The 57,671-nt window shown below is 27.0% G+C and carries 53 protein-coding genes and 6 tRNA genes (2 of these 59 running past the window's edge); 5 read left to right on the top strand and 54 right to left on the bottom strand.

Features of this window, described 5'->3' with window-relative positions; translation table 11 throughout:
- The 23 genes from rplE to rluD form a co-directional block, all read right to left on the bottom strand.
- Nucleotides 1–152 carry the beginning of a 50S ribosomal protein L5 gene (gene rplE, locus Bpudo544_RS01030; RefSeq protein WP_500825498.1) on the bottom strand. Its footprint begins 394 nt before the window's first position, so 152 of the gene's 546 nt are visible here — the first part of the coding sequence; it begins with the start codon at nucleotides 150–152; its stop codon lies beyond the left edge, outside the window.
- Between the two features lie 24 nt (nucleotides 153–176).
- On the bottom strand, nucleotides 177–497 hold the full coding sequence (gene rplX, locus Bpudo544_RS01025) for a 50S ribosomal protein L24 (RefSeq protein ID WP_500825497.1): 321 nt from the start codon (nucleotides 495–497) through the stop codon (nucleotides 177–179).
- Nucleotides 498–530: 33 nt separating this feature from the next.
- On the bottom strand, nucleotides 531–902 hold the full coding sequence (gene rplN / locus Bpudo544_RS01020) for a 50S ribosomal protein L14 (protein ID WP_500825496.1): 372 nt from the start codon (nucleotides 900–902) through the stop codon (nucleotides 531–533).
- A gap of 90 nt (nucleotides 903–992) precedes the next feature.
- Nucleotides 993–1,250 (bottom strand): 30S ribosomal protein S17, encoded by a 258-nt coding sequence (gene rpsQ / locus Bpudo544_RS01015; RefSeq protein ID WP_500825495.1) that lies wholly within the window; start codon nucleotides 1,248–1,250, stop codon nucleotides 993–995.
- 25 nt (nucleotides 1,251–1,275) lie between these two features.
- Complete coding sequence (gene rpmC / locus Bpudo544_RS01010) at nucleotides 1,276–1,479, bottom strand: 50S ribosomal protein L29 (protein ID WP_500825494.1); 204 nt, start codon at nucleotides 1,477–1,479, stop codon at nucleotides 1,276–1,278.
- Nucleotides 1,472–1,885, bottom strand: a complete 414-nt coding sequence (gene rplP / locus Bpudo544_RS01005) for a 50S ribosomal protein L16 (protein ID WP_500825493.1) — start codon at nucleotides 1,883–1,885, stop codon at nucleotides 1,472–1,474. Before rplP ends, rpmC begins: the two co-directional genes overlap by 8 nt.
- 29 nt (nucleotides 1,886–1,914) lie before the next feature.
- Complete coding sequence (gene rpsC, locus Bpudo544_RS01000) at nucleotides 1,915–2,622, bottom strand: 30S ribosomal protein S3 (RefSeq protein ID WP_500825492.1); 708 nt, start codon at nucleotides 2,620–2,622, stop codon at nucleotides 1,915–1,917.
- A gap of 41 nt (nucleotides 2,623–2,663) precedes the next feature.
- Nucleotides 2,664–2,993, bottom strand: coding sequence for a 50S ribosomal protein L22 (rplV, locus tag Bpudo544_RS00995; protein WP_500825491.1), 330 nt, complete (start codon nucleotides 2,991–2,993; stop codon nucleotides 2,664–2,666).
- Nucleotides 2,994–3,065: 72 nt separating this feature from the next.
- Complete coding sequence (gene rpsS, locus Bpudo544_RS00990; protein ID WP_500825490.1) at nucleotides 3,066–3,350, bottom strand: 30S ribosomal protein S19; 285 nt, start codon at nucleotides 3,348–3,350, stop codon at nucleotides 3,066–3,068.
- Nucleotides 3,351–3,386: 36 nt separating this feature from the next.
- On the bottom strand, nucleotides 3,387–4,223 hold the full coding sequence (rplB, locus tag Bpudo544_RS00985) for a 50S ribosomal protein L2 (RefSeq protein WP_500825615.1): 837 nt from the start codon (nucleotides 4,221–4,223) through the stop codon (nucleotides 3,387–3,389).
- 29 nt (nucleotides 4,224–4,252) lie between these two features.
- Nucleotides 4,253–4,555, bottom strand: coding sequence for a 50S ribosomal protein L23 (gene rplW, locus Bpudo544_RS00980; protein ID WP_500825489.1), 303 nt, complete (start codon nucleotides 4,553–4,555; stop codon nucleotides 4,253–4,255).
- The gene (gene rplD / locus Bpudo544_RS00975; protein WP_500825614.1) at nucleotides 4,552–5,133 is read right to left on the bottom strand and encodes a 50S ribosomal protein L4; all 582 of its coding nucleotides are present in this window, start codon (nucleotides 5,131–5,133) and stop codon (nucleotides 4,552–4,554) included. Before rplD ends, rplW begins: the two co-directional genes overlap by 4 nt.
- A 59-nt stretch (nucleotides 5,134–5,192) precedes the next feature.
- The gene (gene rplC, locus Bpudo544_RS00970) at nucleotides 5,193–5,849 is read right to left on the bottom strand and encodes a 50S ribosomal protein L3 (protein ID WP_500825612.1); all 657 of its coding nucleotides are present in this window, start codon (nucleotides 5,847–5,849) and stop codon (nucleotides 5,193–5,195) included.
- A gap of 82 nt (nucleotides 5,850–5,931) precedes the next feature.
- On the bottom strand, nucleotides 5,932–6,243 hold the full coding sequence (gene rpsJ, locus Bpudo544_RS00965) for a 30S ribosomal protein S10 (protein ID WP_500825488.1): 312 nt from the start codon (nucleotides 6,241–6,243) through the stop codon (nucleotides 5,932–5,934).
- 267 nt (nucleotides 6,244–6,510) lie between these two features.
- Nucleotides 6,511–6,981 carry a bacterioferritin gene (gene bfr, locus Bpudo544_RS00960; protein WP_500825487.1) on the bottom strand — a complete coding sequence of 157 codons (471 nt, stop codon included), beginning with the start codon at nucleotides 6,979–6,981 and terminating at the stop codon, nucleotides 6,511–6,513.
- A 74-nt stretch (nucleotides 6,982–7,055) separates the two neighbouring features.
- Nucleotides 7,056–7,127 (bottom strand) — tRNA-Thr (locus Bpudo544_RS00955).
- A 60-nt stretch (nucleotides 7,128–7,187) separates the two neighbouring features.
- Nucleotides 7,188–7,259, bottom strand: a tRNA-Gly gene (locus tag Bpudo544_RS00950).
- A gap of 84 nt (nucleotides 7,260–7,343) precedes the next feature.
- Nucleotides 7,344–7,425: transfer RNA gene (locus Bpudo544_RS00945), tRNA-Tyr, on the bottom strand.
- A gap of 24 nt (nucleotides 7,426–7,449) precedes the next feature.
- A tRNA-Thr gene (locus Bpudo544_RS00940) sits at nucleotides 7,450–7,522 on the bottom strand.
- A 411-nt stretch (nucleotides 7,523–7,933) separates the two neighbouring features.
- Nucleotides 7,934–8,767 carry a biotin--[acetyl-CoA-carboxylase] ligase gene (locus Bpudo544_RS00935; RefSeq protein ID WP_500825486.1) on the bottom strand — a complete coding sequence of 278 codons (834 nt, stop codon included), beginning with the start codon at nucleotides 8,765–8,767 and terminating at the stop codon, nucleotides 7,934–7,936.
- Nucleotides 8,768–8,873: 106 nt separating this feature from the next.
- Nucleotides 8,874–9,911, bottom strand: a complete 1,038-nt coding sequence (gene murB, locus Bpudo544_RS00930; protein WP_500825485.1) for a UDP-N-acetylmuramate dehydrogenase — start codon at nucleotides 9,909–9,911, stop codon at nucleotides 8,874–8,876.
- 242 nt (nucleotides 9,912–10,153) lie between these two features.
- Complete coding sequence (gene clpB, locus Bpudo544_RS00925; protein WP_500825484.1) at nucleotides 10,154–12,742, bottom strand: ATP-dependent chaperone ClpB; 2,589 nt, start codon at nucleotides 12,740–12,742, stop codon at nucleotides 10,154–10,156.
- A gap of 139 nt (nucleotides 12,743–12,881) precedes the next feature.
- Complete coding sequence (gene rluD, locus Bpudo544_RS00920) at nucleotides 12,882–13,880, bottom strand: 23S rRNA pseudouridine(1911/1915/1917) synthase RluD (RefSeq protein WP_500825483.1); 999 nt, start codon at nucleotides 13,878–13,880, stop codon at nucleotides 12,882–12,884.
- Between the two features lie 40 nt (nucleotides 13,881–13,920).
- On the opposite strand from rluD, the gene bamD reads away from it, so the two are divergent.
- On the top strand, nucleotides 13,921–14,733 hold the full coding sequence (bamD, locus tag Bpudo544_RS00915) for an outer membrane protein assembly factor BamD (protein ID WP_500825482.1): 813 nt from the start codon (nucleotides 13,921–13,923) through the stop codon (nucleotides 14,731–14,733).
- A 136-nt stretch (nucleotides 14,734–14,869) separates the two neighbouring features.
- On the top strand, nucleotides 14,870–15,754 hold the full coding sequence (locus Bpudo544_RS00910; protein WP_500825481.1) for a prephenate dehydratase domain-containing protein: 885 nt from the start codon (nucleotides 14,870–14,872) through the stop codon (nucleotides 15,752–15,754).
- A gap of 116 nt (nucleotides 15,755–15,870) precedes the next feature.
- Here the strand turns inward: Bpudo544_RS00910 and tyrA are convergent, their stop codons facing one another.
- The 25 genes from tyrA to mrcB all read right to left on the bottom strand — a co-directional run bounded on the left by tyrA (nucleotide 15,871) and on the right by mrcB (nucleotide 43,516).
- Nucleotides 15,871–16,992, bottom strand: coding sequence for a bifunctional chorismate mutase/prephenate dehydrogenase (gene tyrA, locus Bpudo544_RS00905; RefSeq protein ID WP_500825610.1), 1,122 nt, complete (start codon nucleotides 16,990–16,992; stop codon nucleotides 15,871–15,873).
- Between the two features lie 8 nt (nucleotides 16,993–17,000).
- A complete protein-coding gene (locus tag Bpudo544_RS00900; RefSeq protein ID WP_500825480.1) occupies nucleotides 17,001–18,080 on the bottom strand; it encodes a 3-deoxy-7-phosphoheptulonate synthase in 1,080 nt (359 codons plus the stop codon).
- A 420-nt stretch (nucleotides 18,081–18,500) separates the two neighbouring features.
- The gene (gene rplS / locus Bpudo544_RS00895; RefSeq protein ID WP_500825479.1) at nucleotides 18,501–18,854 is read right to left on the bottom strand and encodes a 50S ribosomal protein L19; all 354 of its coding nucleotides are present in this window, start codon (nucleotides 18,852–18,854) and stop codon (nucleotides 18,501–18,503) included.
- A 15-nt stretch (nucleotides 18,855–18,869) separates the two neighbouring features.
- Nucleotides 18,870–19,628, bottom strand: a complete 759-nt coding sequence (gene trmD, locus Bpudo544_RS00890) for a tRNA (guanosine(37)-N1)-methyltransferase TrmD (protein WP_500825478.1) — start codon at nucleotides 19,626–19,628, stop codon at nucleotides 18,870–18,872.
- A 36-nt stretch (nucleotides 19,629–19,664) separates the two neighbouring features.
- Nucleotides 19,665–20,219 (bottom strand): ribosome maturation factor RimM, encoded by a 555-nt coding sequence (rimM, locus tag Bpudo544_RS00885; RefSeq protein WP_500825477.1) that lies wholly within the window; start codon nucleotides 20,217–20,219, stop codon nucleotides 19,665–19,667.
- 46 nt (nucleotides 20,220–20,265) lie between these two features.
- Nucleotides 20,266–20,517 carry a 30S ribosomal protein S16 gene (rpsP, locus tag Bpudo544_RS00880; protein ID WP_500825476.1) on the bottom strand — a complete coding sequence of 84 codons (252 nt, stop codon included), beginning with the start codon at nucleotides 20,515–20,517 and terminating at the stop codon, nucleotides 20,266–20,268.
- Nucleotides 20,518–21,358: 841 nt separating this feature from the next.
- A tRNA-Arg gene (locus Bpudo544_RS00875) sits at nucleotides 21,359–21,432 on the bottom strand.
- Between the two features lie 61 nt (nucleotides 21,433–21,493).
- Nucleotides 21,494–21,583 (bottom strand) — tRNA-Ser (locus Bpudo544_RS00870).
- A gap of 176 nt (nucleotides 21,584–21,759) precedes the next feature.
- On the bottom strand, nucleotides 21,760–21,945 hold the full coding sequence (csrA, locus tag Bpudo544_RS00865) for a carbon storage regulator CsrA (RefSeq protein WP_500825475.1): 186 nt from the start codon (nucleotides 21,943–21,945) through the stop codon (nucleotides 21,760–21,762).
- A gap of 148 nt (nucleotides 21,946–22,093) precedes the next feature.
- Nucleotides 22,094–24,772 carry an alanine--tRNA ligase gene (alaS, locus tag Bpudo544_RS00860; RefSeq protein WP_500825474.1) on the bottom strand — a complete coding sequence of 893 codons (2,679 nt, stop codon included), beginning with the start codon at nucleotides 24,770–24,772 and terminating at the stop codon, nucleotides 22,094–22,096.
- Nucleotides 24,773–24,977: 205 nt separating this feature from the next.
- A complete protein-coding gene (locus Bpudo544_RS00855) occupies nucleotides 24,978–25,865 on the bottom strand; it encodes a peptidoglycan DD-metalloendopeptidase family protein (protein WP_500825473.1) in 888 nt (295 codons plus the stop codon).
- Between the two features lie 415 nt (nucleotides 25,866–26,280).
- On the bottom strand, nucleotides 26,281–26,754 hold the full coding sequence (gene ispF / locus Bpudo544_RS00850; RefSeq protein WP_500825472.1) for a 2-C-methyl-D-erythritol 2,4-cyclodiphosphate synthase: 474 nt from the start codon (nucleotides 26,752–26,754) through the stop codon (nucleotides 26,281–26,283).
- Nucleotides 26,755–26,759: 5 nt separating this feature from the next.
- Nucleotides 26,760–27,476: a 2-C-methyl-D-erythritol 4-phosphate cytidylyltransferase gene (ispD, locus tag Bpudo544_RS00845; RefSeq protein ID WP_500825609.1), complete on the bottom strand. Its 717-nt coding sequence runs from the start codon at nucleotides 27,474–27,476 to the stop codon at nucleotides 26,760–26,762.
- 66 nt (nucleotides 27,477–27,542) lie between these two features.
- A complete protein-coding gene (locus Bpudo544_RS00840; RefSeq protein ID WP_500825471.1) occupies nucleotides 27,543–27,833 on the bottom strand; it encodes a septum formation initiator family protein in 291 nt (96 codons plus the stop codon).
- A 158-nt stretch (nucleotides 27,834–27,991) separates the two neighbouring features.
- Nucleotides 27,992–28,630: an adenylyl-sulfate kinase gene (gene cysC, locus Bpudo544_RS00835; protein ID WP_500825470.1), complete on the bottom strand. Its 639-nt coding sequence runs from the start codon at nucleotides 28,628–28,630 to the stop codon at nucleotides 27,992–27,994.
- An 11-nt stretch (nucleotides 28,631–28,641) separates the two neighbouring features.
- Entirely contained in the window at nucleotides 28,642–30,072 is a 1,431-nt protein-coding gene (gene cysN / locus Bpudo544_RS00830; RefSeq protein WP_500825469.1) for a sulfate adenylyltransferase subunit CysN, read from the bottom strand.
- A 12-nt stretch (nucleotides 30,073–30,084) separates the two neighbouring features.
- Nucleotides 30,085–31,002 carry a sulfate adenylyltransferase subunit CysD gene (gene cysD, locus Bpudo544_RS00825; RefSeq protein ID WP_500825468.1) on the bottom strand — a complete coding sequence of 306 codons (918 nt, stop codon included), beginning with the start codon at nucleotides 31,000–31,002 and terminating at the stop codon, nucleotides 30,085–30,087.
- Between the two features lie 56 nt (nucleotides 31,003–31,058).
- On the bottom strand, nucleotides 31,059–32,456 hold the full coding sequence (cysG, locus tag Bpudo544_RS00820) for a siroheme synthase CysG (protein ID WP_500825467.1): 1,398 nt from the start codon (nucleotides 32,454–32,456) through the stop codon (nucleotides 31,059–31,061).
- Nucleotides 32,457–32,563: 107 nt separating this feature from the next.
- A complete protein-coding gene (locus Bpudo544_RS00815) occupies nucleotides 32,564–33,340 on the bottom strand; it encodes a phosphoadenylyl-sulfate reductase (protein ID WP_500825466.1) in 777 nt (258 codons plus the stop codon).
- Nucleotides 33,337–35,052 (bottom strand): assimilatory sulfite reductase (NADPH) hemoprotein subunit, encoded by a 1,716-nt coding sequence (gene cysI / locus Bpudo544_RS00810; RefSeq protein ID WP_500825465.1) that lies wholly within the window; start codon nucleotides 35,050–35,052, stop codon nucleotides 33,337–33,339. The genes Bpudo544_RS00815 and cysI overlap by 4 nt, the downstream gene beginning before the upstream one ends.
- Complete coding sequence (locus Bpudo544_RS00805) at nucleotides 35,052–36,887, bottom strand: assimilatory sulfite reductase (NADPH) flavoprotein subunit (RefSeq protein ID WP_500825464.1); 1,836 nt, start codon at nucleotides 36,885–36,887, stop codon at nucleotides 35,052–35,054. The genes cysI and Bpudo544_RS00805 overlap by 1 nt, the downstream gene beginning before the upstream one ends.
- Nucleotides 36,888–37,233: 346 nt before the next feature.
- The gene (gene eno / locus Bpudo544_RS00800) at nucleotides 37,234–38,538 is read right to left on the bottom strand and encodes a phosphopyruvate hydratase (RefSeq protein ID WP_500825463.1); all 1,305 of its coding nucleotides are present in this window, start codon (nucleotides 38,536–38,538) and stop codon (nucleotides 37,234–37,236) included.
- Nucleotides 38,539–38,636: 98 nt separating this feature from the next.
- The gene (gene pyrG / locus Bpudo544_RS00795; protein WP_500825462.1) at nucleotides 38,637–40,280 is read right to left on the bottom strand and encodes a CTP synthase; all 1,644 of its coding nucleotides are present in this window, start codon (nucleotides 40,278–40,280) and stop codon (nucleotides 38,637–38,639) included.
- 389 nt (nucleotides 40,281–40,669) lie between these two features.
- A complete protein-coding gene (gene erpA / locus Bpudo544_RS00790) occupies nucleotides 40,670–41,017 on the bottom strand; it encodes an iron-sulfur cluster insertion protein ErpA (RefSeq protein WP_500825461.1) in 348 nt (115 codons plus the stop codon).
- Between the two features lie 156 nt (nucleotides 41,018–41,173).
- Entirely contained in the window at nucleotides 41,174–43,516 is a 2,343-nt protein-coding gene (mrcB, locus tag Bpudo544_RS00785; RefSeq protein WP_500825460.1) for a bifunctional glycosyl transferase/transpeptidase, read from the bottom strand.
- Nucleotides 43,517–44,842: 1,326 nt separating this feature from the next.
- Between mrcB and aceE the strand changes: the two genes are divergently transcribed.
- The 3 genes from aceE (at nucleotide 44,843) to lpdA (ending at nucleotide 50,375) form a co-directional block, all read left to right on the top strand.
- Complete coding sequence (aceE, locus tag Bpudo544_RS00780; RefSeq protein ID WP_500825459.1) at nucleotides 44,843–47,518, top strand: pyruvate dehydrogenase (acetyl-transferring), homodimeric type; 2,676 nt, start codon at nucleotides 44,843–44,845, stop codon at nucleotides 47,516–47,518.
- A gap of 14 nt (nucleotides 47,519–47,532) precedes the next feature.
- A complete protein-coding gene (locus Bpudo544_RS00775; RefSeq protein WP_500825458.1) occupies nucleotides 47,533–48,852 on the top strand; it encodes a 2-oxo acid dehydrogenase subunit E2 in 1,320 nt (439 codons plus the stop codon).
- A 95-nt stretch (nucleotides 48,853–48,947) separates the two neighbouring features.
- Nucleotides 48,948–50,375: a dihydrolipoyl dehydrogenase gene (gene lpdA / locus Bpudo544_RS00770; RefSeq protein WP_500825457.1), complete on the top strand. Its 1,428-nt coding sequence runs from the start codon at nucleotides 48,948–48,950 to the stop codon at nucleotides 50,373–50,375.
- A gap of 603 nt (nucleotides 50,376–50,978) precedes the next feature.
- Here the strand turns inward: lpdA and folK are convergent.
- The 6 genes from folK to ftsA form a co-directional block, all read right to left on the bottom strand.
- Nucleotides 50,979–51,482, bottom strand: coding sequence for a 2-amino-4-hydroxy-6-hydroxymethyldihydropteridine diphosphokinase (folK, locus tag Bpudo544_RS00765; RefSeq protein ID WP_500825456.1), 504 nt, complete (start codon nucleotides 51,480–51,482; stop codon nucleotides 50,979–50,981).
- A 76-nt stretch (nucleotides 51,483–51,558) separates the two neighbouring features.
- Nucleotides 51,559–52,020, bottom strand: a complete 462-nt coding sequence (gene dksA / locus Bpudo544_RS00760) for an RNA polymerase-binding protein DksA (protein WP_500825455.1) — start codon at nucleotides 52,018–52,020, stop codon at nucleotides 51,559–51,561.
- Nucleotides 52,021–52,603: 583 nt separating this feature from the next.
- Nucleotides 52,604–55,192 (bottom strand): preprotein translocase subunit SecA, encoded by a 2,589-nt coding sequence (gene secA, locus Bpudo544_RS00755; RefSeq protein WP_500825454.1) that lies wholly within the window; start codon nucleotides 55,190–55,192, stop codon nucleotides 52,604–52,606.
- 243 nt (nucleotides 55,193–55,435) lie between these two features.
- The gene (lpxC, locus tag Bpudo544_RS00750) at nucleotides 55,436–56,326 is read right to left on the bottom strand and encodes a UDP-3-O-acyl-N-acetylglucosamine deacetylase (RefSeq protein WP_500825453.1); all 891 of its coding nucleotides are present in this window, start codon (nucleotides 56,324–56,326) and stop codon (nucleotides 55,436–55,438) included.
- Nucleotides 56,327–56,412: 86 nt separating this feature from the next.
- Complete coding sequence (ftsZ, locus tag Bpudo544_RS00745) at nucleotides 56,413–57,576, bottom strand: cell division protein FtsZ (RefSeq protein ID WP_500825452.1); 1,164 nt, start codon at nucleotides 57,574–57,576, stop codon at nucleotides 56,413–56,415.
- A 91-nt stretch (nucleotides 57,577–57,667) separates the two neighbouring features.
- A protein-coding gene (gene ftsA, locus Bpudo544_RS00740; protein WP_500825451.1) for a cell division protein FtsA crosses the window boundary here: on the bottom strand, nucleotides 57,668–57,671 show its 3' portion. The gene runs 1,256 nt beyond the window's last position; the window shows 4 of its 1,260 coding nt (coding positions 1,257–1,260); the start codon falls outside the window, past its right edge — the gene reads right to left on this strand; it ends in the stop codon at nucleotides 57,668–57,670.

The raw sequence follows: 57,671 nt of genomic DNA, 5'->3' as shown, positions 1-57,671 counted from the left end.
TCTAAAATATTTTTATTTAAAATAGACTTCCCTATACCCATATTAATAGTAATTTTACTTATTTTCGGTACCTTCATTATAGATGAATACTGAAATTGTTGCATCAAACTATTAATGACATGACTTCTATAATAATTATATAAATTAGCCATACTTAAATTACTTTCCAAAAAACATTATTTAATTACATTTCCATTAGACTTAAAAACTCTAACTTTTTTCCCTTTTTCTATTTTAAACCCTACTTTATCTGCTTTTTTATAAATAGGATTAAATATTGCAACATTAGATAAATCAATATATGCTTCTTTTTTAATAATTCCTCCTGGTTGATTTTTATCTGGAATTGGCTTTTGATGTTTTTTTATTAAATTTATTCCTGAAATAATAGCTTTGTTTTTAAAAGATGCAACAAATTTAACCTTACCAGTTTTTCCCTTATCTTTTCCATTTAATACAATCACTTCATCACCACGCCTAATTTTTTTAGCTGCCATTAAAAATTACCTCTCTACATATAAAAATAAATCTTATAACACTTCAGGAGCTAAAGAAATAATTCTCATAAAATTCATAGCACGCAATTCTCGAGTAACTGGACCAAAAATACGAGTACCTATTGGTTGTAAATTAGAATCATTTAATAAAACACAAGAATTGCTATCAAATCTAATAACAGACCCATCCAATCTACGTACACCTTGCTTTGTACGCACTACTACAGCTTTTAACACATCTCCTTTTTTAACTTTAGCTCTAGGAATAGCTTCTTTTATAGTAACCTTAATAACATCTCCTATTCTAGCATAACGCCTTTTAGATCCTCCTAATACTTTAATACACATCGCAAAACGTGCTCCAGAATTATCAGCTACATTTAAGATAGTACGTTCCTGAATCACACAAATAATACCTCACAATAAACTATTCATTTATATACCATAATAACATTTTCACACTATAAATATATAAATAAATTACAATAGATATTTTTATGATAAACTAGATTTCTTAAGAATGGTAGTCATCACCCAAAATTTTGTTTTAGAAATAGGACGACACTCTTTAATTTCTACTAAATCTCCTACTGAACCTTCATTATTAGAATCATGTACATGAAATTTAGTAGTACGTTTCACAAATTTTCTGTATATCGGATGCTTAACAAAACGATCTACAGCCACAACAATTGATTTTTGCATTTTATTACTAACTATAAATCCCTTTAATACACGCATTCTTTTAATCATAAAATATTTAAATTTCCTTAATTATTTACTTAAGCTCATTTTTAGATTTAAAACATTTTAAACGAGCAATATTTTGACGAGATTTCTTTAATAAGTGTAATTGTTTTAACTGACCTAATTTTAATTGAATTCGTAAATTAAAATATTCTTCCAAAACACGAATTAATTCCAATTTTTTAGATCGATTGTCTTTATTATTACGATTTAAAATTTTCAAAAATTTATTCACTATGCTGTAATCCTATAATAGTAGTTTTTATTGGTAATTTTGATGCTCCCAACTTAAAAGCATAAACAGCTAAATCCTGAGCAACTCCACTTATTTCATACAATATTTTTCCAGGTTGCACTAAAGCTACCCAATATTCTACATTACCTTTACCTTTTCCCATACGAACCTCTAAAGGTTTCTCAGTAATAGGCTTATCAGGAAACACACGAATCCAAATCTTTCCCTGACGTTTTACAGCTCGAGTTATAGCCCGACGAGCTGATTCAATTTGACACGATTTTAATCTTCCTCTATCAGTAGATTTTAAAGCAAACATCCCAAAATGAATAACATCATTTATTACTACCCCTTTATTACGTCCCTTATGCATTTTTCGAAACTTCGTGCGTTTTGGATACAACAAAATTAAATCTCCCTTTTTTATTTTTATTCTTATAAGCGAACTTTATGCTTATGTTTAGAAAAATCATTGACCAATTGATGCTGAGTTTTAATTTCATCAAATAATATTTTATCTAAAATTTCTCCTTTAAATATCCACACTTTAACCCCTAATACTCCATAAGTAGTATGAGCTTCTGATAAACTATAATCAATGTTAGCACGCAACGTATGTAAAGGAACTCTCCCCTCTCTATGCCATTCAGTACGCGCAATTTCCGCTCCACTCAATCTTCCACTAATCTCTATTTTAACGCCTTCCGCTCCTAAACGAATTGCGCTTTGTGCTGCTCTCTTTATTGCTCGTCTAAATATAACTCTACGCTCTAATTGAGAAGCTATATTATCTGCTAATAATTTAGCGTCTAATTCTGGCTTTCTAATTTCAGAAATATTCAACTGAGTTGGAACACCAGAAATTTTTGCTACACTGTCGCGTAATTTTTCAATATCTCCCCCTTTTTTTCCTATTACAATCCCTGGCCTAGCTGTATAAATAGTTACACGAATACTTTTAGCTGGTCGCTCAATAATTATACGAGATATTAAAGCTTTTGATAATTTTTTTATTAAAAACTGACGGACTTTAAAATCATTATGTAAATTTTCAGAAAAATCTTTATTACTCGCATACCAAGTAGAATGCCATGATTTAATAATACCCAACCTCATTCCATTCGGATGTACCTTTTGACCCATTTCTTTAATAATACCTCCTATTAATAATTGCTTATATATTTTTATTCAGATACCACTATTGTAAGATGACTAGTCCTTTTTAAAATTCGATCCGAACGACCTTTAGCTCTTGGCATAATCCTTTTAATACTAGGTCCACTATCAACAAAAATTTTAATGACTTTTAAATTATCAACGTTTAATGCATCATTATGTTCTGCATTAGCCATAGCTGATTCTAAAGTTTTCTTTACTATATGAGCAGATTTCTTATTGGTATAATTTAAAATATCAAGTGCTTTTGATACATACTTACCTCTAATCATATTAGCAACTAAACGAACCTTTTGAGCAGAAGATCTAATATAACGGTATTTCGCTATTGATTCCATAATTACATATCCATAATTAATAAAGACACCCAAATAATTTATATTAAAAGTTAATTAGTAATAATTAGATATTTAGTAACGTTTTTTTATCTTTTTATCAACTGCATGATGACCTCTATATGTACGAGTTGGAGAAAATTCTCCAAGCTTATGACCAACCATTTCATCTGAAATAAAAATAGGTATATGTTGTTTTCCATTATGTACTAATATAGTTAAACCGATCATTTTCGGAAAAATTGTCGATCTACGAGACCAAGTTTTAATAGGTTTTTTGTCTCCAGTTTTTATCACCTTTTCTACTTTTTTTAATAAATGTAAATCAATAAATGGACCTTTTTTAAGAGAGCGAGACATAAACTACCTTTTTATTAAAATCATACAAAACAAACATTATTTACTGTGACGATAATACAAAATTGACTTATCTGTACGTTTATTATAGCGAGTTCTTTTACCTTTTGTCTGCATACCCCACGGAGAAACTGGATGTTTACCAAAATTTTTACCTTCTCCCCCTCCATGAGGATGATCAATTGGATTCATAGCAGTACCTCGAACAGTAGGACGAACACCTCTCCACCTATTAGCTCCTGCTTTACCTAAAGCACGTAACATATGCTCAGCATTACCAACTTCACCTATCGTGGCCCTACATTCACAACGAACTTTACGTATTTCACCAGATCTTAAACGTAAATTTATATATTCCTTATCTTTAGATACAATTTGCGCGTATGATCCAGCAGAACGAGCTAATTGGCCTCCTTTTCCTAATTTCATTTCTATATTGTGAACAACAGACCCAACTGGAATATGAACCATAGGCAATGAATTTCCAGATTTTATCGGAATATCTACTTCTTTTCCAGATAACACTACATCTCCTGCATGAATACCTTTTGGAGCTAAAATATAACGACGTTCCCCATCCTTATACAATAACAAAGCAATATGTGCTGATCTATTTGGATCATATTCTATTCGCTCAACTATAGCATTAATATTATCTTTATTTCGTTTAAAATCTATAATTCTATAACGCCTTTTGTGACCACCCCCGATATGCCGAGTAGTAATTCGACCATAATTATTTCTTCCTCCTGATTTACCTACTGCTATTCTAGATAATAACGAAGAACAAGGTTTACCTTTATATAATTCAGAATTTACCAACTTAACCAGATGTCTTCTACCAGGAGAAGTAGGATTACATTTAACAATAGCCATCATTTAAGCACTCATAATTTTTATACATATTACCTAATTTTATCAAATAAATCTATTTTATAACCATCTCTTAAAACTACATACGCCTTTTTCCAATCACATCTACGTCCTATATTTCCTTTTGATCCCTTAGTCTTTCCATAAACCATCAAAACATTAATTTTTTTTATCTTGACAGAAAACAACATACACACAGCATCTTTAATATCCATTTTAGTTGCATATTTTGATACCTTTAAAATAAGGACATTATTTTTTTCCAATACAACAGATGATTTTTCAGAAACATGGGGAACTTTTATTATTTTTAATAAACGTTCTATATACATCATATTAATTTAATCTCAATTTCATTAAGAATATTTTTATTAAAAATAACTACATCAAAATTAATTAAACTCACCGGATCAATATGATACACATCACGGACTTCCAATTTTCGAAGATTTCTAGATGCTAATACAACATTTTTATCTATAAAATCAGTAATAATCAACACGCTCTTTTTAAAATTTATTATATGACAAAATTTATCTAAAAAAAATTTAGTTTTAGGTTTTTCTAAAAAAAAATTATCTATTAAGAAAAATCTATCTTCAGCAACCAATTTAGACAAAATGCTTTTTATTGCGCTTTTATACATTTTTTTGTTTATTTTCTGATTATATTCTTTTGGTTTAGCTGCAAAAGTTACTCCACCAGAACGCCAAATAGGACTTTTTAATGAACCAGAACGAGCTCGGCCAGTACCTTTTTGTCGCCAAGGCTTTTTATTTGACCCTGAAACTTCAGCACGAGATTTTTGAGACCTTGATCCTTGTCTCGAATTAATTAAATAACTTGAAACCACTTGATGTATTAATGATAAATTAAAAGGATATCTAAATATTCTTTCAGAAACAGGCAACATTACTATCTTACTACAATTATTCTCTTTTGAATTTATCAAAAAACATTTCAATTCTAAAGTCATACGATACCTGAACTAATAGACTTCATTTTAACAGATTTTTTAATTATAACATTCTCACCAATTATTCCAGGAATTGCTCCTTTAACTAATAATAAATTATCACTTATATTAACACTAATAACCTTTAAATTTTGAATGGTAACTTTAACATTTCCTAAATGACCCGACATCTTTTTTCCTTTAAACACTCTCCCTGGAGTCTGATTTTGACCAATAGACCCAGGAGCTCTATGAGACAAAGAATTTCCATGACTTGCATCCTGAGTATGAAAGTTCCAACGTTTTACTGTACCCGAAAAACCTTTTCCCTTCGAAATCCCAGTAACATCTACTTCTTTAACATTACTAAAAATATCTATATTAACAACATCACCAACTGATATTTCAGGATCAGAAAACATTCTAAATTCCCATAACCCTTTCCCTGATTTAATTCCTGCCTTCTTTAAATGTCCCAACTTAGGTTTATTTAAACTATCTAATTCTAAATAATCCCCAGTAGTTACTTGCACAGCACAATAACCATCTCGTTTAAAATTTTTAACTTGAGTTACTCGATTCGATAATATTTCAATAATAGTTACAGGTACCGAAATACCATTTTTATCAAATAATCTAGTCATTCCTACTTTTCTACCAATCGCTCCATTTATCATCTAATTTATTTCTCTATAAAATAAAACAACTATATAACCACATATTAAGTTTGTATTATTTAAATATTTCTATTCAATATCAGCCAAGACTAATCTGTACATCTACTCCTGCAGCTAAATCTAATTTCATTAAAGCATCTACAGTTTTATCAGTAGGATCAATTATATCTATTAACCGCTTATGAGTCCGTATTTCGTACTGGTCTCTAGCGTCCTTGTTAACATGAGGAGAAATTAAAATAGTAAACCGTTCTTTTTTAGTTGGTAAAGGAACAGGTCCATGAACCTGAGCTCCAGTTCTTTTAGCTGTTTCAACAATTTCTAAAGTTGATTTATCTATTAATCTGTGATCAAAAGCTTTTAAACGAATTCTAATTCTTTGATTCTGCATTGTAATAATTTATCCTCTATTACATAATAATAGCAACACCCTAATTTATAATAAAGAATTTTTTATAAATATTCTAAATCTAATCATTATCAATATAAATAATAATTACTTCTAATAATGTAAGAACACCCTACTATTCGTAGGGTCAACAACATACAATATATTGACTTAAATTTTTTCACATTTATACCACTACATACAGCAATAATCCTTTATTTTAAATATTCAATTACTTTCATACATATTATTACTACCATTAATCATCATTTATCTATACATCTGAGATTGCATGTAATTGCTCACACCTACGGTTTTAATAAGACTCAACTCTGTTTCTAGAAACTCAACATGTTTCTCTTCATCATAAAGAATTTTTACCATCATTTCTTTAGAAACACAATCCTGTACCAAATCAGCATTTTTAATACCTTCCTTCAAATCATTTATTCCATTATACTCTATTTTTAAATCCATATGCAAGATATCTTCAATATTTTTACAAACACTCAATTCATCAACACTTCTTATAACAGGAGAACCTTCTAAAAATAAAATACGCTCTATATACAAATCTGCGTGTTTTAATTCATCCATACATTCTTTATATTCTATATCAGTTAAACGTTCCAATCCCCAACTTTTAAAAATTTTTGAATGTAAAAAATATTGATTTACAGCAATTAACTCATTACTTAATAAACGATTAAGATATAAAATAACGTTTTTATCACCTTTCATTCTAATTTTCCTTTACCGTATTGTAATATACAAATAATTTTTATATGTTGTTATAAGACGTATAAACTTAAACATGCTGATAAGCAGGATCGAACTGCTGACCTCACCCTTACCAAGGGAGTGCTCTGCCTCTGAGCTATATCAGCATCTCATACATATAACATAAATATCATATTAATGTAATATATATTATTTTTAACACAAACAGCGGACAGTGGGAATCGAACCCACATCATCAACTTGGAAGGTTGAGGTAATCACCATTATACGATGCCCACTTGTTATGTAACAACTCTATATACTTTAGAACATGTATTCTTTTATCTTTTAAAAATAGTCAATATACATATGCATAAAATAAATGATGGGGGAAGGATTTGAACCTTCGAAGTCTATGACGGCAGATTTACAGTCTGCTCCCTTTAGCCACTCGGGAACCCCATCATATTTTTCATCTTAAACAAAAAATGCCGGCAAAAGGATTTGAACCTTTGACCTACTGATTACAAATCAGTTGCTCTTCCTTCTGAGCTACACCGGCACTAAACAATCTATTACATATGCAGTACGCAATATAATAATACCTAATCAAAAAAAAATCAACTCAAATCAAAAATCTACACTTTACTGCATATTTAATTTAAATATTAATTTAATAAATAAATTATATCAAAATGAATAACAGTATTTTCTATAAAACATATCATAAACATAAATAACATGCTTCAATAAGCAATTATTCATAAAATCTTTTACAAGATACATAAAAACTACAAAAAAATTAACCCATATCACACTACATCTCTATAATATAATTTAATTTTCATATTAATAACTCTCTATTAAATTTTAATCATAACTAAAATGTAATTAATAACATGATTAAAAAGAATAATATTGTTTATATTAAAATTTCTATAATAAAATTTCTTCATACAAAATATTATTATTACTACAATAACTGAATAGACATATTCTCCTTTAAATATGAGTCAATAATACCTAATTTATCCATTATTAACAAAGATCCATTTACATCTATTCCTAAAACAACACCACATTTTACTACACTATCTTCTATTAATAACGCCACTGGTCTATTATATAAATAATCTAAAATTTGAGAATAATAATGAAATAATATATGATTTTTATGTTCAAAATATTTTAATGTTCTTCTCAACTCATTAACTAAATTAATTACTAAAATATTTCGATCTAGATAAACATTGATATCTTTTAGAGCAATCCAACTTTTACTAATTCTAATTTTTAATTTAGTGCTTAAAGAAATAGATATATTAATTCCTATTCCTATTATTAAATGAGATATATTTCTACTTTTTGTTATAACTTCAATTAAAATACCAGCCAATTTCTTATTACTCACATACAAATCATTAGGCCATTTAATTTTTATTTGAGATATCCCCATTCCTTTTAAGACCTTTGCTACAACAAAACTAACTATTAAACTTAATTCAATTGTGGTAAATAATTTTCGATATAATTTCCAATAAATAGACAAACAGACACTCTGTCTATTGGGAGTAATCCATAAATTACCTCGTCTTCCTCGTCCCTTAGTTTGATGCTCTGTTACAAAAACATCCCCAGATTTTACATATTTTAAATTATCTATAATATATTGACTTGTAGAATGGATTACATCTAATACTACTAGCCTTCCTTCTAATAATTGAGCTAAAATCTTTTCTTCATCTAAACTTGGTTCAAATAAAGAAAAACAACAATCTTTATTATACTTAACACAGTCAAAATCCATATAATGCATTACTCAAACAAAAATCGATATATCAAATTAATACTAACACCATCAGATATAACATTATAAATAAATATCATTTTATATTTAAAATAAATATAAGCATTTAATTTTCAAAGATTTTTTTCAAATCAATTTCTCCATGTTGTCCAATCAATCTCACTTCAGGTTGTAAAAAAATATTAAATTTCATTGCAACTTTGTTGTATACATAATATGCTAATTTTGCTATTTCTATTCCAGTAGCTTTCTGTCTATTATTGATTAATACTACAGCATTTTTATAATAAACTGAAGCTTCTCCTAATACATAACCTTTTAATTTGCAAGTTTCAATCAGCCATCCAGCTAATAATTTTAGTTTTCCATTTTGTTGTCGGTAATATGGAATATGTGGGTATTTTTTAAATAAAGTAAATGCTGAACGCTCATCTACTATTGGATTCTTAAAAAAACTTCCAGCGTTACCGCAAAATGTAGGATTAGGTAACTTTTTATTTCTTATCAAAATAATAGCACTTAAAATTTCTAATGGAGTAACCATGCTTATGCCAAAACAATGTAATCTAAGATAACACAAAACAGGTTTCCAATGTTTATTTAATCTTAATCCCACAAATAATATCGCATATTTATATAAATTCACTTTAAAAATACTTTCTCTATATTGAAAACAACATTCATGACAACTAAAACGTTTTTTTCTACCTTGCTCTAATTCTAACACATCTACATATTCACACACCTGAGAAAACTCAACTCCATATGCTCCAATATTGTGAATGGGAGCCGCTCCAACATATCCTGGAATACACACTAAATTTTCTAAACCAAGTATATTATTACTAACAGTATACATTACTAATTCATTCCATTTTTCTCCAGCTCCAACATGTAATTTCCATTCTATTTTATTTTCAGAAATTACAATGCCTTTTATTCTATTTAATAACACAGTACCTTTATAATCTTCTACAAATAAAACATTGCTTCCTCCTCCTAAAATAAGAGGATATTCTCCAATATTGCGACTTTTTTTCCAGAAATTTAATAACGAATGCTCATTATCTACTACAACTACTCGGTTAGCGCATGCATTAACTGAAAAAGTATTTAATAACTTTATTTGTACACAATTTTTCATATTATTTTATAAAATATAAAATTATTCAAAATACTACCAATATGATTATATTGTCTGAATTTTATTGTATAAACAAACCATTTTTATATAAAATATCACAACTATATAATTTAAAAAATAAAACAAAAACATTTTCCTATCATTTTAAAGTCATTTAAAAAACTTTCAGAACTGACTTTTATTTCTTAATTATTACACATAAATGTTTTAATTCTATATTCTTCAAATAATTTTTTTCATTTTCAACTCTTATCTTGAAAAAATACAATCTCATTATGTTTAACATCTAAAATAATTTTTTTACCTGGTAATAAATCTTCAGCTAATATTTTTTGAGACAAGGGATTTTCAACATATTGCTGTATAATTCGTTTTAATGGACGTGCTCCATATATCGAATTGAAACCAATCTTAGATAAAAATAATAAAGCTTCTTCAGTAACATAAGTATTAGGATATCCTTTTTCTTCTAATCTGCTATATAATCGTTTTAATTGAATATTTGCAATTTCAATAATATGCTCAATACTAAGTGGGTGAAAAACTACAATTTCATCGATTCTATTAACAAATTCTGGTCTAAAATATTGATTCACTACATCTATCACCATTCTTCTCATTGCACTATAATTCAATGATTTAAATTTCTTTTGAATTAAATCTGACCCCAAATTAGAAGTCATAATTACAACAGTATTACTAAAATTAATCGTTCTACCCTGACTATCAGTTAATCTCCCATCATCTAAAACTTGTAATAAAATGTTAAAAATATCTGAATGTGCTTTTTCAATCTCATCTAATAAAATTATAGAGTAAGGTCGACGACGCACTGATTCAGTCAAATAACCTCCAGTTTCATACCCTATATAACCAGGAGGAGCACCTAACAATTTTGATACAGAATGTTTTTCCATAAATTCAGACATATCTACTCGTATCATAGCTGTATCAGTATCAAAAAGAAAATAAGATAATGCTTTGCATAATTCAGTTTTCCCAACACCTGTTGGCCCTAAAAACATAAAGGAACCTATAGGTCGTTTAGGATCAGATAAACCAGAGCGATTTCGTCGTATTGCATTAGAAATTGCTTGAACTGCATCATTTTGCCCTATAACTAAATTATGTAAAATTTTTTCCATATTTAATAACTTATATTTTTCATTAGTTAATATCCGAGATACAGGAATTCCAGTCCATTTAGATAAAACTTCAGCAATTTCTGTTTCAGAAACATAATTACGTATAAGATTTATTTTTTCACTATTCGACTGCATTATACTTGACAATTTTTTTTCTAATTCCGGTATTCTTCCGTATTGTAATTCAGACATTTTAGCTAAATCTCCAACACGACGAGCTTGCTCTAATAAAGTTTTAGTTTTTTCTAAATCAGATTTTATATTTTGAACATCAGACAAAGATTTTTTTTCACGTTTCCATTCTGATTCAAAATGAGCATATTCATCTTCTTTCTGAAGTAATTCTTTCTTTAATATTTTCAGACGATTTTTACTCAATTCATCTGATTCTTTTTGCAATGCTTGTTTCTCTAATTTTAACTGTATAATACGACGACCTAATCTATCTAAATTTTCTGGTTTAGAATCAATTTGTATACGAATGCTAGAAGCTGCCTCATCAATCAAATCAATAGCTTTATCTGGTAATTGACGATCAGAAATATACCTTTTAGACAAAGTTGCTGCAGCCACTATTGCAGGATCAGTAATATGAACATTATGATGTAATTCATAACGTTCTTTTAATCCACGAAGAATAGCTATTGTATCTTTAATATTAGGCTCACCAATAAATATCTTTTGAAACCTCCTTTCTAAAGCAGCATCTTTTTCAATATATCTGCTATATTCATCAAGTGTCGTTGCTCCGACACAATGCAATTCTCCCCTTGCTAATTTTGGTTTAATCATATTACTTGCATCCATTGCTCCATCAGTTTTACCTGCTCCTACCATTACATGTAATTCGTCAATAAATAAAATAATATTACTACTTTCATTAGATAGAGCATTCAATACTTTTTTAAAACGATCTTCAAATTCCCCACGATATTTTGTTCCAGCCAATAATGCAGCAATATCTAATGATAATATTCTATTATTTTTTAATCCATCTGGAACCTCTCCATTAACAATACGTTGCGCTAATCCCTCTACAATAGCTGTTTTTCCTACTCCTGGATTTCCTACAAGAACAGGATTATTTTTTGTTCTCCTTTGCAGAACTTGAATTGTACGTCTAATCTCCTCGTCTCTACCAATGACTGGATCTAATTTACCTTGTTCAGCAAATTGTGTTACATCTACAGTAAAATTTTTTAATATCTGTTGCAATCGTTTCATATTATCATCACTATACATAAAGTGATTTTCTCGAATTAATTTGATCGATTTCTTTAAATTTTCCTCAGTAATGCCAGACTTTTTTAATATATCACTTAAAATATCCATAGATATCATAGAAGCTAATACAAAAATAACTGAAGAAATAACGGTATCATTATACTTTTGAGCTAATTTATCACATAAATTTAATACTTTTATTAAACTATTAGAACACTGCACATCCCCGCCAATACCTTCTACTTTAGGTAAATTACCGCATGCTTGCATTACTAATTTAGTTAATACATCTACATTAGCTTTTGAGTATTGTAATAATTTATATATTGATTCATTTTTTTCTTTTAAAAAAGCATGCATTACATGCACAGGCTCTACAAACTGATTATCTTGACCTAATGCAATTGATTGAGCATCAGATAATGCTAATTGAAAATCATGAGTAAAACTATCTAATCTCATAAATTATAATTTCCTACAGTAATTAAATTTAATAATAACATTTAATACAAATAATTCATCTTATATATAATATATTATACATCATTCATTTCTATAGATACTACTTAAAATAATTTTTAATATATAAATTAAACAGATTTTACAATGTTCTCAAAACACTAATTAATTTTGTCATATCCTTAGGTAACGGAGCACTCCATTGCATTTTTTGATTAGTAATCGGATGCAATAACTTTAATCTATATGAATGTAAAGCTTGTCTATTAAAATTATTCAAATAAGTACTTAACTTACTAGCAATACCCATATTCATAACAAAAGATTTTTTTAATCTCATTCCATATTTTGGATCCCCTACTAACGGATGATTAATATAAGCCATATGCACCCTAATCTGATGAGTTCGTCCTGTTTCTAATAATACTCTTATTCTACTACATGCACCACTACCAAAAGATTCTATAACAAAGTAACGAGTAATGGCTGGTTTTCCAGAAGAATGAACAGTCATACAAGTTCGATTAATGGTATGTCTTCGGATTGGTCTATCTACAGTTCCTGTATTATAAAAAAAACTTCCAAAAACTATTGCATCATACTCTTTTATTACTTTCTTCATTTTAAACGATTTTAATAAATTATCATATGCGAAACAAGTTTTAGCTATTATCATTAAACCTGTTGTATCTTTATCTAATCGTTGAACTATTCCTGCTCGATTTGATACTTTTAAAATTGACGGATATCGATATAATAACGCATTCAATATAGTATTCTGATGATTTTTAGTGCCAGGATGCACTACCATATTACTTGATTTATTGATTACTAAAATATCATTATCTTCATATACTACATTTAATGGAATGTTTTGAGGAATAATAATATTATTGTGACATATAATATTATCATCTATATTATTAATTTCAATCATTTCTCCAAAAATCACTTTCTTTTTAGGAAAAATAGAAACTTGATTATTAATCATTACTTTTTTATTAATAATCCAACGTTTTATTTGGGAACGAGAATATTGAGGTAAAAGCTCAGACAGCACCCAATCCAATCGTTTTCCTGAATAAGCTGTTTGCACAATTATAGGTTTAATTGTTATATTATTGTATGTTTTTTCCACCATATATTATTTCAATAATTACAATATAAGTGTTTAAATTATTATGCATAAATATATTTTACTAATTATCAATATCAATAACAATAATCAACATGCTACAACAAAATACATTCAAACAATCATAACATTATTAATACTAATACTTATAACTATTTTATTTAATACATTTGATTCAGCATTAGCGTCCTATCATCAAACAACACGTTGGAATTCTTACCATCTTTACAAATCTGCTCATCATAAACTGCTAAACAATAATTATACAGGGAGCATCCAAGAATTACTACGTTTAAACAATTTGCATCCATTTGAACCTTATCCGCAACAAATTTATTTAGATTTAATTTATGCATATTATAAATTACATGATTTTCAATCAGCAAATAATTTTATTCAACGTTTCTTACATTCATATCCTAATCATAAGCATTTAGATTATATTTTATACATGCAAGGTTTAATTAATATGAACTTGGATAAAAATAACTTTTATTTTTTCGGTAAATATTTTCATATAAATTGGTTCGATCGAAATCCAATTTATGCAAATATCGCATTTAATAGTTTTTCAAAACTCATTCAAAATTATCCTAATAGCAAATATTATGTAGATACTTATAAGCGCTTAATCATCTTAAAAAATAGGATAGCTAATTATGAATTAGCTATTATTAAATTTTACAACAAAAAAAATGCTTATATATCAGTAATTATACGATCAGAAAAAATGTTACGTTATTATCCGGACACTCTATCGACTTACAAAGCATTAAATTATATGAAACGAGCGTATCAAAAAATACTCTTAACAGATCAAGCAAACATCATAGATAAACTCATTTCTGAAAACAAATAATATATTTTTATTCAGATTTAAGCATAATATAAAATTATATATATGTATAATGTATATATATTAAAATAATACTTATATATATTACTATTAATAGTAATATATATAAGTCAGTATTTATAACAAAAAAAAATCAATCATGATTAAAAATAAATCAACCACAACACATATAGCCTTTCTAGGTCCAAAAGGATCATACTCTCATATTGCTGCTATGAAATATGCACATCATTATTTCGATAATAAATTTATAGAATGTAGTTGTCAAAATTTCAGTGATATTTTTCATTTAGTAGAAAATCAAAAAGCTGAATACGGAATTTTACCTATCGAAAATTCTAACTCAGGATTAATTGAAGAAGTATGTGATTTATTATTAAAAACTCACCTGATCTTAATTGAAGACATCACCATTCCTATACAACACCACATATTAGTAAACAACACTCAATCTTCCTTAAATGAAATTAAAACTATATATAGTCACCCGCAACCTGTACAACAATGCAGTAAATTCCTAAAAAAAATTTCAAATTTAAAAATTACATTTTGTAAAAGCAGCTCTATTGCCATAAAAAAAGTAGCTCTTTTAAATCAACCTAACATAGCTGCCTTGGGCTCCGCACAAGGAGGAAATTTTTACGGACTAAAACCTCTATTATTGCCACCACAGCAAATTATTTCTAATCACCCTTATAATTCTACTCGATTTATTATATTAAAAAATACAAAACTCTCAATCATTAATACATATCCAACACTTAAAAAAATTATGCTCATCATTTCTATTAAACACAATCTAGAAAAATTATACCATATATTAAAAATATTAAAATATTATAATATCGGGATCAATTTTTTAAGATTATGCAAATTATTTTATAAAAACTCAGAAAACATGATCATTATTGAAATCATCACACACATGCACTATTTGCACATCCATCAAGTATTAATGAAAATCAAAAGAATTTCTAATTCACTAAAAATACTAGGATTCTATTCAAGTAAAACACCTACATAAAATTTAATTATATTAAAATGTAATAATTAATTAAAATACTACATTATATAAAATATAATTTTTTATTTTAAATAATAATATGCATATAAATTATATGATATTGTTATTATAACAATTTACTTTTTTAAATCATTAATTAGTTGTAATAATTTATAACTATCTTTAAAAAAGATATCAGAATGAATCCCTAACCAATTCTTAATTTTATTAAATCCCTTTATGAATTCTATTTTATTGTTTTGTTCTAACCATATTAATATTTGTCCTAATCTTCTATAATAACGTTTAATTAAAACAATATTATCTTTAGAGTCCATAATAATATTTGCATATAACTGAGGATCTTGATGAAACAATCTACCTATTGTTATTAACTCCAATTGAAATACCGGAGAAGAAAAAGATAAAATTTTATCCATGTCAACATTTTCTTTAAATAAATGATATCCAGTAGAAAAAGTAATTAAATGACATAAACTTTGAATAAAACTCATATATTTATCATGTTCTTTAGGATCACAATAATATAATTTTGCACCCCATAACTGTAATTGCTTTAATAACCATTGATATGACTCAGGATAACGGCCTTCACAACAAATAATAACTTGTTTTATCATATTTTCATTATCTGGAGCAAACATAGGATGCAAGCCTAATACTGGACCACTATGCATATCTAAAATAGTTTTTAAAGATATTGCTTTAATAGAAGATAAATCTATCATTACACAATCTTCAGGTAAAGGAGGTAATTTATTAACTATTTTACCTATCAAATGCATAGGCACACTAATAAATATAGCTCCAACATTAGCTAATATAGACTCTGCATTTATCCAATCATCTTGATCTAATATTTTAACATGATATCCTGATAAAGTTAGCATTTTAAAAAAAAACTGCCCCATGCGCCCTTTACCCCCAATTATCACAATAGAACGAAAATTTGGATATAACTTTTTAAATCCTTTCTCACTTTCATTAGAATAAGATTCTCGCATAATTCGACGTAATATATCCTCAATTACATCAGGAGAAACACCCAATTTTATTGCTTCTTTTCTTCTGCAAAATACAATTTTTTCTTCTCTTTCTGCATCATAAATAAATAATCCAAAACGACTTTTTATTTCACCCACTTGAGAAACTAAAGAAAATCGCTTAGATAATAATTTAATTAAATCTTTATCTATTTTATCAATTTCATTTCTTAAAAAATCCAGTTTTTTTTCTATCATGCCGTTTAGGATCCCGCTAAACGATTAATAAGAATTGGTTTTAATTCCTTATATAAAAAATATAATAGTTCTTGAGTTTTTTCCCAGCTTATACAAGCATCAGTTACAGATATGCCATATTGTATAGAAGAAAGATTATTAAAATTTAAAGCTTGACTCCCAGAATAAAGATAACTTTCTAACATTAATCCAACAATAGAACAATTACCAAGCTTTATTTGATTAACTACAGAATTAACTACATCAATCTGTTTACTACAATCTTTGTTGGAGTTACCATGACTGCAATCAATAACTAATGCTAATGGTAGACCTATTTCTGCTATTTTCTGCTCACAACAAACAATATTTTCTGGATAATAGTTTGGACGTATTCCTCCTCTTAAAATTATATGACTATTAACATTGCCCTTAGTATTTAGTATACATGCCTGTCCCAATTGATTAATACTAACATAACTATGAGAAATAGTTGATGCTTGTACTGCATTAATAGCATGATAAATATTACCATCAGTACTATTTTTAAAACCTACTGATGATTGAAACCCAGAAGCTATCTCTCTATGAATTTGGGATTCTGAAGTTCTAGCTCCTATGGATACCCAACTAAAAAGTTCCCCAATGTATTGCGGAAAAATTGGATTTAATACTTCAGTAGCTAAAGGTAATCCTATCTCAACTAATTTTAATAACAAATGACGTGATATTTTTAATCCAGATTCTATATCATAAGAACCATTCATATACGGATCATTAATTAAACCCTTCCATCCAGCAACAGTACGAGGTTTTTCTAAATATACACGCATCACTATATATAATTGATCCTTTAATTTTTCTGATAAAATTTTTAATTTATTAGCATAATCAAGAGCGGCATGAGTATCATTGACTGAACAAGGACCACATATAACTAATAAACGAGAATCTCTTTTATGTATGATATTATTAATAATATTTTGAGATTGTTCAATAGTATATTGATCAGCTTTATTTAAAGGAAATTGTAATTTTAATTGCTTAGGTGTAATTATTGATTGAATATTACAATACTGTAATTTTTTTTGATTATTTTTTTGCATACTACTACCTTGATAAAAAATATTATAATCCAAGAAATAAATAAGATTTATAATATTAAAATTATGTAATATATATCTGTACTATAATTTATTTATAATACCAATGTTAGTATTGTAAATAAATTATTATTAATAGATTAATTAGTCATTAGATAGGTAAAATTAATCTATTTGTAAATTAAAAAATCGACAATTTTTATATCTCAATATAAATAGTAAAAATATAAAGTACTTATAATATAAATATCATGAAAAATATGTTTAATATTTAAAATTTTTTATATTTTTATATGATAATTTTACTTAAAACACCTACTTTTTTTAAGACTCTACATTAACATAAAACAATATCCATTATATAAAATATAATGATTTGTTCATATAAACAAATAAAATCAATAATATAACTCAATAAATTAATTAAAATAAATAACGAGTTTTAATTTTAGCAGATTTCCCTTGCAGATTACGTAGATAATAAAGTTTTGCTTTACGAACCATCCCTAATTTTTTAACTTTAATATCTTTAATAATAGGAGAATATGTTTGAAATACTCGTTCTACTCCTTCTCCACTAGTAATTTTTCTTACAGTAAAAGTAGAATGCAATCCTCTATTTTTAATTGCAATTACTATTCCTTCAAATATTTGAAAACGCTTTTTGTTTCCTTCTTCAATAACCCATAATTTTACTTCTACTACATCTCCAGAATGAAATTGTGGTATATCTTTTTTTAACTGATTCGATTCGAATTTTTTTATTATTTCATACATACAACATTTCCTTTTTTATTTATTACTTAACGAAAACAAATATTCATCTTTGAATTCCATTAATAAATTTTGTTCTTCTTTGCTAAGTTTTGATTTTTTTAACAAATCCGGTCTTTTCAACCAAGTCGCACCTAAGGATTGTTTTAATTTCCAACGAAAGATATCATAATGATTCCCAGATAATAATACTGATGGCACCCTCATTCCTTCAAAAATTTCTGGACGAGTATAATGTGGACAATCTAATCTATTTCTTAAAAAAGAATCTGATATTTTTGATTCTTGATTATTTAAAGTACCAGGTAAAACCCGAGCTATAGCATCTATCAATACCATAGCTGCTAATTCTCCTCCACTTAAAATATAATCTCCTATAGACCATTCTTCATCAATTTTTATTTTTATTATCCTTTCATCAATACCTTGATATCGTCCACACACTAAAATTAAAGCTTGATTATTCTTAGCTAATCTACGCACACATTTTTGATTTAACTTTTTACCTTGTGGAGAAAGATAAATTACCTTAGTATCTTGCCCTAATTCATACTGAGCTGAATCAATAGCTTCTTTTAAAGGTTTACTGGACATTAACATACCAGGCCCTCCTCCGTAAGGATAATCATCTACTTTTTTATATGAATTTTCTGTAAATACTCTAGGATTCCATAACTTTAAAGAAATTATACCATCACGTAACGATCTTCCTATTACACCGTAATGTGCGATAGAACGACACATTTCTGGAAACAAAGTAATAATTCCAAACAACATAATAATAATTACTCAATATTATTGTTATTGTATTTTTTAAAAATGATATATCTGCCAATCAACAGTAATAATTCTATCAACTATATTTACATCTGTAATAAATTTATTTTCAATAAAAGGAATAAGATAGCAATCTGTTTGTCTATAACAATTAGAATTAATCTTAATCACTAATACATCATGAACAACAGCTTCTATAATACGAACAACATTTCCTAAATATTCCCCATCAATATTAATGACTTTACAACCTACTATGTCCTTCCAATAATACCCATCTTCTTGATTCAATACAGGAAGATTTTTAGAATCTATCATTAAATCACATTGAGTTAATGACATCGCGATCTCTCTATTTGAAATATCAAAAATTTTAGCTATATAACTTTTATTGATAAATTCCCAACACTCTAATTTCATTAATTTCCATTTTGATTTCAAAAAGATAAACCATGGATTATATTTAAAAATATCATCAATTTTTTCTGTAAATGAAATAATTTTTACCCAACCCCGAACCCCATACACTCCTCCTATCTTTCCTATAATAATCGGATCATCAGGTGGCTTATATATTAAATTATTTTTCATAAATTACAATATTTACTATACAGTTAGTTATGTACACCAAATACTATCATAGTGCTAATCTTTTTAATTTTTTTATTAATTTATCAACACGATTTGAAGGACTAGCTCCTTGACTTATCCAATATCGAACTCTATCTAAATCAATATATAACTTTTTAGATGTATTTAATTCAAATGGATTAAAAAAACCAACACGCTCTATAAAATACCCATCACGTGAATTCCGACTGTCAGTGACAACAACATAATAAAAAGGTTTTTTTTTAAATCCTCCACGAGATAATCTAATTCGAACCATAAATATACCTTAATTTATTTTAATACTACAATGAAAAACAACAATCTACCATATTCTTATGTCTTCTTCTAAATTTTATTTTTAATAAAAATTGTACAAACAAACCAATATATATTGGTTTATAATATGAAATCACTTATATCAATGCCTACAAAAACAAAACAAATAAATATATTGATCTCATATAGCAAAATTTATAGCTAATTATTTCAGCATATAAACAATACGCAACAATCAAAACTATTTCAGATTCATTATATTAGATTTATTTTGATATATTCTGTAAAACAACAAACATTGATTGGTTTCTTATTATTAATAACCCCATTTTATAAGAAACATAATGTATCAATTATATATAAAAATAAATCAATTTTTAAATTTACTATTTAAACAAAATTTAAATATATTGTAATACCACATAAATATTTCATTTTTTATTCATAAAACTAATTAATTTTTCCTAAACCATTCCTATACTTAAAATTTTTTCTGTATCATCAAAATAATTAATAATCTTCAATTTTACTCATACTATATACTATAATATAAATAAACATATATTTAAAACAATCAATAAATAAACACACTTCATTACATTGAAAATTATTAACACTATTACATATCCTATATAAATTAAATACTATATATTAAATGAAGTTATTGATTCATCTTTAATATTTTATAAATAAATCAATACTGTTCCATAAAAAACATCTACATAATTTTTAAATGAAAATATATAAACAATATATAATAAAATTTGAAATACAACACATGATTATTAATAATATGCAAATACAATAATAATAACTGTATTTAATGAATACAATCTAATATATACACCCGAGAGGATTTGAACCCCCGACCTCTCGGTTCGTAGCCGAGTGCTCTATCCATCTGAGCTACGGGTGTAATATCAGCTCTAATTTATCAAAATACATATATAAAATACAATAACAATTTACTTATAAAACAGTGAGAGAGGGATTCGAACCCTCGATACGATATTTAATCATATACTCCCTTAGCAGGGGAGTGCCTTCAGCCACTCGGCCATCTCACTGATATTATCTTTAATTTTTATTAATCAATTATTTTGATACCAAGTAAAACATATTGCTACAAATATATACCATTATTATATCATTACAAATGATGTCATTATATAATAATAATTAATTAGAAAATATAAAAACTGTTAATTAAAAATTATATATTTAATTTAAAAATTAATTTACTTTAACACGAAGTATGCTTTGTTTTTTCATCTTGAATCTTTCGATAAATTTCTTCTCTATGTATAGAAATTTTTTTAGGAGCATTAACACCAATGCGAATTTGATTTCCTTTCACTCCTAATACAGTTACTGTAATTTCATCCCCAATAATTAAAGTTTCACCAACTCGACGAGTGAGAATAAGCATTCTTTACTCCTTCCTTGAAAATTAATAACAATAAACCTTAAGAGTTTCAAGTATACCACATATATGTATACAACACTCTTCTCCTCTTAATATCATTAAATATATTTTTTATAAAAACACATCAATATAATTAATTTCTTTCTTTCTACTATATTTTAAATTTTTTATTATTATAAAAGTCATGTAATAATACCTTTATATACGTTATAAATTCAGATTTATTTATTATATTGTTAATATAAGCTCGAGCAAAATCAGATCTACCACCACCTTTCCCTCCAAATTTTTGAGTAATACAATACACTAAATCTGAAGAATTTACACGATTAAATTCAAGTAAATCCTTAGTTGTACTCACTATTAAATAGATTGAATTATTTGTTCTAAAATTAACTAATACAATTACTCCTGATTTCAAATAATTCTTAATATGCCCTAACATATTAGACATGACTTCCAACTCTACATTTTCAATTTGTTTCACTAATACTGGAATATTCTTAATATAAAAAACATTATCATGTATTGAAGATAAAACTTTTTGAATCTCCTGTTTATTCTTAAATACCTTTACCTCTTTTTCTAATTTATTAGAATATAATTTAATATTATTTATTTTATTCAATAAATGATCATCATCAGTATTTATCGTTTGCGCAATATCTCGAATTAACATTCTTTTGCATTGTATCATAAATAACGCTGCATTCTTAGTTATTGCTTCTATACGTCTTATACCTGATCCTACACCTAATTCTTTAATAATAATAAATAATCCTATTTCTCCTGTATTACTAACATGAGTTCCAGCACACAATTCATTAGAAAAATCTCCTATCCGTATAATACGTACCTTTTTATTATACTGTTTTTCTGATAACATTATAATATTAGTATCGTCATATACTGATTCTATTGGCATTATCTCTTCTTTTACAACTAAATTATACCAAATTTGTTCATTTATAAGACTTTCCACTGCATTTATTTGTTTCGATGACATAACTTCATAATGTGAAAAATCAAAACGTAAATATTTATCACTTATTAAAGATCCTTTTTGAGCAACATGAGATCCTAAAATTTTTAACAATGCTGCGTGTAATAGATGTGTAGATGAATGATTTAAACAAAGTAATTTTCTTTTTAATTCATTAACTTGTGCAAAAACTTGTTCTCCAATATTAATAGTCCCGCTTTTTAATATTCCTATATGTACTGTAATATTTCCATATTTTTTAGTATTTTTAACTTTAAAAATTCCGCCAGATTCTGTTTTTAAATAACCACAATCTCCTATCTGTCCTCCTGATTGTCCATAAAAAGGAGTAACATCTAAAATCACCATACTCTCCACATTCGAAGTAACTAATTCAACTAATTCATTATTTTGAAACAATGCAACAACTTTAGATTGATAAGTAAGATTATTATACCCTACAAAAATGCTACTTATATTAATTGGTATTATAGTGTTAATAGGTGTCACACAAAAACGATTTAACTGCTTCGACTGTTTCTTTTCTTCTGACATAAGACGATCAAATTCTAATTCATCAACTCGTATATTATATCCGGAACAAATATCTTTAGTTAAATCTAGTGGGAATCCATAGGTGGAATATAATTGAAAAGCTACCTTACCACTTAAAGTTTTGTTGTTTGTTTTTAATTCTTCTAAAGATTTAGATAATAATTTTAATCCCTTATTTAAAGTATTTTCAAATAACTTTTCCTCATTAAATAATACTTTCTCTATTAAATCTACTTGATCATTTAAAATATTAGTAACATACTTCATACAAGTAACTAGAGGTATTACTAATTTATAAAAAAATATACCATTTACTCCTAATTTTCTTCCATGAAGCACAGCTCTACGAATAATACGACGCAACACATAACCACGACCTTCATTATCAGGAATAACTCCATCTTTAATTAAAAAAGCACAAGCACGAATATGATCAGCTATTACATACAATGATCTACTAGTAGTAGATATCTTAATTTTCATTATTTTGGAAATAGCAGTAATTAAATTTTTAAATACATCAATCAAATAATTACTATATACGCCCTGTAATATAGAGGTAATACGTTCTAATCCCATACCTGTATCTACAGATAACGTAGATAAAGATTCTAAATGCCCATTTAACTTCTGATTATATTGCATAAATACCAAATTCCAAATTTCAACATACCTTTCTCCAGATTCCGTAATATTATTAGGAGGTATACCTGAAAAATTATCACCTAAATCATAAAAAATTTCTGAACAAGGACCACATGGCCCAATATTACCCATTTGCCAAAAATTATTAGAATCATAAAAATTGCCATTTTTTTTACCAATTTTAACAATACGATTCTTTGAGATACCAATATGTTTTGTCCAAATATTATAGGATTCATCATCATGAATATGTGTGGTAATCCAAATTTTATCCTTAGATAAAGCAAACCAATTTGAGTCAGTTAGTAATTCCCAAGCAAATTCAATAGCATTATCCTTAAAATAATCTCCAAAACTAAAATTTCCTAACATTTCAAAAAATGTCAAATGCCTTTCAGTATAACCAACATTATCTAAATCGTTATGTTTTCCTCCAACACGAATGCAACGTTGCGCAGTAACAGCGCGTTTCAACAATGGTTTTTCTATGCCTAAAAAAATATTTTTAAACTGATTCATTCCTGAATTCGTAAATAACAATGTTTGATCATTTTCAGGTATTAAGGAACTACTAATAACAACTTGATGTTCTTTTTTTTGAAAAAAATTTAAAAATTCTTGACGTACATCACCAATACTTTTATACATACATATTCCATCAAACACTATTTATATTCGTAATTTAATATTACATTAAAAAATTAACACCACATAATAAATAACATTACTTTATTCATTATAAATAATTCTATTACTATTATTAAAATTGATATTTTATCATCCTGATATAATAATTCCTTCTTATCTTTAATGAGACTACTACATATACTATATATGTGTTTTCTTTATTATATTAATATTCAGGAGAGATAAAAAATAAAGGATTAACGGATTTTCCTTTATATCTAATCTCAAAATGTAATTTTACTTCATTTGTTCCACTATATCCCATAGTAGCAATTTGCTCCCCTGTTTTTACTTGTTGTTTTTCAATAACTAACACTCTATTATTATGAGCATAAGCGCTTAAGTAATTATCATTATGCTTGATAATTATTAGATTGCCATAGCCTTTTAATATATTTCCTACATACATTACTTTTCCTGTATTTGCAGCTAATACAGGTTGATCAAATACTCCAGATATATCAATTCCTTTATTACCTCCCTCACAATCAGAAAAATTGTTAATTATTTTACCTAAAGTAGGCCAACCCCAACAACAGGGAAATATGGTTTTTTCATCAGATTTTTTAAAATAATTCATTACATATTCCATGATATTAAAACTACATATTTTAAGACTCATAATTAAAAATGATAAATCTTTTTTTTTAATTTCATTTTTAATATATCGAAATGATGCTTTAATAATGTTTTGTTTAACTTTTATAGATTGACCTACTTTCAACATATGAATATTACTAATATTATTTTTTTTTGCTAAATCTAAATAATTATTCCCAGTTATCCAAGCTATATAAAATAAAGTATCTCCAGGTTTTATTGTATATGAAATTTTTTTATATGATCCATAATTTACATTATTATATTCACGAACAAAACTATGTTTTTCATTTTTATTATATAATTTCCATTGTTCAATATTAGATACATATGTAATACTATTAAACTGCATATAATATGGAATATAAAAATCTAAATTAATATTTAAACCAATATATTTTGCAAAAAAAGTAATCATTAATATCTTGCACGCCATTAAAATTCCATCTAACATATCAAATACTCAGCCCCTATTCCCTTCTAAAAATTAAAAACATTTTTTTACATATGCAAATGAATAATATATTTCTATTGTGATTCTAATATACTTAAATAATTCATGCATTTTATTCAAAATTTAATATAAATCTAAAATTATCCTGATAAATAAAAAATTTTATAATTTGTTGTTATATTTTCATTAAAAAATATAGTCTATATAGCATAAAGATATAAGATAAAAACTTTTATAGCATACAACATCATCATACCACTAATCTACTAGGATGATATGTACACATAAATAAGTTGAAAAACGATTTATTTTAAGATAGCACTTAAAATAAATAAATAGTATGTTTATCTTCTAACTTAACTAGAAAATAAATCATTCAATTATTTCACTCTAAAATAATATATTATTTTTACTATTATTGCTTTTTTAATAAAACTACCGCAGTACAAGCAATACCTTCAGAACGTCCAATACATCCCAAAAATTCTGTAGTAGTAGCTTTTATATTGATATCAGATAATACACAATTTAAATCTTTTGTAAGACAATAGATCATTTGAGGAATATATTTTTTTATTTTAGGTCTTTGTAGGATTATAGTAATATCTATATTTCCTAGTAAATATCCTTGATCAACAATTTTATTCCACACTATACGCAATAAACTTCGACTATTTACATTATCATACTTATTATCGGTATCTGGGAATAATATTCCAATATCTCTATTAGAAGTAGCTCCAAGCAATGCATCTATAACAGCATGCATAACTACATCCCCATCTGAATGAGCTATCAAATTTTTTTCAAAAGGGATAAATACACCTCCAATAATTAAAGGACGACATCCACCAAACCTATGTACATCAAATCCATATCCAATACGCATGTCTTTTAAAATATTTTATTTTTATTATATATTTCAGATAAATAAAATTTAGCTAATTTTAAATCATCTTTATAAGTAACCTTAATATTATCTGACCTACCTCTTACCAAAACAGAAGTATATCCACAATATTCCATAGCTGAAGCTTCATCAGGAACAATTATTTTATTCTTTAAAGCTTTTCTTAAACTTTTTTTTAAAAGATCATAATTAAATAATTGTGGAGTTAAAGAATTCCATAGATTATCCCGATTGACAGTATATTGAATAAAATCAGCATCAATATAAGCCCTCTTTATTGTATTAGAAACAGGAGTTGCTAAAATACCTCCTATCTGAGAAAACTGCGTAATTCTAAATAAACGTAATAAATCCTGACGATGTAAACAAGGTCGAACTGCATCATGTATTACCACCCACATTGTATTTTTTACACATTTTAATCCGGCCATAACAGAGTCAGCTCTAGTTTTTCCGCCAATTACAACACTAATTCTAGAATCATAAGATATAGGTAATTTATTAAACCAATTATCATTATAATTAATAACTACTATACAATGTTTAATATTAGATTGATTTAATAATACACTTATTGAATGTTCAATCAATGTCTTCTTTCTAACAATACAATACTGCTTAGGTGGAAATATATTCATACGCATCCCTACACCTGCTGCAGGAAGAATAGCAGTCATATCTGGAAAATTATTCATTATTATAACCAAACATACGCGTCAACATTAATAATACTTTAAAATTATTAAAGTCATTAAATAATATAAAAATTAATAATCACATTTAATATAATAAAAAATTTCATTTTTTTTAATCATACCTAAATCATATCTTGCGTACTCTTCAATTAATTCATATCCATGAATTAAATTATGAATTTCCAGTAATAATTGATTATTACGAATCTTCATTTGATTGATATTATTAATACCACTATAACATTGACTGTCACCATAAACAGCAATGTAATCTAAAATTCCGTTTTTACCTAACCACAAAGAATATTGTATCCAAATTAATATTATTCCTAATACACAATTATTTATTTTTCTATAACTCATTATTAGTGTAGTCATACCTCATAATCAACTTAAAGACAATATATTATCGTAAAATATTTATTAAATTTAATATGCGTATTTATTTATTAAATAATAAAAATTATCACATACACTTATATAAAAATATCGATATGATTTTTCTATATTATATATAAAAACTAAGGAAAAATTTTTAAAATTACAGTATTAAATAACTGGTTAATTAATTCTTGTATAGCTTTTTCCCCGTCTAAATAAATATCCGGTTGTTCAGGAAATTCATACGGATCGTCCACACCAGTAAAATTCTTTATTTTTCCTTCTTGAACCCGATTATATAAATTTTTAGGATCTCTACTCTTACAAACTTTAATGGGAGTATCAACAAAAATTTCCAAAAAACAATCTCTTAAAAACATATTACGTACTATTTTTCGTTCAGAACGATATGGAGAAATAAACGCGGCTAAAACTACTAATCCAGCATCAAACATTAACCAAGCCACTTCTCCTGCTCTACGTATATTTTCACATCTATCCCGATAATTAAATGATAAATCACTACATAAACCATACCTAATATTATCTCCATCTAAAATATAAGTACTTACTCCATTATAATACAATCTTTCTTCTAAAAGAGCAGCTAAAGTTGATTTACCAGACCCTGATAAACCAGTAAACCACAATACCATAGCTCGATGCTTATGTAATTTTTCTTTATTTTTTCTATTAATACGATAAAAATTCCAACTAATATTTCTATTAGTAATATGACTATCATTTTTATTAATCATATCATCAGCATACTCCACCATTATCATATAAATTAAGATAAATCATGAATGTTCCAATGAGGAAAATGAAACCGAATTAATGCATGTAAAGCTAATTCAAATTCACTATATTTTTTATTATATGGTTTAGTTAATTGATGAATTTTAAAATCTTTTACCATTCCTGCTCCAACTGTATCATTACTTAAAATATCAATAAAGATCATACTACCGGTTACCGGATATTGAGAATACTTATCTAATATTACTGGTTCTTCAAATAATAATTCTATTACTCCAATGCCATTATATGATACTTCATCATTTTTTTGATGAGTAAAAGTATGCATATCTACTGTATGATAAATATCTTTTACTCGAACTCTATGAAATTTAGCAGTTATTTTCACATCAAAACATTGATCTTTTTTTAATGCATCTTTTTTCATCCAAATGACATCTACTACTGCACTTTCTATAGAATTTATTTTTTCATTGCCATCAATTAATACATCTCCTTTACTAACATCAATATTATCCGTTAAAGTAATTGTTATTGCTTCTCCTGCTATAGAATTAACTTGATTCTTATTAAAATTAAAAATTTGTTTAATGTAAGAAGTCATATTTGATGGAAATACCCTAATTTGTTGACCTCTATGCACACTTCCAGAAGCAATAGTTCCAGAATACCCTCTAAAATTTGATTTATCACGAATTACATACTGTATTGGCAACCGTAATCTTTGATTGTTAATCTCTTCAATGGAATGAATTTCAATATTATCTAATATATTAAATAACGTAAGTCCATCATACCATTCCATATTTTTCGAAGAAAAAACAACATTATCACCATCTAAAGCAGATATTGGAACAAATTTCATGTCAATATTTGCAGATAAACAATGACCAATCTTTAAACACTTCTCACAAATATCTTGAAATATTTTATGGTCATAATTTACTAAATCCATCTTATTTATTACCACAACCACAGTTCTAATTCCCATTAAAAAACTAATGAACAAATGACGTCTAGTTTGCTTTCGGATTCCTTTACATGCGTCAACTAATAATACAGCTAAATTACTATTAGAAGCACCAGTAACCATATTTCTTGTATATTCTTCATGTCCAGGGGTATCAATAATAATAAATTTACGATTTTTCGAAGAAAAATAACGATATGCAACATCTATAGTAATCCCTTGCATACGTTCTAATTGCAATCCATCTACTAACAAAGATAGATCTATTTTATTTTCATGAACTCCAAATTGATTATTATCTAAATACAGATTATTTAATTGATCGTCATAAATATGCTGAGTATCATGTAATAAACGACCAATCAAAGTACTTTTACCATCATCTACACTACCGCATGTCAAAAATCTCAATAATGTTTTATTTTGTTGGGTATATAAATAATTTTCTATACCTCCACAGTCAATAATTTCTTGTTCTAAAATACTTAACATGATTATCCCTTATTAAAAATAACCTTGACGTTTTTTTATTTCCATCGATCCAGTCTGATCAAAATCAATAACTCGACCAGAACGCTCACTGTTAGTAGACAATAACATTTCTTTAATAACCATAGAAAGTGTTTCTGCTTGAGATTTTATTGCTCCAGTTAATGGCCAACAACCTAATGTTCGAAATCGAATCATACTATTTTTTATAATTTCTCCAGGTTGCAGAGTAATTCGATCATCATCTACCATAATTAAATTGCCATCTCTATTTAATACAGGCCTACTTTTAGCTAAATATAATGGAACAATATCAATTTTTTCAAAAAAAATATATTGCCAAATATCTAATTCTGTCCAATTAGATAAAGGAAAAACACGAATACTTTCACCTAAATTAATTCTCCCATTATACTTAGACCATAATTCAGGACGTTGATTTTTAGGATTCCAAGAATGAAATTTATCTCTAAAAGAAAAAATTCGCTCTTTAGAGCGAATTTTTTCTTCATCACGACGAGCTCCACCAAAAGCAGCATCAAATCCATATTTGCTCAAAGCTTTTTTTAAGCTTTCTGTTTTCATAATATTTGTATATTTTGCGCTTCCATGAATAAAAGGATCAATACCCATTGATATACCTTCTTGATTTTTATAAATCAGTAAATCCACATCATCAGATTTAGCTATATTATCACGAAAAATATACATATCACGAAACTTCCACCCAGTATCTATGTGTAATAAAGGAAACGGTAATTTAGAACAAGGATAAAATGCTTTTTTCGCTAAATGCAACATTACAGAAGAGTCTTTTCCAATAGAATACAACATAACGGGATTACGAAATTCAGACACTACTTCACGAATAATATAAATACTTTCTGATTCTAATTGATTTAAATAAGTAACACATTTTTGATTTTGCAACATAATGCATAATACCTTTTAATATGTCTTTTAACTAAAAAATTTATTAATACTATAATTTAATTTGTATTTGGTCCAAACCAACTAATTTTTTTATGAAAAGATACAACCTCCCCTATAATTAATAACACTGGTTGTTTTGCTAAAAACATAAGTTTTTCTAATTCTATCAATTTACCTATTAAAACTGTTTGGTCGGTATATGTTCCTCTACTAATTATAGCCACAGGAGTATCGATATGTCTTCCACTGAAAATAAGGTTTTTACTAATATTTAAGATATTAAGTTTTCCCATATATATGACTATAGTGTGATAACTACCTGATAATGCGCTCCAATTAATTTGATAATGATCATCATTCTGCTTATGACCAGTAATAAAAGTAACACTATGAGCATATTTCCGATGAGTCAATGGTATACCAGCGTAAGCTGCTGCTCCAATTGCTGCTGTAATTCCTGGTACTATTTGAAATTTAATACCAGCTTTAGATATTGCTTGTAATTCCTCTCCTCCACGACCAAATATAAATGAATCCCCTCCTTTTAATCTAACGACACTATTACCCTTTCGTGCTAATTGAATTATAAAATCGTTTAAGTGTTCTTGAGAAATTGAATGTTTATTTGCAGATTTTCCAACATAAATTTTATCTGCATCTCTACGTGCTAAATCTAAAATATCTGGATTAACTAAATTATCATATAATATAATATCTGCCTGTTGAAGAACTTGTAATCCTCGAATAGTCAATAATTCCTTATCCCCTGGCCCAGCTCCTACTAAAGATACGCTCCCTTGTTTCTTTATATTCTTCAATTTGTTTAATTTAATAGTATTCTGTATAATACGATTAGCTTGATCAAACTTCTTTTTATTTATCAGCAATAAAACTTGACCACTATAAAATAAATTTTCCCAAAACTGCCGCCTACATGATACATTTTTAATATACTTTTTTACCTTATTACGCCATATACCTGCTAATGCTGATAAATGTCCAATAGATACAGGTATTAGCGACTCTAATTTTTCTCTCAACATACGAACTAATATAGGAGCTGTACCACAAGAAGAAATACTTATTATGATTGGAGAACGATCAACAATAGCCGGAAAAATACAAGAACATTTAGACTGATCATCTACAGTATTAATTAAAATATGACGTTTTTCAGCATGCTTAAAGATTATAGTATTCAATAAAGTATTATTTGTTGCTACAATAATTAAAAACACATCATCTAACATAGAAGGTTGAAATATTTTACCAATCCAAATTATTTTTTTAGAAAATAAAACTCTTTTCAAATTAGGACACAATGTATGCGCTACAATATGGATAATTGCTCCTACCCTTTGTAACATTTGTATTTTTCGAAAAGCAACTACACCCCCTCCGACTACTAAGACGGATTTATTATTTAAATCAATAAATAATGGTAAATATTTCACAAAATTATGTTTAATAAAAACAACATGAATAATAATTACAAATCTCTTTTTTAAAAAAATTATATTTTAACTATTCTAGTTATCCTATAAACAAAAGATTTTAAAAATTAACTTTTATCAAAAAGATGTAAACCACATTCACGTTGCAATCCAAAAAAACGAGTTTCTTCATCTTTCATGCCTGGGTCTTTTTTTACAGTAGTATGAATATCCCCTACTGATACATATCCTTGATTCCACAATGGATTATATTCTAAATTATGTTGTTTAATATATTGATGCATTTGATTATCATTCCAATCAATAATAGGCAAAAATTTAAATACATTATTTTGAACAGCCATAATAGTCAAATTACTACGACTATCTGATTGTGTTCTTCTTAAGCCTGCTAACCAAACATCTACTTTAAGTTCTTTAAAAGCATACTGCATGGGCTTTACTTTATTAATAAAATTATATTTCTGGATTCCTTCTATACCTTGTTCCCACAATTTTCCATAACGAGCTTCCTGCCATGAAGAAGACCTATTGGAACGAAAAACATGCAAATTTAATTTCATTTTTTCTGTCAACCGATCGATAAAACGATATGTTTCTGGAAATAAATAACCTGTATCAATTAAAATAATAGGAATACTAGGAAAATAATGAGTCACTATATGTAAACTCACAGATGAATAAATACCAAAGCTTGAAGACAATATAATAGACCTATTAGACAAAAATTGAACGGCCCATTCCATTCTGTTTTCTACTGTTAATGATTCTAAATATTTATTTATTTCACGCAATAACACTGCTTGTTTACTTGAAGAGAATGTTTTAAATTCCTTAATATTCCAATAATACTTATCAAAATTGATTAATTTTTTATATATCATAAATAAAAATCTTCTTCAGAGTTTAAAACAGGTCGAATAATTCCTGATCTTATTACATAATCTCCATAAGATTCCTGAGCATATCTATCTTTCGACCAACGACTAATAGTCCAATCTAAAATATTTAAAATTTCCTCTTCTGAAATATTTTCTTTATATAAACGAGGGATCCGAGTACCTAGTTTATCCCCTCCTAAATATAAATTATAACGACCAATGCCTCTGCCTGTTAGCCCTATTTCTGATAACATCGCTCGTGCACAACCATTTGCACATCCCGTCACTCTCAAAATAATTGAATCTTTTTTAAGATTATATCTCAACATAATATGTTCTACTTTAGTAACAAAATTTGGTAAAAATCGTTCTGCTTCTGCCATTGCTAATGGACATGTCGGCAAAGCCACACATGCCATAGATGATTTTCGTTGAAATGTTATAGATGAATTATCCAATAATTCATACTTTTTTACTAAATCTTCAATAACATTTTTCTTGTCTTCATGTATTTCAGAAATAATTAAATTCTGATTAGTAGTAATTCTAAAAGAACCTAAATGCACTTTTGCAATTTCTGCTAATCCATCTTTCAAAAATTTATTAGATGAATTAAATATTCTTCCATTTTCAATGAATAATGTAAGACTCCAATAACTCTTATCAATACCTTGAACCCATCCAAACTGATCTCCTCTTTCAGTAAATTTATATAAACGCGTTGGAAGAAAATTTAACTTAGATCGCTGTTCTATTTCTTTTTTAAAAATATCTACTCCCACTTTTACTAAAGTGTATTTCGTTTTAGCATGTTTACGATTGGATCGATCACCCCAATCTCTTTGTATTGTAATAACTGATTCAATAACTTTTAAAACATTTTTTTCATCAACATAACCAAATTCAGTAGCTTTTCTAGGATACGTAGTTTTATCTCCATAGGTCATAGCTAAACCCCCACCTACTAAAACATTAAAACCAACAAGATCCCCAACTTCATTTGAAATAGCTATAAGACCAAGATCATTAGCATAAACATCCACATCATTAAACGGTGGAATAGCTATTGCTATTTTAAATTTTCGAGGCAAATATGTATTTCCTAAAATAGGCTCTGATTCTATATACTCAGTTTTTTGCTCATTTAACCAAATTTCTGCATATGCTTTAGATCTAGGTAATAAATATTCTGAAATTCTTTTTGATAATTTCCATACTTGATGATGAATTTTAGATGCCATTGGGTTAGCAGTACATATTATATTCCGATTAACATCTCCAGCAGTAGCAATAGAATCTAAACCTAATTTATTTAACAATTTATGTACCATTTTTAATTTGGGTTTTAATAAACCATGTAATTGAAAAGTTTGTCTATTAGTTAATCTAATAGTTCCATATAACGTATATTGCTCTGAAAAATTATGTATAGCTAACCACTGATTTGATGTAATTACCCCACCTGGAAGACGACAACGTAACATCATACTAATCAATGGTTCCAACTTTTGATTCATTCTCTCTAAACGAACATCCCGATCATCTTGTTGATACATGCCATGAAATTTAATTAATTGCATATTATCTGTATTAAATCCACCTGTTAAATTATTATCTAAGTCTTTTTCAATAGTTCCTCTTAAGAAATTACTATCTTTTTTTATTCTTTCATTATCAGATAACACAGCCTTATCATTATTTTTTAATATTACCATTAGTATACGTCCCTTTGATAACGATGTTGTATTCTCATGTCATCCCAAAAATCATTTGCTTGACTTGTATTCATATTACCATATTTCAATGTTATTGAAATTAAAGCCTGTTCTACATCTCGAGCCATACCTTTTGCATCACCACATACATAAATATGAGCTCCTCCTTTAATCCAATTCCATAACTCCAAACCATTCTCCAATACTTTATTTTGTATATAAACCTTATAATTTTGATCTCTGGACCAAGCTGTATTAATCTTATTAAGAAGACCTTCTTTTACATAACGTTCCCATTCAGTTTGATACAAAAAATCATCAATAAATCTTAAATTACCAAAAAAAAGCCAATTTTTTCCCATTGATCGATCTAATGCTCGTTGTTGCATGAACGCACGAAATGGTGCAATTCCTGTACCTGCTCCAATCATAATTATAGAAACATTACAATCTGTAGGTAATCTAAAATTATTATTAGATTCAACAAAAATACGTATTTTATCATTTTCTTTTAAACGATCTACTAAATAACTGCTAGCTCCTCCTGATCTTAATCGACCATTAATTTTATAGCGTACTACACCAACAGTGATATGTATTTCTTCTCCTACTTCTAATTGAGCAGAAGCAATAGAATAAAATCTAGGCTTCATAGGACGTAGAGCCTGTAATAAATTTTTAGCTGATAATGTAATAGATATATTTCGAATCATTTCAATAATGGGTGTTTTTAAAATAAACATCTTTAATTGTTTCTTATTTATTATTAAATTTAATAACATTTTATCCTGCGTAATAGTAGCTATTTTTTCTACAAACACAGCAGTATTTTGTGTTAACTCATAATGGTGTTTTAATGCTTCATGCAAAACCATTGATTGATCCTCAACATTTACCTGTTCATAACCTGTTAATTTTAATAATCCTAACAATTCATCAACAAGATTATGATCATTTTCATACCATACCCCTAATGCATCACCTGGTGTATAGAATAAATTAGAACCAGTAATATCTAATTCTAAATGATGTATATCTTTTATTGAATTACGGCTGGTAATTTTTTGTTTACTCAATAAACTTGCAGTAAAAGGAAATTTTTTACAATAATTATAATTACTGTAATTATTTTCTGATACTAAAACAGTATCTTCTCTCGTCCTTGTATCAGAAGATTGATTTGATACTGAAAAACTAGAAGTAATTTGAGCTTGAAATAATTTAATTACTTCCTGTCTCCATACATCAGCAGAATCTTGAAAATCTATATCTAGATCAACTCGATTATACAGTCTAATTGCTCCCAACTCTTCAAATCGTCGATCAAAATCTTTACCAGCTTTAGCAAAATACTCATACGATCGATCACCTAATCCTAATACGATAAAACTAGTTTTTTCCATACTAGCAGCTTTTTTAGAAAATAAATACTTATATAACGGTATTGCTTCCTCTGGAGGTTCACCTTCTCCATATGTAGATATTATAAAAACTAACAATTTTACTTCAGAAATTTTTTTAAATTTATAATCTCTTATACTAAATAAAGTTGAATTCAACCCAGATTTCATTAAGTCTTCATGTAATTGTTGTGCTATCTGATTAGAATTTCCAGTCTGAGAAGCAGATATAATAACAATATTGTCAGTCTGTTGAACAATACATTTCGATAACACTGATTCTTTGCTAGAAATATTAGTAATAATTTCATCTTTAGATTGTTTAAAATTTACAAGTCCGAATACATATCCAGACACCCAAATTAATTGTTCTCTAGATAATATATCCAATATTGATTTTAAACGATTTAATTGATCTGGAGTTAAGATAATCATCTATATTATTCAATTATATATTTGTTATGCATACTAAATTAATTTTAATTTTATTAACAACTTATTAAATACAAATATAAAAACATAACGCTTTACTATATACAATGCTATTTTTATGGAAAACTAATTTAATAAACTTAATCTTTAAAAATAATTACTGTCATATTTTAAATACTCACAAAATTCTATACACCTAGTTTTACACTACTCAATATTAATTAAAATTGATATAATTTTAGAATATAACCAATTAATATAACCTAAATTCTATGTTAAATTTTCAAAATTAATAGTGATTACACTTCAGCAATACTTATCAAAACATACAAAAATTAAAAAATATAACTTATAAATCAAAATTTTTTATCTCTTTAATACCATAAAATTTTGCAGCATTTCCTAATTTCTCTTCAATACGAATTAATCTATTATATTTAGAAGTACGATCAGAACAACGTACCGGACCAGTTTTTATTTGACCGGCAGATGTTCCAACAGCTATATCAGCAATACTTGTATCTTCAGTTTCTCCAGAACGATGTGAAATAATTGTAGTATATTTATATTTTTTAGCTAATTTTATCACACATAAAGTTTCAGTTAATGAACCTATCTGATTAGGTTTAATCAAAATAGAATTAGCTATATTTTGTTGTATTCCCTTATTTAACAAATTAGGATTAGTTACAAATAAATCGTCTCCTACTAATTGTATTTTAGATCCAAGTGTTTTAGTAAGATAATAAAAACCATTCCAATCATATTCACTTTGAGCATCTTCAATAGAAGCAATAGGGTACTTATGTGCTAATGTGCATAAATAATCAACAAATTCTTTGGAAGTAAAATATAAATTTTCACTTTTTATATGATACTTATTCAAACTCTTATCAAACAACTCAGATGCAGCACAATCTATTGCTAAAACAATATCTTTTCCAAAAATATAATTAGACTCTTCTACAGATTTTTTAATTAATTCTAAAGCACTAACATGAGAAATCAAATCTGGGGCATATCCTCCTTCATCGCCTAATGCAGAAGATATTCCTTGTTTAGTTAAAACATTCTTTAAACTATATGAAATTTCCGAGCCTATTTGCACTGATTCTTTAATAGTTTTTGCTCCTACAGGCATTATCATAAATTCTTGAATATCTAAATTATTATTAGCATGTTTTCCTCCATTTATAATATTCATCATAGGTATGGGCATAGAATATACATGTGGCGTTCCATATAACTCCGAAATATATTCATACAAAGGCACATTTTTGAAATGAGCAGCAGCTTTAGCAACTGCAAGAGACACACTCAAAATAGAATTTGCTCCAAGTTTAGACTTATTATCAGTACCATCTAAATCAATCATTATTTGATCAATAACACTCTGTTGAGTAACATCCATATTTAATAAAGCAGAACGAATAGGACCATTAATAATATCAACCGATTTTTGAACCCCTTTTCCAAAAAATCGATTATTATCATGATCTCGTAATTCTAACGCTTCCTGAGAACCTACAGATGATCCAGATGGTACAGAAGCTAATCCAAAAAATCCTCTTTTAGTATATAATTCTGTTTCTACCGTAGGATTACCACGAGAATCAATTATTTCACGACCTATTACATTGGAAATTTTAGACATATTAAATTTTTCCCATATTAATAAATACAACTCTCATTAATCATTCTTTTCTTATTTAATAAGAAGATATCACGAAACACATAATACTTATATTAATTTTAAATTAATTTATTATGATAGTTTTTATACTGTATTGCGGCTCCTACAAAACCTATAAATAAAGGATGACCTTCTCTGGGAGTAGAATTAAATTCCGGATGAAATTGACTACCTATAAACCACGGATGATACTTATATTCGATTATTTCTATCAAATTATTATCTTTTGAAAAACCAACACAATTTAATCCAGCATATTCCATTTGTTTAAATAATATTGGGTTTACTTCATAACGATGTCTATGTCGTTCTAATACAACTTTCTTCCCATACATTTTTTGAGTTAAGCTCCCTTCAACTAAATAACATACTTGATTTCCTAAACGCATAGTCCCACCTAAATTAATGTTTTTATCATGCTTCATAAAACAACTATTACTATGAAATTCATGAATTTTTGAAACTACCGGATATTTACAATCACTTACAAACTCTGTAGAATTAGCACCTAACATCCCTACAACATTTCGAGCAAATTCAATTAATGCTACTTGCATTCCTAAACAAATACCAAAATACGGTATATTACGTTCTCTAGCATATTGTGCAGATAAAATTTTACCTTCTACTCCTCTGTACCCAAATCCTCCTGGAACTAAAATACCATCTAAATCTTTTAACATTTTTTCTATCCCCAAATTTTCTACATCTTGGGAATTAATAAAGCGAATTTTTATAAAAAAACGATTTTTTAAACCAGCATGTTGTAATGCTTCTATCACAGATTTATAAGCATCCGTCAACTCAGTATATTTGCCAATTATACCAATTGTAATTTTACCTATTGGATTATCCTGATAATAAATTACTTTCTCCCAATCAGACAAATCAGCTCTAGGACAATTTAATTGGAAATATTTACAAATATAATCGTCTAACTTTTGAGTTTGCAATAATAAAGGAATTTTGTAAATTGAATTTACGTCTGGCAAAGCAATAATAGCTTGTTTAGGTACATTACAAAACAAAGAAATTTTCTGTCGTTCACTATCTCCAATAACCCTATCAGATCTACAAATTAAAATATCAGGTTGAATCCCAATAGATAACAACTCTTTTACTGAATGCTGAGTAGGCTTAGTTTTTAATTCTCCAGATACAGAAACAAATGGAACTAATGTTAAATGTATATACAAAGTATGTTTTTTTTCAACCTCTATTGCCATTTGCCTAATAGCTTCTAAAAAAGGTAAAGATTCAATATCCCCGACTGTTCCTCCAATTTCTACTAATAATATATCATAATTTTTAGAACTACGTATTAACCATCGTTTGATCATACAAGTAACATGAGGAATAATTTGAACAGTAGCACCTAAATAATCACCTCGACGTTCTTTTTTTAAAACATCAGCATAAATACGTCCAGCAGTAAAATTATTATAACGTGTCATTTTTGTTCGAATAAAACGTTCATAATGTCCTAAATCTAAATCAGTTTCTGCTCCATCTTCTGTAATAAACACCTCACCATGCTGTACCGGACTAATCGTTCCAGGATCAATATTTATATAAGGATCTAATTTAATTATAGTAACACTTAATCCCCGAGCTTCCAAAACTGAAGCCAAAGACGCTGCCATAATACCTTTTCCCAAGGAAGAAACTACTCCTCCTGTTACAAAAATATAATTTATCCCCACTATTCATCCAGATTTTTATAATTACTCTTAACAAATTAATTAATATAAAGTATTTTACAACAAATGTTACATTTTAAAAAATTAACAAACAAATATTTACATTCTTATTAGAATATAAATATACTACATAATATGCATTATTTAATTTTATATATTCAATAAAAAACAATAACACACATTAACACAATACCACTATACATAATGCTCATAATTCACATATAGTTTCTGCATTTGCAATATAATTAGCTTAATTTACTTCTTTTAAATAGGATTTATTATACTTATTACTATTATTAAACAAATTAACTTAATACAATTATTAAATAACTCTAAATCCTGTACCTTAATATAGCGTTCGCTATCTATATTAAAAACAATACTAATTATTATTAGTAAATACTAAACGATGATCCACAACTACAAGTAGTTTTAGCATTTGGATTAATCATGATAAATTTAGACCCTTCCAATTCTTCACGATAATCTATTGTTCCGCCTGACAAATACTGCAAACTCATAGAATCTATAACCAATGTTACTCCATTGTTTTCAATAACACAATCATCATCAAATAATTGATCATCTAAAATAAATTTATATTGAAACCCACCGCATCCTCCTCCTATAATATATACACGAAACTTTAAATTTAGCTTATTTACGTGAACTTTCATAAGATATTTTATTTTGTCAGCAGCAAAATCTGTCAATTGGATAGAAAAAACACTATTTTTCATACATCATCGCCTTGTTGTGTATATATTATTATATATCTATATATCTCTGTATATACAAATACATCAACTCAGTAATAATTAAAATTTATAATCAATAAATTAAAATTAATATCAACCAAATCATATCAATATAATAAGCCAATGTATTTATTTTAATTATTTTTGAAGAATATTATTAATCCATTTTTTAATATCACGAAAATCTTGTTTTTCTGATAAAATAGGTAAATATCCAGTATACTCAATAACTTCTGATTGATTACTCAAACTTAATTCTATACTAGAAAAATTATTATTTTTCCATATTGGTAATATATATGTATAATCGTTTTTATTTTCATTATTGTTTAAAAGAAAGTTTCCAGATTTATCGATAGGTACTTGAATTATGTTACTTGGTATTATTAACTGTAATGGAGTAGGGTTACCTCGATTATCTAAATAAAGATTATATAATTTTAACGCCCCACTAGTACCTGTTAAATTCGTTTTACCATTATTATCACGCCCTACCCAAATTACAACTACTTCCTTTCCATCAATTCCTACAAACCAACTATCACGAAAATCATTTGTTGTGCCAGTTTTAGCGGCTAAATGAAAATTAGGAAATTTTACTGATAAACTATAAGATGTCCCCCTTTTTACAACTTCCTGCATTGCAAATAATACTAAATATGCTGATTGAGGAGAAATCATACGTTTAACCTTAGGAAAATGCTGATATAAAGTCACATCTTCTGAATCTATAACATATTCTACACACGATAATTTAGAATATTGTCCTCCACTAGCTATAGTTTGAAATTCCTGTGCAACATTTATTGGCGATAAGCTAATAGATCCTAATAAAATAGATGGAAAAGAAGAAATTAAATCACTAGAAATACCTAGCTTTATTAAATTATCAGTAATAGTATCTATTCCTATTGTTAATCCTAAATTAACAGTAGGAATATTTAAAGATTGCACAAATGCATCAATTAACATGACTTTTCCTCTATATTGGCGATCATAATTTTTAGGAGACCATACTGATCCATCTGATTGTTTTAAATTAATAGGAGTGTCTGCAATCCATGTATTTAATCGATATTTACTAGGTTCATTTAAAGCAGTTAAATAAATTACTGGTTTAATTAATGATCCAATAGGACGCCTAGCATACATAGCTCGATTAAATCCAGAAAAATGAGGATTTGAACCCCCAACCATAGCACGTACTGAACCGTTAAATCGATCTACAATTATCATAGCTCCTTCTAAATCTAATATATTAGAACAACATTTCAATTTTTGCATACCCAATTGTATTGCCTTTTCAGCAGACTGCTGTGCAATTGGATCCAATGTAGTAAATATTTTTAACCCAAATAAATTACGAATTTTATTTATATTACTAATTTCTTCATATACCATCTGAACAAAAGCAGGTTGATTAATTAACACTTCATCTTTTAATTGTATTCCTAAAGGACGAAGCTTAAGTGTAGAATATAAATCACTATCAATAATATTGATATTTTTAAATAAACTCAATACTACATTACGACGCTCTAATGTTTTTTCAGGATTTTTCCATGGATTATATAAAGAAGCACCCTTTATCATTCCAATTAACATAGCTTGTTGATCTAGACTTAACTCATTTACTGGCCTTCCAAAATAATAAAAACTAGCTAAAGGAAATCCTCTAATTTGATCATTACCATGTTGACCAAAAAAAATTTCATTTAAATATAATTCAAGAATACGATCTTTACTGTATTGATAATCAAAAATCAAAGCCATATACATTTCATTAAATTTACGCCACAAAGATCTAGTATTGTTTAAAAATAAATTTTTTATTAATTGTTGTGTTATAGTACTTCCTCCTTGTACAGTATGCCCAGATATAATATTAGTAAAAAAAGCCCGTATCATTGCAGATATTTGAATACCATCATGTTCATAAAAACACCTATCTTCTACAGCTAATAACATATCTATTAGTGTATCTGGAAATTTAGATCTAGGTATAAATAACCTTTGTTGACCTCGAGTAGAATATCGAATAGATATGATTTTTGGATCTATTCTAAATAACCCGAAATCATTCTTAGTATCTTGATTATAAATACGTAATAATTTTGTGTTACTAAAAAATAAAAGTACATGACTTTCTTTTTCTTCTCCATTGAGAAAATCAAAAGATCTTCTCATTAATTCAATATTATCATCGGATACAACAAACTCTCCTGATCGTACAATTTTAGAAACCTGACGATATTGTAGTGATTTCAATAATTGAATCATATCATTTTTATTACACAACATATTTGGTTCAATATTTATAACTCTGCTATATATAACTGTTGGAAATTGCCATATTCTATCACTAATACGATTTTTTATTTTTTTATCTAAAAAAATTCCATACCCACAAATTAATACTGTAATGCATAAAAATACATACAAACCATAACGAACAAAATAAAATATATTATTTATTATCACTAGAGATTTTTAAAACACACATGATTTAAAAAAACATCTTTTTTGAAAAATACAATTATTAACCCAACAATAATGAAAACAAAATTATTTTTATACACTATAAAATACACTATTTATTAAACAAAAACACTAACAAAATAGACACCAATAAATCCATGTTCAATTTAATTATGATATAACAATATCTAAAAATATATTATTTATAACAACTAAATAACTTTTATTTTTTAAAATTAATTAAAATGATTATTAGCACTAATACATGCATTTTACATTAATAAAAAAATAAAGCCATTCATCTGATCAAATAAATTATACCTATAATCTATAGGTAGATATAACTATATTAATTATAATATTCAGAAAATTTTTTAAAATTAAATGCATACATTAAATCTAGCAACACCTATATTTTAAATTCATAAAATTCAATACATATCCTATCAATAAAATATCCTTAAATTCTTTTAAACTTATAAATTAATTTAAAGTACTTATTTTTAACAAAAAAATAAAAATATATAGTTATTGTTAATTTTATTATATAAAATAAACATGAATATTAGTATATTCAAGAAATACTTGAAAAGTATATACTTACATAATTTTATTAAATTCAAGAGATCAAATTATATATATCTTATTAATCTAAATGACATTAGTATATAAAATATACTATTAATTTTTTATTCTGAGAATACTTAAATTAAAAATATAATACAATCCAGCTAATTCGTTAATTATTTTACAAAATTATTCTAAAATCACTATCAAAATAGCAATATTAAACATAAATATAACAAATATTTAATGTATCAAATAATAAGTCATTAATCATTATACTAATGATATAAGTCTATAACTGTTATCTTGTATATACAAAAAAATAAATTAAACATATTTATACTGATTGTTATAGCTTACATAAATCTATAACAATTATAACCAATAATTTCTATTTTTTAATTGTTAAAATAACAACATTTTAAATTACTAATATCAACAGTAATAAACATTTACTTACTATAAAACAATTAAACTCAAACAAACTAAAAAACTCTATATATATTTTATTAATTTAAAAATACATTATTTACTTGTATTTATGCTAATAAATAGAATAAATTTTATTATTAATCACTATCAAACATCATATATAGACAAAAAACTTATATTTTGTTAATTTACTTCAATTTAAGATATTTTTTTATTACAAAGATGCATTAAATATTAATTAATTATCATATTGATAATGCATATTAATACATATAAATTACATTATACGATTATTGTTCTTTTTTATTTATAAATTAAGGAAACTCAATAATGTCATCTTTCTTACATCACGATATAGATCCAATAGAAACACAAGAATGGATACAATCCATTGATTCAGTTATCCAAAAGGATGGTATTACTCGAGCTCGATTTTTAATAAATCAAATTACCAGCAAGGCTCAAACCAACGGACTAGTTATACTTAATAATAGCAATTTGTTAAATAATAACTATATTAATACTATTCCAGCGCAGGATGAACCTAAATATCCAGGTAATCTAGAAATAGAACAACGTATATGTGCTGCCATTCGTTGGAATGCTATGATGATAGTATTACATGCTTCAAAAAAAAAGTTAGATTTAGGAGGGCACATCGCTTCTTTTCAATCATCTGCTACATTATATGAAGTATGTTTTAACCATTTCTTTCGAGCTCGAAATTCAATAGATGAAGGCGATTTAATTTATTTTCAAGGACACATCTCTCCAGGAATATATGCTAGAGCTTTTCTCGAAGGACGATTAAGTGAAGAACAAATAAATAACTTTCGTCAAGAAGTAAAAAATATAGGTCTTCCTTCATATCCTCATCCAAAATTAATGCCAGAATTTTGGCAATTTCCAACAGTTTCTATGGGGCTTACTGCAATTAATGCAATTTACCAAGCTAAATTTTTAAAATATTTACACAATAGAAATTTAAAAAACACTTCTTTACAAACAGTATACGCTTTTTTAGGAGATGGAGAAATGGATGAACCTGAATCTAAAGGAGCGCTTAATATTGCTTCTCGAGAAAAATTAAATAATCTAATTTTCATAATTAATTGTAATTTGCAACGATTGGATGGCCCAGTTATAGGCAATGGAAAAATTATTAATGATTTAGAAAATGTATTTACAGGATCAGGATGGGAAGTTATAAAAGTAATTTGGGGAAGCAAATGGGACAAACTATTCAATAAAGATAAAACTGGAAAATTAATTCAATTAATGAATGAAACTGTTGACGGAGATTATCAAACATTTAAATCCAAGGATGGCAACTATGTTCGTAAACATTTTTTCGGAAAATATAAGGAAACTAAAGAACTAGTTGATGATATGAGTGATTCTGAGATTTGGGAACTAAACAGAGGAGGTCATGATCCTAAAAAAATTTTTGCTGCTTTAAAGAAAGCTAAAAATAATACTGAAAAACCTGTTGTGATTTTAGCGCATACCATTAAAGGATACGAAATGGGATCGGAAATAGAAGGAGTAAACATAGCTCATCAAATTAAAAAAATTAGTATAAAAAAAATTCAATATTTTAGAAATAAATTAAAATTAAATACTATTATTAAAGATGATCAAATAGATTCATTACCATATTTAACTTTTAAAAAAAATTCAGAAGAATATCTATATTTACATAAAAAACGGCAATCATTATTTGGATATCTTCCTAATCGTTTAAAAAATTCAACTTATTCCTTAGAGCTTCCAAAATTAGAATATTTTCATTCATTATTTAAATCTCAAAATAAAAATATTTCTACTACATTAGCATTTGTTCGTATATTAAATATTTTACTAAATCATCATTCAATTAAAAACAGATTAGTTCCTATCATTGCAGACGAAGCCCGAACTTTTGGAATGGAAGATTTATTTCGAAAAATTGGAATTTATAATCCATTAGGACAACAATATACTCCTCAAGATTATAATATGCTTTCATACTATCGAGAAGACAAACAAGGTCAAATTCTAGAAGAAGGTATTAGTGAATTAGGAGCTGCTGCTTCTTGGTTAGCTGCTGCTACTTCATATAGTACTAATAACTTTCCTATGATACCTTTTTATATATATTACTCCATATTTGGTTTTCAAAGAATAGGAGACTTCTTATGGTCAGCAGCTGATCAACAAGCTCGAGGATTTTTAATTGGAGCTACATCTGGTCGAACCACTTTAAATGGAGAAGGATTACAACATGCTGATGGACACAGTCATATTCAATCATTAACTATCCCTAACTGTATTTCTTATGATCCAGCATATTCATATGAAATTGCTGTTATTATACATAACGGTCTAATGCGTATGTACGGAAAAAATCCAGAAAACATATATTATTACATCACAACGTTAAACGAAAAATATCATATGCCTGCTATGCCCCCAGGAGTAGAAGAAGGTATTTGTAAAGGTATTTACAAATTAGAATCCTTACCTGGAAAAATTAGTAAAATTCAGTTACTAGGATCTGGTTCAATTTTAAGAATGGTACGTGAAGCTGCTCAAATTTTATCAAACGAATATAATATCAGTTCAGATGTATATAGTGTTACTTCATTCACTGAATTAGCTCGAGATGGGCAAGATTGCGAACGATGGAATATGTTACATCCTACAAATACTCCAAAAATTCCCTATATAACCTCTGTTTTAAATGATTTTCCTACTATTGCTGCTACTGATTATATGAAATTATTTGCAGAACAAATTAGATGTTTTGTTCCAAATCATCATTTTTTCGTTTTAGGAACAGATGGATTTGGCCGTTCTGATAGCCGAGAAAATTTAAGACATTATTTTGAAGTCAATTCTGGATACATAGTAATTGCTGTATTATCCAATTTAATAAAACAAGGATATATTAATTCCAATACTATGTTAAAAGCTGTTAAAATATTTAACATTGATCCTGAAAAAATTAATCCGCGTTTAACATAAAAAGAGGAATCACAATGGCGATTAATATTAGTGTACCAAATATTGGAGAAGATGAATTAGAAGTAACTGAAATACTAATAAAAACAGGAGATAACATTATTGTTAATCAGCCTTTAGCTATAATAGAAGGAGATAAATCATCTATGGAAATCCCTTCTCCTTATGCAGGTCTTGTTGCTAAAATTTACATTCAAATTGGAGAAAAAGTACGTACAGGGTCTTTGATTTTATCATTAAATATAGAAAATAATCATAACAATCTGACTCCTGTAAACAAAAAAGTAAATTTTGTTAATAAACAAAACGATTTAGAAAACACAATCAAAAAAGATAATAATAAAATTTCTTATGACAACACAAAATATACTCAATTTTTATCAACTACTACTGATAATTTTATCGTACATGCCACTCCTGCAGTTAGACAAATGGCCCGAAAATTTGGACTAGATCTATTAACTATACAAGGTAGCGGACGAAAAGGTCGAATTTTAAAAGAAGATATTCAAAATCATCTAAATCATCTTAAAAACAATACTTATACTTATTCCAACATTCAATCCTCACAAATACCTAATCAATATTTTCATTTAAAAGAAAAAATATCAGAAATAAATCCTAAAAAAACTAATAATATATTAACAATACCATTAACTAAAATACAAAAATCTTCGGGACGTAATTTACAAAAAAATTGGATTAATATTCCTCATGTGACACAATTTGATATGATTGATATCACTGATTTAGAACTTTTTAGAAAACAACAAAATTTAGAAACAAAAAATAAAAAAATAAATTATAAAATCACAATACTAGTATTTGTAATAAAAGCAGTTTCTAAAGTACTGGAAGAATTTCCCCGTTTCAATAGTTCTTTATCAAAAAATGGAGATGAATTAATTTTAAAAAAATATATTAATATTGGAATAGCAGTAAATACTAAAATAGGACTATTAGTCCCTGTTCTACATGATACTAATAAAAAAAATATTATTACATTAGCTCAAGAATTATCAGAAATTTCTAAAAAAGCACGCATTGAAAATCAATTGACTCCTTCCGATATGCAAGGAGGAACTTTTACTATATCTAACTTAGGTGGTATTGGAGGAATGTTTTTTACTCCTATTATAAACTCTCCTGAAGTAGCTATCTTAGGAATATCCAAATCTATTATACATCCTGTATGGAATAAAAAAAAATTTATCTCTAAATTAATGTTACCTATATCTCTATCTTATGATCATCGGGTTATAGATGGGGTAGATGGAGCAAAATTTATAAATCGTGTTAATAAAATACTTTCAGATATACGATTATTGTCTATGTAATCTTTATATACTAAAAGAAATAAAAATCATTGCTATAATTATGGTATTATATTTACATGATTCCATTTTTTAAAATATAAGAAAAGAATAATACTATGCACACAAAAATAGAAAAAACTAATGTTCTAGTTTTAGGTTCAGGGCCAGGAGGCTATTCCGCAGCCTTTCATTGTGCTGATTTAGGCATGAAGACTATAATGGTCGAACGTTATGAAAACCTAGGAGGAGTCTGTCTAAATGTTGGATGTATACCATCCAAAACATTACTGTATATCTCTAAGTTAATTAACGATAACAAAAATTTAAGTAAATATGGTTTTGTAGAAAACCAAACACAAATTCAACCTAATTTCAATAAAATATCTTTATGGAAAGAAAATATTATTACCCGATTATCAAGAAACTTACACTCAATTTCTAAAACTCATAACGTCAAGATTATTCACGGATTAGGCAAATTTATTAATAACAATACACTCCAAGTATTTTATACTCATAAAAATGAAACTTTAACAATTATATTTGACTACGCTATTATAGCAACAGGGTCTTACCCTATATCTTTACCTTTCCTACCAAAAGATCAAAGAATTTGGAATTCGAACGATGCACTATCATTAAAATCAATACCTAAAACTTTATTAATTGTAGGATCTGGAGCCATTGGGTTAGAAATGGCGATTATATATCAAGCCTTAGGCAGTGAAATAGAATTATTAGAATCATGTAATCACATTATTCCAATATTAGATCAAGATATATCTAAAATTTTTTCTAAAAGTTTACATAAGAGAAATATCAATTGTATTGTTAATACAACTATCACTTCTGCATACACTCAAAAAGATGGTATATATGTAGTTATGGAAAATAATTTAGATACAAATATAAAAAAAACTAATAGATACGATGCTGTGCTAATCGCAATTGGAAGAGCTCCAAATAGTAATACATTAAATCTTAAAAATATCGGAGTAAATTTAAATAAAAATGGATTTATTTCTGTAGATAATCAAATGCGTACTACTGTATCAAATATATTTGCTATTGGAGACGTTGTTGGGCATCCAATGTTAGCCCATAAAAGTATACATGAAGGATATATAGCATCAGAAGTTATTTCTGGAAAAAATTATTGTTTTGATACTAAAGTAATTCCATCTATTATATATACTGATCCAGAAATAGCTTGGGTTGGTTATATTGAAAAAACAGCTCAAAGCGCACAAATAGAATATGAATCTGTTTCATTGCCATGGACAACTTTAGGAAAAGCTATTGCCTCGGATTGCTCTGATGGAATAACCAAACTAATTTTTGATAAAAAAACACATAGAATTATTGGCGCAGAAATTATCGGATCTCATTCCAGCGAAATCATAGGAGAAATAGCTTTAGCAATAGAAATGGGATGTGATGTTGAAGATATTACTTTAACTATCCATGCACATCCTACATTACACGAATCAATAGAACTAGCGGCAAAAATGTACCATAAAACTATTAAAAAATTATCTCTATAACAGTGACATATATCATATATAATTATTTATTTTAACAATTTAAACAAACATTTAATAATGCATATTTGTATATATTCAATTTTTTTAAATAAAAAAACTATGTGGTTTAATCAGTCTATCAATACATGATAGCCATATATAATTACTTAATATTAATCTAACTATTTTTAATATTTTTAAAAAATATACACGTAATTAACGTAGGTTGTCACACAAGACATATCCAAATATTTGAAATAAATCACACTATCACTATAATAAACAAATTGTATCATCTTTTAATTAAAAAATTAAATAAATTATGCATACCTTATTCTATAATTTATCAAATTATCTAAAAACTAAAAATAAATATAACTTTTATATTAAATTTTCATTCATTTATCCCAAAAAAAATTAATTACTATCATATTAATAACTATATTGTAGATATGCACTCATATAATCATCAATCAATCCACATATGTGATTACTATATTAATAAATAATTAATTCCACTTATATTAATAGTATAAAAATTAATTCTATATGATTGTAAAATAAAATATACAAAAACTTAATTCAATCTTATATTTATTTTTATTTAGTATTAACAAAAATGAATTAACTTTTCCAAAATGTTAATCCATTTTTAGGTAATTTTTTAATAACATCTGCTATATGTGTATTATCTGGAAAAATTAAATACTTATCTATTTCAAATAAAGGATATATAAAAAATTCTCTTACCATCATATGGTAATGGGGAATAACCAAATTAGCAGTATTTATTATATGTTTTCCAAACAATAAAATATCTAAATCTAATGTACGTGATTGATAAGAATGACAAAAAAAAACACTTCGATTTCGAGTGCGACCTTGACTTTTTTCTATCTCTTGCATATAATCCAATAATAATTCTGGATTTAAATTGGTATCTAGTACCACTACCGTATTTAAAAAATCTGGTTGATCAAGCTGATACAATGGCCGACTACGATAATATTTAGAACAAACAACAAATTTCGTTTTTGGAATTTTATTAGAAAGAGCCCATATCGCATGATCTACCTGACTTTTAGGATCTAATAAGTTACTTCCTACTCCTACCCATACCCTTTCCATAATTTTCTATTATTTTGTGATAGAATAAAATAATATTTATTATTCAATAAATTTTAAAACATATAATACAAACAACTTAACCTATCATTTGTTTTTCCTTAATTTCCTCTAAAGTCTTACAATCAATACATAAATCTGCTATCGGGTTCGCTTCTAATCGTCTAATTCCAATTTCTATATCACACGATATACAAAATCCAAACTCTTTTATATCAATTTTTTTTAAAGTTTTTTCAATTCTTTCTATCAACTTTCGTTCTCTATCTCGATTTCGTAACGTAACATTAAATTCTTCTTCTTGTACAGCTCTATCTACTGGATCTGGAAAATTCACGGACACTTCACTTTGCATATTTAACATAGAATACTTTATATCCGTTTCTAATTGAAATTTCCATGCCTGTAAAATAGATTTAAAATGCAATAATTGACGTGTATTCATATATTCTTCATTTAACGTTTGGATATACGGTTTTACTCCAGCAATCATTAATACATTTAAAGAAGAACGTTTTTTATCCAACGATTTTTTTAACATATACTCCTCACTTCTTACTCATATATTCATATACACAACAGTATATCTAAAATTTATAAGCACAAACAACGCTATATATGTAATACATATATCATTAAATTCACTCAAAAATGTAAACTGAATAATTATAATATTGCATAATATTTAAAAATTAATAATAAAATATATAAACACATTCATTTTCTAATTATTATTAAAAATAATAATAAATTATTTATACAATTTAAATAATTCTTTCTTATAAAATCATAATACTATTTTATACTCTCTTTTCCTTTATTAATTTCATACAAATACAATCTGAATTTCTTGTTTGAATACACAGAAACTACATAAAACTTACAAAAATTTAAATAATCATTCTCTTATTTCTATAAAAATCATTTTATTTAATATCTTTAATATTTCAAAAAATATTAATTATTAGTATCAACTTATATCTTGAAACATATATACTATTAATCACCTAATCAAAACAATACAACAACATATTTTTATATATCTTTTCAAACCTTTAAAACTATATCTATATACTCATCATAAAGATATTGTTCATTTTAATATCTTCAATCAACATAATGTATTAATCAATTACAATATTTTTATTTTTTATTTTAGTATGATTATATTTATTTTTTTTAATGATTATAGAATGTTTTAACATATTTAATGAAACAGTTCCATATAATTTACTGACTTCGCTAATCACTTCATATTTTAGATGATCTAACATTTTTTTAAACATAGAAAATGATTCTTTTTTATATTCTTGTTTTGGATCCTTTTGAGCATATCCTCTTAAATGAATACCTTGCCTTAAATAATCCATTGATGCTAAATGTTCTTTCCATAATGTATCAAACGTTTTTAACATAATATTCTTTTCAAAAGTATTCATAAATTCTATACCGATAGATTTTTGAATATAAACATATTGCCTTTCCATTTCCATTAATACACGATCTCTTATTTTCTCTTTTTTCTCATATAATGAAGAATCTTTATCCAACCATCTTATAAGTGGTATAGTTAAATGAAAATCTAATTCTAAACATTTTTCTAACTTTAATAAAGTTCTTTTATTTTCTATAATTTCTAAAGGTATGTAAGTATTCAATAATTTATTAACAACATCAAAACGAATATTTTTTATAACATCACTCATATTGGATATACTCAACAACTCATTCCTTTGTGCGTAAATAACTTTACGTTGATCATTAGCTACATCATCATACTCTAATAATTGTTTTCTAATATCAAAATTTCGATTTTCTACTTTTCTTTGAGCATGAGCAATAGCTTTTGTAATCCAAGGATGTTCTATTGATTCACCTGACTTCATACCTAACTTTTTCATTAACCCAATCAATTTATCAGAAGCAAAAATACGTATTAATGAATCTTCCATAGACAAATAAAATCTAGATGAGCCAATATCACCTTGTCTTCCAGATCTCCCTCTAAGCTGATTATCAATACGACGGGATTCATGTCGTTCAGTTCCAATTACATGTAAACCTCCAGATTGTAATACTAAATTATGACGATTTTCCCAATCAGATTTAATTGTATTATTATTAGTACGTAATTTAACATACTCTGCTTGCCAATTTCCACCTAACACAATATCAGTTCCTCGACCTGCCATATTAGTAGCGATAGTTACTGCTCCAGGATATCCTGCTTGAGCTATAATTTCTGCTTCTGCTGCATGAAATTTAGCATTTAAAACTTTATGAACAATTCCCAATCTTTTTAAAGCATGAGAAATCATTTCAGATTTATCAATAGATATAGTCCCAACTAAAACCGGTTGATTTCTTTTGACACAACTTCTTATATCATTAATAATAGCATCAATTTTTTCATGCTCAGTCATATAAATCACATCGGGAAGATCATTACGAATCATAGGTCTATTTGTAGGAATAACAATAGTATCTAATTTATAAATAGATCTAAATTCAAAAGACTCAGTATATGCAGTACCAGTCATCCCAGCTAATTTTTCATATAAACGAAAATAATTTTGAAAAGTAATCGAAGCCAATGTTTGATTTTCATCTTGAATTTTCACACATTCTTTAGCTTCTATTGCCTGGTGTAGGCCATCTGACCAACGACGACCAGGCATCACTCGCCCTGTATGTTCATCAATAATCAATATTTCTCCCTTTTTAACTATATAATCTACTTCACATATAAATAAAGTATGAGCACGTAATGCTGCATTAACATGATGCATTAATATAATATTTTCGGAAGAATATAACGACTCACCTAACTTCATTAACCCAGATTCAATTAATAATTTTTCTATTAAGATTAATCCTCTTTCAGTTAAAATAACCTGCTTAATTTTTTCATCAACTGTAAAGTATTTTTCCTTTGAAGAAGATAAAATAACATCTTCATTTTTTTTAATAATACTACATACTAACTCATTAATTTTTAAATATGATGATGATGGATTATCTGAAGGGCCAGAAATTACTAAAGGAGTACGAGCTTCATCAATTAGAATAGAATCTACCTCATCTATTAGTGCATAATGCAATGTACGTTGTACTTTATCTTTAAGAGAAAATACCATATTATCCCGCAAATAATCAAATCCATATTCATTATTCGTTCCATATGTAATATCGGAGTTATATGCCACACGCTTTAAAGCTGCAGATTGTCCTGGCAAATTTACTCCAACACTTAATCCTAAAAACTCAAATAAAGGTCGATTATATGTTGCATCTCTGTTTGCTAAATAATTATTTACCGTAACAATATGTACTCCTTTTCCACTCAATGCATTTAAATATGCAGGTAAGGTAGCTGTTAAAGTTTTTCCTTCTCCAGTACGCATCTCTGCTATACAACGATTATTTAAAACAATACCTCCTAATAGTTGTACATCAAAAAGTCGTATATTAAAAATTCTCTTACCAGCTTCACGAACTACAGCAAATGCTTGAGGTAATAATTGTTCTATATCAATCCCAGATTTAATAAATTCACGAAATTCATTGGTTTTATTGGATAATTGATCATCACTTAATCTTTCTATATCTTTTTCCAAAAAATTTATCATATCTACTATTTTTTTCATACGCAATAGCATGCGTTCATTTCTACTTTTAAAAAATTTTCTTAAAAACTTAAACAAAAATACCATAATAATTTGATCTTAATATAAAACTTAATATTTAATTACTATTTATTCAATTAAATAAACTAAAAAATATTTAAAATACTACCTTAAATATTAATAAACAGCTACCTATATATTACATATATATAACACAAATTAACATACATTACATATATACTGTAATCTAAATCTATTTTTATTATACAATGAAAATAGATTTCATATATAACAACGTACTATTTAACTTTAAAACCTCACTAAAATACCTTAATTAAAATTATTTGTATTAATACAAGAAATGATTTCCCATGATTCTTGACGTGATAAAACAGTTCTAAGTAATTTATTATGCAAAGTATGACCGGATTTGAAAGCAGAAAAAGACCCAAGAATATTATATCCACAAACAAATAAATCTCCAATAGCATCAAGAACTTTATGCCTTACTAACTCATTATCAAAACGTAACCCTTCTACATTCAAAACTTGATTATTATCATCTATAACAATGACAGAATTTAAATTACCTCCTAAAATAAATCCTTGACTTTTCAAATCTTTGATTTTATTCATAAAACCAAAAGTACGAGCTGAACTAATTTCAGATATAAACGATTTAGTAGAAAAATTAAAAAAATAATGCTGATATATAGGATCAACTATTAAGCGTTTGTACTCAATAGTAACATCTAATGTAAAACCATCATTAGGCTTTAACTCAGCCCATTTATCTTGTTCTTCAACTCTTACAATTTGTTTTAATTTAAAAAATTTTTTAGAAATATTCAGTTCCTGTACACCAGCATTCACTAATAATGATACAAATGGACCAGCACTACCATCCATAATTGGTATCTCAGAAGCATCTAATTCTACAATAACATTGTCTATTCCTAACCCTGATAAAGCAGCATTTAAATGTTCAATAGTACAAACTTGATGAATACCATACTTATCTTTTAAACATGTACATAACATAGTATTACCAACAGACTTTACATTAACTTTAAAATCTACAGGTGGATTTAAGTCAACTCGACGATAAATCACTCCAGTATCTGCTAAAGCAGGATACAAATTAATAGTAACTGTTCGACCAGTATGCAACCCTACTCCAGTAATACGAGTCATTCGTTTTAATGTCCGTTGTTTAATCATCGCCTATTTAAGATAATATTCTTAAAACCAAATAAAAATAAATCTTTATGTTATACACAAAAAGATAATCATATAATCTACACTTATTATTTCCTCAAAAAAGCTGGAATATCTAAATAATTTGTCTCTTTTTCAGAAATCAAATTATCTTGAGTTTCTTTGATATCTAAATTATGTCCAGATCCATTAAAAAAATCAGACGAATTTTTAGGAGAACGATTATGATAATTATGTTCTTTCGCTGTTTTTATCATATCTTCCTGAGTATTATTAGATAATATTGTCTCCGACCGCTTATCAATTCCAATTCCAGTAGCTACTACGGTAACTCTTAATTCGTCATTAATATCAGGATCTAAAGATGTTCCTATCACTACCGTTGCATTATCAGACGCAAATGAACGTATAGTATTTCCCACAGTTTCAAACTCATCTAATCTTAAATTCAATCCTGAAGTAATATTTACCAATACTCCACGAGCTCCAGATAAATCTATATCTTCTAGTAATGGACTAGCAATAGCTAATTCAGATGCTTCTTCTGCTCTATCATCACCACATCCTATTCCAGCGCCCATCATAGCATACCCCATTTCAGACATTACTGTGCGAACATCCGCAAAATCTACATTCATTAATCCTGGTCGAGTAATTAATTCCGCAATACCTTGCACTGCTCCTTTTAATACATCATTAGCCGCACTAAACGCATCTAACAAAGATATACCACGCCCTAAAACTTTTAACAATTTATCATTTGGAATAGTGATTAATGAATCTACATATTTTGATAATGCAGAAATTCCCTGTTCTGCAAACATCATTCTTTTTTTTCCTTCAAAACTAAAAGGTTTCGTTACTACAGCTACAGTTAAAATTCCTAAATCTTTAGCTACTTCTGCTATCACAGGAGCAGCTCCTGTTCCTGTTCCTCCACCCATACCTGCAGCAATAAATACCATATCAGCTCCTTCTATAGTAGCTTTCAAGACATCTCGATCTTCTTCTGCAGAATTTCGACCAATTTCCGGATTAGCACCAGCTCCTAACCCTTTAGTTATAGAGCTACCAATTTGAATAGTTTGTCCCACTATCATTTTTCTTAGCGCTTGAGCATCAGTATTAACCGCAAAAAAATCAACACCTTCAATACGCTCTCTCAACATATGATCCACTGCGTTACTACCTCCACCTCCAATACCAACTACTTTAATTACAGCATCACTAGTTAATTCCATTGGTTCAAACATAATTTTCTCCAGATTACCATTTATCCCTTAATTAATTTAAATAATTAAACCACATATTTCTTTTATATTTTATATACCAATTCAATAAATATTAA

Source organism: Blochmannia endosymbiont of Camponotus pudorosus, from assembly GCF_059934925.1.
This window is presented reverse-complemented; position numbering and strand designations above follow the sequence as displayed.

Excerpts from the sequence above, each read along its gene's own strand:
- aceE (WP_500825459.1), top strand. The coding sequence starts at position 44,843 with ATGTCATCTTTCTTACATCACGATATAGATCCAATAGAAACACAAGAA.
- Bpudo544_RS00815 (WP_500825466.1), bottom strand. The coding sequence starts at position 33,340 with ATGATATATAAAAAATTAATCAATTTTGATAAGTATTATTGGAATATT.
- folK (WP_500825456.1), bottom strand. The coding sequence starts at position 51,482 with ATGGAAAGGGTATGGGTAGGAGTAGGAAGTAACTTATTAGATCCTAAA.
- cysN (WP_500825469.1), bottom strand. The coding sequence starts at position 30,072 with ATGTTAAGTATTTTAGAACAAGAAATTATTGACTGTGGAGGTATAGAA.
- rluD (WP_500825483.1), bottom strand. The coding sequence starts at position 13,880 with ATGGTGGAAAAAACATACAATAATATAACAATTAAACCTATAATTGTG.
- bamD (WP_500825482.1), top strand. The coding sequence starts at position 13,921 with ATGCATAAATATATTTTACTAATTATCAATATCAATAACAATAATCAA.
- murB (WP_500825485.1), bottom strand. The coding sequence starts at position 9,911 with ATGAAAAATTGTGTACAAATAAAGTTATTAAATACTTTTTCAGTTAAT.
- rplB (WP_500825615.1), bottom strand. The coding sequence starts at position 4,223 with ATGGCTATTGTTAAATGTAATCCTACTTCTCCTGGTAGAAGACATCTG.
- rpsC (WP_500825492.1), bottom strand. The coding sequence starts at position 2,622 with ATGGGTCAAAAGGTACATCCGAATGGAATGAGGTTGGGTATTATTAAA.
- rpsJ (WP_500825488.1), bottom strand. The coding sequence starts at position 6,243 with ATGCAGAATCAAAGAATTAGAATTCGTTTAAAAGCTTTTGATCACAGA.
- Bpudo544_RS00840 (WP_500825471.1), bottom strand. The coding sequence starts at position 27,833 with ATGAGTTATAGAAAAATAAATAATTGTGTATTAGGAATAATATTAATT.
- rplV (WP_500825491.1), bottom strand. The coding sequence starts at position 2,993 with ATGGAATCAATAGCGAAATACCGTTATATTAGATCTTCTGCTCAAAAG.
- lpxC (WP_500825453.1), bottom strand. The coding sequence starts at position 56,326 with ATGATTAAACAACGGACATTAAAACGAATGACTCGTATTACTGGAGTA.
- Bpudo544_RS00775 (WP_500825458.1), top strand. The coding sequence starts at position 47,533 with ATGGCGATTAATATTAGTGTACCAAATATTGGAGAAGATGAATTAGAA.
- bfr (WP_500825487.1), bottom strand. The coding sequence starts at position 6,981 with ATGAAAGGTGATAAAAACGTTATTTTATATCTTAATCGTTTATTAAGT.
- csrA (WP_500825475.1), bottom strand. The coding sequence starts at position 21,945 with ATGCTTATTCTCACTCGTCGAGTTGGTGAAACTTTAATTATTGGGGAT.
- rpsP (WP_500825476.1), bottom strand. The coding sequence starts at position 20,517 with ATGGTTCGAATTAGATTATCTCGTGGAGGATTTAAAAAAAAACCTTTT.
- ftsZ (WP_500825452.1), bottom strand. The coding sequence starts at position 57,576 with ATGTTTGAACCAATGGAATTAACTAGTGATGCTGTAATTAAAGTAGTT.
- eno (WP_500825463.1), bottom strand. The coding sequence starts at position 38,538 with ATGTCTAAAATTTCCAATGTAATAGGTCGTGAAATAATTGATTCTCGT.
- alaS (WP_500825474.1), bottom strand. The coding sequence starts at position 24,772 with ATGTATAAAAGTATTGGTGATGTACGTCAAGAATTTTTAAATTTTTTT.
- Bpudo544_RS00805 (WP_500825464.1), bottom strand. The coding sequence starts at position 36,887 with ATGATTATCTTAACTCCAGATCAATTAAATCGTTTAAAATCAATATTG.
- rpsS (WP_500825490.1), bottom strand. The coding sequence starts at position 3,350 with ATGTCTCGCTCTCTTAAAAAAGGTCCATTTATTGATTTACATTTATTA.
- rplW (WP_500825489.1), bottom strand. The coding sequence starts at position 4,555 with ATGATGTATATAGAACGTTTATTAAAAATAATAAAAGTTCCCCATGTT.
- lpdA (WP_500825457.1), top strand. The coding sequence starts at position 48,948 with ATGCACACAAAAATAGAAAAAACTAATGTTCTAGTTTTAGGTTCAGGG.
- rplS (WP_500825479.1), bottom strand. The coding sequence starts at position 18,854 with ATGTATGAAATAATAAAAAAATTCGAATCGAATCAGTTAAAAAAAGAT.
- ispF (WP_500825472.1), bottom strand. The coding sequence starts at position 26,754 with ATGCGTATTGGATATGGATTTGATGTACATAGGTTTGGTGGATGTCGT.
- cysI (WP_500825465.1), bottom strand. The coding sequence starts at position 35,052 with ATGGTAATATTAAAAAATAATGATAAGGCTGTGTTATCTGATAATGAA.
- erpA (WP_500825461.1), bottom strand. The coding sequence starts at position 41,017 with ATGAAAAATAGTGTTTTTTCTATCCAATTGACAGATTTTGCTGCTGAC.
- Bpudo544_RS00855 (WP_500825473.1), bottom strand. The coding sequence starts at position 25,865 with ATGTTAGATGGAATTTTAATGGCGTGCAAGATATTAATGATTACTTTT.
- cysD (WP_500825468.1), bottom strand. The coding sequence starts at position 31,002 with ATGTTGCAAAATCAAAAATGTGTTACTTATTTAAATCAATTAGAATCA.
- rplD (WP_500825614.1), bottom strand. The coding sequence starts at position 5,133 with ATGTTGCCTGTTTCTGAAAGAATATTTAGATATCCTTTTAATTTATCA.
- dksA (WP_500825455.1), bottom strand. The coding sequence starts at position 52,020 with ATGTTAAAAAAATCGTTGGATAAAAAACGTTCTTCTTTAAATGTATTA.
- Bpudo544_RS00910 (WP_500825481.1), top strand. The coding sequence starts at position 14,870 with ATGATTAAAAATAAATCAACCACAACACATATAGCCTTTCTAGGTCCA.
- Bpudo544_RS00935 (WP_500825486.1), bottom strand. The coding sequence starts at position 8,767 with ATGGATTTTGACTGTGTTAAGTATAATAAAGATTGTTGTTTTTCTTTA.
- rimM (WP_500825477.1), bottom strand. The coding sequence starts at position 20,219 with ATGAAAAATAATTTAATATATAAGCCACCTGATGATCCGATTATTATA.
- cysC (WP_500825470.1), bottom strand. The coding sequence starts at position 28,630 with ATGGTGGAGTATGCTGATGATATGATTAATAAAAATGATAGTCATATT.
- trmD (WP_500825478.1), bottom strand. The coding sequence starts at position 19,628 with ATGTTGTTTGGAATTATTACTTTGTTTCCAGAAATGTGTCGTTCTATC.
- clpB (WP_500825484.1), bottom strand. The coding sequence starts at position 12,742 with ATGAGATTAGATAGTTTTACTCATGATTTTCAATTAGCATTATCTGAT.
- Bpudo544_RS00900 (WP_500825480.1), bottom strand. The coding sequence starts at position 18,080 with ATGCAAAAAAATAATCAAAAAAAATTACAGTATTGTAATATTCAATCA.
- secA (WP_500825454.1), bottom strand. The coding sequence starts at position 55,192 with ATGGTATTTTTGTTTAAGTTTTTAAGAAAATTTTTTAAAAGTAGAAAT.
- rpsQ (WP_500825495.1), bottom strand. The coding sequence starts at position 1,250 with ATGATTAAAAGAATGCGTGTATTAAAGGGATTTATAGTTAGTAATAAA.
- rplX (WP_500825497.1), bottom strand. The coding sequence starts at position 497 with ATGGCAGCTAAAAAAATTAGGCGTGGTGATGAAGTGATTGTATTAAAT.